This window comes from Vicinamibacterales bacterium, from assembly GCA_035699745.1.
Taxonomy (GTDB): Bacteria; Acidobacteriota; Vicinamibacteria; order Vicinamibacterales; family 2-12-FULL-66-21; genus JAICSD01.
The window spans coordinates 1-57,671 of sequence record DASSPH010000083.1 but is presented as its reverse complement, the minus strand read 5'-3'; the positions used below and the strand labels follow the sequence as shown (position 1 = coordinate 57,671).

The following is a 57,671-nucleotide window of genomic DNA, read 5'->3' as shown; positions in this document are numbered from 1 at the left end:
CTCCACGGCGGACCGTTCGAGATTGCCGCGGTACTGCTCCAGCTTGGCTTCGAACCGCGCGAAGAGGGCGAACGAATCCGCCGCGGATCCGGCGAATCCGGCCAGAATGCGCTCGTTGTAGAGCCGCCGGATCTTGCGGGCGCGCTGCTTGACGACGGTTTCGCCGAACGTGACCTGGCCGTCGCTGGCCATGACCGACTGGCCGTTGTGCCGGACGGCCAGAACTGTGGTTGCGTGAAACATCAGCTGAGGCTCTTCGGGCGGGGCACCATTTTGCCCGTTTCTCTTTGCCCGACGGGGGTTTGCCCCCCCGGGTACGGAGTCTATCAGAGGGGACGGTCGTGCACTCCCGGCAGGACAGCCGGCCGGAGGGGCTCGAAAAAAAGCCTGTGTTTCTGCGCTCCGGAGGTGGCAGATCTGTTGCACAATCGGAATCGCACTGGCAGGTCTTGCCGCGTGGAGGAGCGCATTATGAAGGTTCGCAATTACAGCCTCGCAGTCGTGCTCGCGGCGTTTGCGGTTGCCGTGCCGCCGGCGCTGGCGCAGAGCCCGAGAGAGGGCGGATCCCCCTCGGCGGGTGGTGGCGACCGGGCGGGCGGCGGTGGTGCGGGTAACAGCGGCAACGCCTCCAGCGGCGGCGGAGGCGGCGGCGTCGCGACCGGCGGCGGGGGCGGCGGCGCCAGCTCCGGCGGAGGCGCGTCGTTCAGCTCGCCATCGGGCGTCTCGGCGACCTCACCCAACGTCAGCTTCGGCGAGCGCAGCGTGCGGACGACGGCGCCGGCTCGGCGCACCGAGTTCGCCGGCTGGGCGGCCACGAGCGCGAGCGGCGACGGACAGGCGAGACCGCGTCCGGCGGGTTCCGCCGGTTCGGGTGGATCGGGTGGATCGGGTGAGCGCGCGGTGCCACGCGGCTCGGGTGCCAGCGGCGGACGTGACGCGAGCGGCGTCGGCAACAACAACGGCGGCCGGACGCGCAACGCGCCCACGCCGACCGAGTCGAACGCGAACAACACCGCGGGGGAGCGCGAAGTTCCCAACTGGAGCCGTCCGCGCGGCGATCGGCCGGTCACCGGCGTTGCCGTCGAGCGCACCGGTCCTCCGCCCGTCCGTGATGGCTCGTACCGCGGCCGCTACTACGATCCGTACTTCTACGGCTACGGGTACGGCTATCCCGGGTCCTACTACAACTACTACTATCCGTACAGCTTCGGGCTCGGCTACGGGCTGTATTCGGGCTTCGGCTGGAACCCGTACTTCGGCGATCCGTGGGATCCGTACTACTCGGGGTATGCCGGGTCCGGCGGCTATTCGTCCGGGATTTACAACACCCGCGACCAGGGTCATCTGAAGCTGAAGGTCAAGCCGCGGAACGCCAAGGTCTACGTCGACGGCTTCTTCGTCGGCCTCGTCGACGAGTTCGACGGCGCGTTCCAGAAGCTCGCGCTGAACGGCGGCCGCCACAAGGTGGAGGTCCGCGCCGAGGGCTACGAGACCGCCGAGTTCGACGTGCTGATCACGCCGGACCAGACCGTCACGTTCCAGGGAGAGTTGAAGAAGATTCAGTAACTCCGATTGCCGATCGAGGATTGGCGATTGCTGATTGAGCGGTGAGCCGGTGACGAACGAGGCTCACCGCTTTTCTTTTGTCCGCGCGATTGCGGCGATCTCCGGGATCTACGACGGCGGGGTCGGCCTTTTCCTGCTGCTCGCCGCGGACCGCATGGCGTCGCTGTTCGGCGTCTCACCGGCGCAGCCGCCGATCTTCTCCGACCTGAACGGTCTCTTCCTCGTCGCCGTCGGCATCGGCTACTACTTCCCGTACCGCGATCCGGTCCACGCGCGATGGTATCTGTGGGTGATGGGGCCGCTGCTGAAGGGCGCGGGCTCCGCCGCCTTCCTGCTCGATTATTTCTTCCGCGGGTCCCCCGCATCGTTCCTGCTGTTCGCCGCGAGTGACGGCCTGCTCGCCGTCCTGACCCTCGCCGCATTGCTGCGTTCCCCGAAAAAGGGGACAGTCCCCGTTTCCGCCAGGCCCCGATAATCCCGGCCTGAAAACGGGGACTGTCCCCTTTTCGCGGGGTCAGGGACGACGGGCGGTGCGGAACGCGAAGTAGACGGGGATGCCGAGCGCGATCAGGCCGGCGCCGACCGTGGTCGGGATCGGCTCGCGCCAGAAGGCGTTGCCGACCATCAGCGCGCTGGCCAGGACGAAGATCGCCGGCGCCCACGGATAGCCGAACGCGGAGAACGGACGCGCCGCGCCGCCGCGCCGGCGGCGCAGCGGGAACAGCGCGCTCACCGCGATGCCGGCGAACAGCACCACCGCGAAGCCGGTGTAGTTCACCAGCTGCGACAGCGTCCCCGACAGCACGAGGACGCAGCTCCACACCGCCTGCGCGACGATGGCCGTCGCCGGGGTGTGGAAGCGCGGGTGCACCCGGCCGGCGGCGCGGACGAAAATTCCGTCGCGCGCCATCGCGAAGTACACGCGCGGGCCGGCCAGCACCATCGCGCTGATGCTCGCCGCCAGACTGATGATGGTGAACACGGCGAGAAGATTGCCCGTCGCAAAGCCGAACAGCCGCTCCGCCACCGTATCCATCAGGCGTCCGCCGCCGACCGCGGCGAGCTCGCTGATCGGCAGCGCGAACAGATACAGCGCGTTCAACGCCAGATACAGGACGATCACCGCCGCCGTCCCCAGCCCGAGCGCGAGCGGAACGTTGCGCGACGGATTGCGCACCTCTTCGGCGACATACGCGGCGGCGTTCCATCCCGAGTAGCTGAACATCACCGGCACCAGCGCGAGCAGCCAGGGCATCGGCCGCGCCTCGCCCGCCACCGCCGACAGATTCGCCGCGTCGCCGTTTCCAATCGCGAAGCCGAAGGCGATGATCAGCAGAATCGCCGTCACCTTCAATCCCGCGAGCAGGTTCTGCACGAGACGCCCCGGACCGAGCCCGCGCACGTGAATCAGCGTCAGGATGGCGATCGCCGATACGGCGATGAATTTCTCGGCGCTCGCCGCGGCAGGCACGAAGCGGGTGACGTAATCGGCGAGCGCGATCGCGCTGGCGGCAATCGCGCCGGAAAAGCCGGCGATGAACGACGTCCACCCGGTGAGAAAGGCCGCGAGCGGACCGTAGGCGTCGCGCAGATAGACGTACTCGCCGCCCGCGTGCGGCCGCACCGCCGCCAGCTCGGCGAACGCCATCGCGCCGACGAACGCCAGCAGGCCGCCGGCGAGCCACAGCCCGAGCATCCACCCCGGGTGCGGCACCATCTGCGCGACGATGATCGGGACGAAGAAAATGCCCCCGCCGATGACGTTCGACACGACGATGGCGGCGGCGTCGAGCGGGCCGAGGCGCCGCTCCAGCGTGACGTCGACGCCAGCCGCGGACGGCGGCGGCGCTGGAATGGGATCGATCACCTAGTGGGCCAGGAGGAGCTGCCGCGGAATGTCGAAGGTGGCAATCTCCACCCACTGCGAGGCGCTGTGTTTGGCGAAGACATGCACGCGCACGTCCTGAAAGTAGCGGTTCTTCAGCATGTCGGCGCGCGTCTGCGGCGGATCGCCGGTGTAGCCGTTCTTCGCCTTGAACGTGAGCAGGGCGGTTTGATTCCCCTCGAACGGGACGCTCTGCAGGAACACCTCGTCCCAGTCGTTCTCCGTGGGCGATCCGGGAGGAACCGCGGTGCCGGCCTGGGGCAGCTGCTTGAACGAGACGTTGACGGACAGCGGCCGCAGGCTGTCGTCGACGGATTTCTTCAGCTTGAAACTGACGCTCGGTACGAGCTTGTTCTTGCCCTCGACCACGCCGACGTCGAAATAGCCCGACGTGACGTCGGTGACCTGAAGCGCCTGCTTGAGATCCACCGGCGGCGAGCAGCCTGCCGACGAGACCAGCAGGGCCAGGACGGCCGCCGACGCCAGTGTGCGCATGTGAGGGATTCTACCCCGCCCGAGGGCGCCCGGCGGGAACTAGAATTCCCTCACCACCACCTTCTTCTGCACTTCTTCACGGGTGAGCCTCCCCGCCCGGAAGGCGGAGAGGTCGCTGCCGCGGATGCTGAGCAGGATCCGCGATCGATCGTCGAGCTGCCCGGACGGCTGCGGACCGTCGCTGTCGCTGGCCGCCACCGTCAGCCATTCATCGTCGGCAATCTTGACCAGGTGGCCGTGGCGCAGCATCACATCGATCAACGCCCGCTTCACCGATTCCGTGTAGAGCTCGTCGGGGTCGCGCTGCTGGAGCGCGACGGGCCCCGGCGGGACCGCGGGCTGCGCCGCCGGGGTGGCGATCACCCCCTCGGCCACTGGCGCCACGGACGTTGCCGCCACCCGGCCTTGCGCCAGCTCGGCGTTCGCCGTCGGGTTGGGCACGAGGGCGTTGCCGGCCGGCCCGCCCATGAGCCGTTCGATCGCCCGCAGGTTCGTTTCGGCGATCTTGCGACGCGGATCCTCGGGCGGCGCCGTGCTCAGGAACCGCGTCAGCGACTGCCGCTGCTGCTCGAGATCGAGCATCTGCGCCGACCAGACCACGCTCTGCCGCATCTCCGGCACGTCGACGTCGAAGAAAACACCGTAGCCGTCGAGGACGAATCCGCGCGCGCGGCCGGTGCCGGTGACGAACGCGCTCGTCGGATCGATCACCCGCAGCTGCTTCGCGAGATCCTGCGCGCCGGTGCGCAACGCCTGGAGCAGGAAGACTTCCATCGCGCGAACTTCGTCGCGCCGCGAATCGGCGCGGGGGACGGCCGCGGCGGCCGGCGGGGCGGGCACGGCGGCGGCCTGAGGCTGCGCCGCGGCCGGGGGGTCCGCCGGCGATGCCGGCGGCGCGGGCGCCTGGGCCAGCACAGGACCGGACGCGAAGGTCCCCGCGAACAGAACCGCAAGTGCGTATCTCATGACGTTACCTCTGCCTCGCGAGGATGTAGTTCGTCACCTCGCGATGTCCCGCGGCTTCGGCATTGACCGTGGCCTCCACCGAGCGCAGCCCCTGTTGAATCCGCTTCAGATCTTCCACCCGCTGCGCGTCGACGTCGCGGAGCACCTGGGCGATGCGGAGCGCCAGCTCGCCCTGCTGCCGGCTCTCGCTCTGCGCCAGCATCTCGCGCACGCGGCGGATGATCTCCGCGTCCCAGTCGCGCGAGCGCGCCGAGAGCGACGCGTTGCGGACGAGACCCGGTTCCCGCACCGCCGTTTCGAGCGCGCGCAGCCGCCGATCCAGCGACTCGATCAGCGCGGCATCCCCCGCCGCGGCCGACGCGGGCAGCGGCACGTCGCGACGCGCCGCTTGCGGGCGTTCGGGTGCGCCGGGCGCCGCGCTCCAGCCGGTCCGCACGGTGAAGCCCTGCGGACCGCTGCTGATCTCGACGCGTGCGATCGCCGACGCGATCGCCAGCACGAGCACCGCGGCGGCGGCCAGCCCCGCGGCCGGCGTCCATCGCGCGCGCCACGACGGGCGCATCGGCAGCACTTTCGGCTCGCGGACGACGCGGAAGCCGAAGTCGGGCTGCGGCGGCGACCAGGAAATGAGGTCGGCGCGCACGCCGCGCAGCGCGTTCAACTCGGCGCGGCACTCGCCGCAGTCGCGGACGTGGCGCTCGAACGCCGCGCGCTCCGCATCCGCCAGGTCGTCGTAGAGATAGGAAACGAGTCGCTCTTTGTCACACATGATTGCGTCCAACACCTTCGCGATCCAGCTGACGCCGCAGCACGCTGAGTCCCTGATACAGGCGCGTCTTCACCGTGCTCAGCGGACAATCGAGCATGTCGGCGATCTCCTGGAACGTCAGGCCGTGGTATTCCTTCAGGATGATCGCGGTCCGCTGCTCTTCGGGCAGCTCCGCCATCGCGCGCGCGACAGCTTGACCGATCTCGTGCCGCGCGACCAGCTCCTCGATCGTCTCGGTCGGCGTCTGCTCCGACGCCAGCTCGATCAGGTCCACGCCTTCGGGCGCCTGCGCCACCGGCTGCCGCCGCTCGCGGCGGATCCAGTCGCGGCACAGGTTCAGCGTGATGCGATACAGCCAGGACGAGAACTTCGCCTGGCCTTTGAACCCTTTCAGGGCGCGGAACGCCCGGAGAAACGTCTCCTGACAGACGTCGCGGGCATCTTCTTCGCGCCCGATCGTCCGATACGCGAGGGCATAGATCGGCCGCTCCCAGCGCACCACGAGCTGGTTGAAGCTTTCCAGGTCGCCACCCTGTGATCGGGCGACCAGTTCTTCGTCGGTCGATGCCATCCCGAAGGAGCTCTCTTCTCTGTGAATTAGACCGGAGGGTTGCTCTTTTGGCTTTACGCGTTTGGCTTTAGGCTTGAGGAACCCGACCTTTATGATCTCACGCCTCGAACGCGAGGTCCGGACCCACCAGCGCCTGCGCGATCTGCTGCTGCAGTTTTCCAGGCAAGTGGCTGTCAATCATCGACTTACGCCCGCGCTCGAGACGCTGGCGCCGGAGGTCCGCGACGCCCTCGGCGCCGCCGGGGTCGAAATCTGGCTGCACGACCGCCGCGCCAGGCGCCTCACGCTGGCCGCCTCCGCCGGCGGCCGCGAACCCGGCCTCCAGGTCGCGGCCGACGCCGCGTCCCACGAGGCCGCCGAGGCGCTTCGCCTCGAACGCACCGCCGTGCGCGGACCCCGCCTGGTGGCGCCGCTCCGGGGCTGGCGCCGCGCCCTGGGCGCGCTGATCATCACGCCGCCGCCGGGCGCACCCGAAGACGACGGGCTGGTCGATTTCACCCACGAGCTCGCGCGGCAGCTGTCGGTCGGCATCGAGAACGTGCAGCTGCTCGAGGACATCCTCCTGCAGCGCCGGCTGCTCGAAGACACGTTCAACTCGCTCGTCGATCTCGTCGCCGTCGTCGACCTCGGCATGCGCATCGTCCAGACCAACGATGCGTTCGCGTCGCGCGTCGGCGCGACGCGCCAGCAGCTGATCGGGCAGAACCTCGCCCACCTGGTGAGCGCCGACACGCTCGCTTACGTCGCCTGCCCGGATCCGCACGACGCCACCACGCCGGCGCAGCGGCGCGTAGACGACGACCGGCTGAACGGGACCTTCCTGCTGACGGCGACGCCGCTCACGCGGGAAGACGGCACCACCCACGGACGCGTGCTGGTCGCGCGCGACATCACGCGACAGACCCGCCTCGAAGCGGAGCGCGCGGCGCTGCGCGAGCGGCTGGCGCAGTCGGCCAAGCTGGCGTCCCTCGGGCAGTTCGTCGCCGGCATCGCGCACGAGATGAACAACCCGCTGCAGGGCGTGCTGGGGCATCTCGAGCTGCTGATCGACATGACCGAGGCGGCGCGGCCGGTGCGGCGCGAGCTGAAGCAGATCTACCAGGAAGCGGAACGGGCGGCGAAGATCGTGCACAACCTGCTGGTCTTCACCGGATCGCACCGCATGGATCGGCATCGGGTCCCGCTCGATCGCGTCGTGACGAGAGCGATCGCGAGCTGCGCGGTGCAGCTGCAGCGCGGCGGCGTTCAGGTGGAGCGCGAGAAGGGGCCGAGACTGCGGCCGGTCAACGTCGATGCGATGCTCCTGCAGCAGGCGCTCGTGAACATCCTGCTGAACGCCGAACACGCCGTGCGCGGCGCCCCGGAACGGCGCATTCGCGTGACCACGTCGGCGGGGCGAACGCCGGACACCGTCGCCGTCACGGTGCAGGACAGCGGACCGGGGATCGCCGAGGAAGCGCTGCCGCGGATCTTCGATCCGTTCTTCACCACGAAGGAAGTCGGGCAGGGCACCGGCCTGGGTCTCGCCATCACCTACGGCATCGTCCACGAGCACGACGGCACGATCGCGGCGACGAACGCGCCGGACGGGGGCGCGGTGTTCCGGATCGAGCTGCCCGCCGCTGAAGGGTGATAGAGTGACATCAGGTCAGCCCGACCATGATCGATGAAAGCTTCCTGACGACCGAAGAGGTACTCGAGTACCTCCAGGTCAACCTCCGGACGGTCTATCGCCTCATCAAAGCAGGAAAGATCCCGGCGATTCGCGTGGGGCGTCAGTGGCGCTTCCGGAAACGGGACATCGACGCATGGCTCGAAAGCCAGCGGCCGCGCGGCGGCCGCTCCGCGCCCGTGTCGGCGCCGGCACGGACGGCGGCGGCCGGCGTCGGACGCCCCCGCGTCCTGGTGGTGGACGACGAGGCGACGATCCGCGATCTGCTGTCGAAAACGCTCGCCCTCGCGGAGTACGACGTCGATCTCGCGCCCGACGGCCGCGCGGCGCTCGATCGCCTGCGAATGATCCCCTACGATCTGCTGATCACCGACCTGAAGATGCCGGGGGTCGACGGGTTGACCGTGATCCGTGAGGCGCGCCGCTTGAAGGCGGACCTGCCGGTCATCATCATCACCGGCTTCTCGAACGAAGCAAGCGCGATCGAAGCGGTCAACCTCGGGGTCTCCGGCTATCTGACCAAGCCGTTCCGCGTTCCCCGGGTACTCGCCGCCGCCGCCAAGGCGCTGGGCGAGTAACTGCCCGGAATTTCCCGCTTTTTCACACTCTCCTGACGACCCGCTTGACAGGCGGCTACAGTGGAGCTACGTTTGTGGTCGTTGTTGTCGTATAAAGTTCTTTTAAAGACGTCTGTGGTAGTCGTTTGAACGACAATAACGAACAGTTCATGCAGCGGTGAAGGCGTTCTCGGGGTCCTTGGCTATTTGAATACCCCGCCTCGGACGATTTACCGGTTGATCCGGAACGGCGAGCTCCCGGCGGTCCGGATCGGGCGGCAGTGGCGATTCCGGCGTGCGGATCTGGACCGGTGGGTCGAACGCCAGGCGGCGAATCAATCCGGCAGCGATGGAGCGAGTCATGAAGAAGGCAGTGTGGAGCGGCGTTCTCGCGGCGGCGGCACTTGCGCTGTGTTCAACCCCGGCGTTCGCGCAGGCCACGGCGACCGGCTCGGTCACCGTGACCGCGAACGTCAACGCGAAGGCGAAGCTGACGCTCGGCGCGGCCAGCGTGACCTTCAACGACGCCGATCCTGACGTCACCCCGCTGCTGACGGCGACCAGCGCGCTCTCGGTCGACGTCAAGGCGCGCACGGCGGCGGCGTCGACGGTGTCGCTGACGGTGCAGTCGGGCGGCGATCTCGACAACGGCAGCGCCACGATCGGCATCAACAACCTCACGTGGACCGCGACCGGCACCAACTTCGTCGCCGGGACGATGGCGACGAGCGCGGTGACGCTGGCGTCGTACACCGGCGGCGGCAACTACACGGGCCAGCAGACCTATCGTCTGGTGAACTCGTGGAACTACGCGACCGGCACGTACACCGCGACGATCACCTACACGCTGACCGCGCCGTAGCCGATAAGCGGGCCGGGTTCTCGAGCCGGTCCGCCGATGGTCCTTTCACGCCGCTTGCTCGCTGCCGTCATGGCCTGGTCGGCCGCCGCGCCCGCCGCGCGTGCGTCTGCCCAGGCCGCGACCGCGACACTCTCGGCGAACGTCGGCACCATCGCGAAGCTGAATCTCTCGACGGCGAGCGCCTCGTTCCCCGACGCGGATCCCGACGCCATTCCGCAGATTCCCACGGCGGGCGGTCCGATTCTGATTACGGCGAAGTCCCGGGCGACGCCCGGCATGCAGGTCGTGCTCACGCTGCAGGCGGCGGACGATCTGCGATCCGGGGTCAACGTCATCCCCGCCGCGAACATCACCTGGACTGCGACCGGCGCCGGATTCGTCGCCGGTACGCTGAGCACGCAGGCTCCGGTGACGCTGGCGACGTGGACGGGATCGGGCGTCCGCAGCGGCAGCCAGCAGCTGTACTTCCGCAATCTCTGGACCCACCCGACCGGCACCTACACCGTGTCACTGCTCTACACGCTGAGCGCCCCATGACCCGCCGGGCACGCTGCCTCGCGCTTGCCGCGGCCTTCGCGGCGCTTCCCTCCGGCACCGCGCTCGCGCAAGGACGCGGCGGCGGCAGCAACCCGCAGCTCGATCTCTCCATTTCGCCGGCCTCGATCACCTTCGCGTCGGCGGATCCCGACGTGAGTCCGACGGTGGCGGCGGCGCCCGTGGTCGTCAGCGTCCGCGTGCGGCAGAACGGCGGCGCGTGGATGCTGACGGTGCTGGCGGGCGGGGACCTAATCGCCGGGCCGGCAACGGTCGATATCACGAACGTGTCGTGGACCGCGACGCCGGCGCCTCCCTATCAGAACGGCACGCTGAGCAAGACCGTAGCGCAGCGGCTGGCATCGGGCTCCGGCAACGTCAATCCGGCCGCGAACGGGTCGGTGACATTTCGATTGGCCAATTCATGGACCTACAGCGCAGGCAACTACACGCAGACGCTCGTCTTCACGCTCTCGGCGCCCTGATCGCGGCGCTCGCGGTGAGCGTGCCGGCCGCGGCGCAGACCTCCGTCGAAGTCACGCCGCTCCGCCTCGAATTGAAGGCGGCGCCAGGCGGCATCACCACCCAGTCGATCACCGTCAGCAACACCGGCAAGGACGCGGTCCGCGTTCGCGCCGTCATCTCCGACTGGCACCTCTCGCGCGACGGCTCGCCGCAGTTCGTCGGCGCCGCCGATCCGAAGTACTCGGCGTCCGGCTGGATGCGCGTCGCGCCTCCCGAGATCGTCGTCGACGCCGGCAAGGAGGCCGCCGTGCGGTTCACGCTCAGCGTCCCGGCCGGCGTGTCCCCGGCGGGCTATCGCACCAGCGTGCTGTTCGAGTTCAGTCCGGTGAACGCGTCGCCGATCCCGAAGCCGCGCGAGGTCGCCTTCCGCAGCCGCATCGCCACGCTGATCTACGCCAACGTCGGCGAGCCCCCGGCCGCAGTGGAGCTCACCGACCTGCGCACGCGCGCGCTGCCGGATCAGCCGACGCAGATCATCGCCATCCTGAAGAACGCCGGGCAGCGCACCGTGCGGACCCGCGGCACGCTGACGATGTACGACAGGACGAACGCGGTGATCGGACAGACCACCGTGCCCGACGTGCCGCTGCTGCCCGAGTCCGAGCGCGAAGTCGCGATTCCGGCGTTCAATCCCGACAAACCGAAGCCGCCGCCCGGCGAGTATCGCGTCGAGATCAAGATCGACGTCGGGCTGCCGGCGCTGATCGTGGGTGAGACCACGCTCAAGGTGTCGTAGCCGCGTGCGCGGATCCGCGATCCCCGCGTGCTCCGCGGCGGTGATCCTCGCCGCGTCGGCGACCGCGGCGGCGCAGCAGGGCTCGCTGCAGATCTCCACCGACACGCAGATCGTCCAGGGGCATCCGCAGCGGCGGCTGGCCGAGCGGCGCCTCGAGCCGGACTTCGGCGCGCTGTGGACGCAGCCCGGACGCCGGTTCGGCCAGCTCCAGCTGGAGCTGCGCGCCTCGCGCCGCGGCGACGATCTCCACCTCGGTCGCAGCTGGTTCGCGCTGCGCGATGCCCGCGCCCGCGGCGTCGCCTGGACGTTCGAGGGAGGCGACCTCTACACGCCGCCGTCGCTGGTCGATTACCACTTCACCAATCTCGCGGCGCCGGCGATCACGTTCACCGGCGGCGCCGTCAGCGGCCGATCGAAGACGCTGTCGCTGCAGATCGCCGGCGGCCGCTCGACGGCGTGGCGCAACATCTTCGGTACGGATCCGGACGCGCTCGGCCAGACCGTGGGTCTCGCCCGCCTGGCCTATCAGGCGACGCCGCGCGTCCAGCTGCTCGCCCGCGGCTCGCGGGTCCGCACGCGCGACCTCGGCGAGTTCCCGCGAACCATCGACGCCAGCGATCAGGCGGGCGGCGGCGTCCGCTTCGTGGTGACGCCGTCGTTCCACCTGATCGGCGACGCCGGATACGTCCGCTACCGCGCCACCGGCGCCGCGGCCGCCGTCCACGACTACTCGTACCTCGCCGGCGCGCACGTGCTCATCGCGCGAGGCTGGGTCCAGGTCAACGCGTCGCGCTATTCCCCCGGCGATCTGCCGGTGCTGAATGCGTCGCTGCACGACCGCAGCGGCATCTTCTCGGCCGGCGAGTACGAGCTGTTCGATCGCGTCCGCGTGTTCGGCGGATGGGAGCAGCTCGATACCAACATCGCGCCGACCGGCACCGCGCTGGATCGACCGATCGCCGAAACGCAGCGGCACTTCGGCGGCATACGGCTGCGCATCGCCGGCCGGTCGCTGCTGTCGCTCCGCATCGAGGACGGCGGCCGCGTCGCCCGGCCGCCGATCCCGCAGTCGCCGGCCTCGCTGTTCGCCTCGACGAGCGACACCGGCAGCAGGACCGCGGAGCTGCAGACGGGCATCGGACCGCTCACCGCGTTCGCGCGCTACAGCCGCCGCGAAAGCGTGGATTCGGTGTTCACCGCCTCGACCTACGATCAGGAAGACACCACGGGGCAGTTCTTCCTGAACCTCACTCGCGAGACGCAGCTCTTCGGACTGGCGATGTTGAGCAGGAACCGGCTCGCGACCGGCGGCGGCGGATCGTACGTGCAGTTCACCGCCGGCGGGCAGCAGCAGCTGTTCAGGCCCGGACTCTGGGTCCGCGTGGAAGGGACGACGAGCCGGAACCGCGAATTCACCACCGGCATGCTGGTCCCGCGCGAAGCGGTGAGCGTCGGCCTCAACGGCCAGCTCACCACCCAGACGACGATCGGTCTCAACGTCTACGCCGATCGCGCGCCCATCGGCCTGCCCGGCGAATCCAACGCCTGGCTCACCCGCTCCACGCTCCGCGTCGTCCATTCGATCGCGACCGGAGCCGTACGCGTGGCGAGCGAGAGCGGCACGATGGCGCGGGCAGGACGCGGCACCGGCACGGTGTCGGGCAGCGTCTTCGCGGACTGGAACGCCAACGGGCAGCCGGACCCGGGCGAGAACGTGCTGGCGGGAATTCCCGTGCTGCTCGGAACGCTGTCCGCGGTGACGACCGGACGCGACGGGCAGTTCACGTTCCTCAACGTCCCCAGCGGGGCGCATCAGGTGCGCCTGGATCTGAATGCGCTGCCGGTGGATTTCGACGCTCCCGCCGGCACCGACGTCGCGCTCGAGGTTTCGCGCGGCGAGAGCCGGCGCGTCGCGTTCGGACTGCTGCCGCTGGGCGCGATTCGGGGGTACGTCTTCGAGGACGCCAACCGGAACGGCCAGATCGATGCCGGGGATCCCTCCGTCGACAACGCCGTGCTGGTGCTCGACGGCGGGCAGCGCTCCGAGCTGGTGCGCAAGGGGCAGTTCCGCTTCGACGCGGTCCGCGCCGGCGAGCACCGCATCGAGCTGCTGAAGGAGTCGCTGCCCGAGGGATCCGCGATCGTCGGCGCGAACGGACGAACGCTGGAGGTGACGCGCGACACGCCGCAGGTCGACATCGTGTTCCTGGTCACGATCGAGAAGCGTCCCGAGGTGCGCAAGGTGTTTCCGTCGCGTCCGGGCAACACGCCGCCGCCGGCGTCGGCGGCAGCCGCGCGATCGCCGGCGCCGCTGCCGGGTGCGGCGCGCCCGGTCGGTTCGCGCGCGCCGGCGGCGTCCGCTCTGCCATCCTTCGCGATCTACACCATCCAGGTCGCGGCGATGAGCGACGCGGCGAACGCGCGCGAACTGCTGCAGGAGCTGAAGCGCGTCGGCTTCGAGGCGTATCTGGTCGAGCCGGCAGGCGGAATGGCGGACGCGCTCTATCGCGTCCGCGTCGGGAAGTACGAGTCGCGCACCTCCGCACAGCGGGTCGTGTCGCGGCTCGAGAGCCAGCTCGGATTGAAGATGTGGATTACGCGCGCCCGCTAGGGAGTGCTCAGCACCATGCGCACCGGCAGCGCGTAGATGCCGGCGGCGCCGGCGCGCAGCCTGAAGATCACCCGTCCCGCTCGCAGCCCGCTGCCCTGCCAGCGTCCCACGACGGTGCTCTGTGCGGCGTCGATCGATCCGGCGAGCATGCCCTGTCCTTCGCCGCTGAAGCTCAGATCGGATGCGACGTCCGCCGCGCCGCCGGGCCCCTCGAGCGGCCTCACCGGTTCGACACTGAGCACGACGTCCGATCCCGCGGGCATGCGCGCGCCCGCCGTGAACTCCAGCGAGGCAGTCGCCGTTGCGCCCGCCTCCGTGACGTCGAACTGCAGGATGCGGCTCGACACCTTCAAGGAGGTGCGCGCCGCCAGGTTCACGTTGATGGTCACGTTCGCCGACTTGACGTCCTCCGCGCCGGCGGTGCGCGCACAGATCGCGAGCGGCAGCACCACGAGGAGGAGCCGTGAGCGCATGGGGTGCGGCAATCCTAAAAGCGTGCCGGCGCGGATCCAAGGCCTCGAGCGACACCGAACGGAGCGACTCGAAGCGACAAGGCCCGACAGGCGGCGGCATTAACGGCTGAGACCGGCCATCGTGGACCGCGAGGCGCCGCTGTCAGCGCGTGGGCGGCGTGCGCTAAACTGGCACATGTGACGTGCGCCTGGCGCCGTCACCTGCCGTTCCCGTGATTCAACTTTCCTCTCTTTCGAAATCCTTCGGCGACCGCGTACTGCTCGACAACGTGACGTGGCAGATCGACGACCGCGAACGGGTCGGGTTGAGCGGGCCCAACGGCGCCGGCAAGACGACGCTGTTGAAGATGCTCGCCGGGATCGACGAACCGGACGCCGGTCTGATCGTCAAGCCGGCGGGGCTCACCATCGGCTATCTGCCGCAGGACGGCCTCGCCTACAGCGGCCGCACGCTCCGCGAAGAGGCCAGCCTCGCCTTCAAGCCCCTGCTCGACATGAAAGCGGAGATCGCCGCGCTCGAGGATCGGCTCGGCGACGATTCCACGCCGCACGAGGATCACGAGCAGATGCTCTCGCGCTACGCCGAGCTGCAGGAGGCGTTCCGGCGCAGCGACGGCTACACCATCGACCTGAAGGTCACGACGGTGCTGCGCGGTCTCGGGTTCTCCGACGCCGACCTCGAGAAGCGGACCGAGACGTTCTCCGGCGGCTGGCAGATGCGCATCGCGCTGGCGCGGCTGCTCCTCGGCCGCCCCGGCCTGCTCCTGCTCGACGAGCCGACCAACCACCTCGATCTCGACGCGCGCAACTGGCTCGAGGAGTACCTGACCGACTATCCGCACGCCGTCATCCTCGTGTCGCACGACCGCTTCTTCCTCGACGCCGTCGTCACGCGCATCACGGAGATCGGGATGCGGACGCTCACCGACTACGTCGGCAACTACTCGGCGTATCTGAAGGAGCGCGACGCGCGCATGGAGCGCCTGCGCCAGATGAAGCGCGATCAGGACGACGAGATCGAGCGGATGCAGGCGTTCATCAACCGCTTCCGCTACCAGGCGACCAAGGCGTCGCAGGTGCAGAGCCGGATCAAGATGCTCGACAAGGTCGTCCGCATCGAGATTCCGCCGGAGCGGAAGCGGGTCCGCTTCCACTTTCCGCAGACGCAGAAGAGCGGCCGGATGGTGCTGGAGCTGAAGCACGTGCGCAAGGCGTACGGCGCGACGCGGGTCTTCGACGACGTCAACCTGCACATCGAGCGGGGCGACCGGATCGCGCTGATCGGGCCCAACGGCGTCGGCAAGTCGACGCTGATGCGGATGCTCTCAGGCGTCGAGGCGCCGGACGCGGGAACCCGGACCGAGGGTCACCAGGTGGTGATGCAGTACTTCGCGCAGGACGAAGCGGCGAAGCTGGATCCGACGAAGACCGTGTACGAAACGCTGGCGGGAAGCGCGCCGATCCAGATGATGCCGCACGTGCGCAACATCCTCGGCGGCTTCCTGTTCTCGGGGGACGACATCGACAAGCCGGTGCGCGTGCTGTCGGGCGGCGAGCGGACGCGGCTGGCGGTGGCGCGGATGCTGCTGATTCCGGCCAACACGCTGCTGCTCGACGAGCCGACCAACCATCTCGATCTGGACTCGAAGGACGTGCTGCTCGAAGCGCTCGAGGACTTCGGCGGCACGCTGATCTTCGTCTCGCACGACCGCTATTTCGTCGACAAGCTGGCGACGAAGGTGGTCGATATCGGCCGCGGGGACGCGGTGGTCTATCCGGGGAACTACGAAGAGTGGCTGTGGAGCAAGACACAGCGGCCGGCGGCCCCCCCGGGTGCCAGGTCTGCGGCCGCCCCCGACCCCGGTGCCAGGTCTGCAACCCGCCGGGATCCGGGGGTCAGGTCTGCGAACGGGCAGGAGGCGGGTGCCAGGTCTGCGAACGGGCGGGAGGCGGGTGCCTGGTCTGCGAACAGCCCCGACGCGCGCGCCAGGTCTGGGAACGTGCAGGAGGCAGGTGCCAGGTCTGGGAAACAGCACGGGCCGGTGCCTGGCACCGGGAAGCAGCCAAACGCAGACCTGGCACCCGGGACGGCCGGGGTGCCCGCCGCCGCAGGGGCGCGGCCGCAGCCCTCGTACGAGGAAAAGAAGAGGGCCGACGCCGACGCCAGGCGCCAAAAAAAGGAAGCCGACGCCCGCAACCGCCGCATCCAGGACCTCGAGGCGCGGATTGGGAAGGCTGAGGCTGAAGTCCGGGAGCTCGAAGCCCGGATGTCCGAGCCCGGCTTCTACGAGAACCACGAGGCCGCCAAGCCGGTCATCGACCGCCATCAGGCTCTGATGTGGGAGGTCGGCGACTTGATGCACAAGTGGGAAACGCTTCAGGCAGAGACAGAAGTGTAATCGGCGTCCAATTTCGTCGCTGAGCGGACTGTCAAAAGCGGCGAAATGCTCGATATTCCTAATAAATAGCGGGGCACGTCGTTTGCCCTGTGCGCATCATTACAATGCTGGCATCCGACATGACTGCCAAGCCTGGCCGTACTGCGCGTACACGCAAAGCCAAGGCGGGCCGGCCGGACCAGACGGAGCCGCTGGCGGAGTCCGGGGTCGTTCCGGACGGGTTCTACCGCGACATGGTCTGGAACCTGAGGAATGGTGTTATCGCCATTACGACGGACGGACGTGTGGCCGTCATGAACGACATCGCCTACCGGACGCTGGGGCTGCGGCCGAGCCCCGCCGACATCGGCCGGCAGTATGCGGAGGTCCTCAAGGACGCCCCCGACGTCGTCCGCATCCTGGCGGGGGCGTTCGAGCTGTCGCACCTGCCCAACCGCGCCGAGCTGCGCCTCCGCAACAGCGAGAAGGTGCTCGGCTACACGCTCTCGCACGTGAAGGACGCGCGCGGCCGGGACGCGGGCGCGACGCTGTTCTTCAAGGACCTGACGCGCGTCGAACAGCTCGAGGAGCGCGAGCGCCTGCGCGACCGCCTCGCCGCGCTGGGGGAGATGGCGGCGGCGATCGCGCACGAAGTGAAGAACCCGCTTGCCGGCATCGAGGTCATGGCCGGCATTCTCAAACGGCAGCTGCCCGAGTCGCCCGACGCGCAGAACATCCTCGCCGACATCATCAAGGAGGCGAAGATGGCGAACGTGATCGTCCAGGAGGTGCTCGCCTTCGTCCGGCCGATCCGCCTGCAGGTCGAGGAGATTGCCGTCACCGACGTGATCCGTGACGCGATCGCGATCGCGGACAGTCATCCGCTGAAGGGGCAGGTCGAGGTCCGCGTCGATCTCCCCGAAGCGCTGCGTCCGATCCAGGGGGATCCGCACCAGCTCCGACAGATTTTCACGAACCTGCTGACCAACGCGTTCGAGGCGATGGACGGCTCCGGCGCGATCGAGATCGCCGCCACGGCGGTGGATGCCGACGACGAGACGGCGACCGCGGCCGAGCAGGCGACCGGCCCGACGATTCTGATCACCATCAGCGACAACGGGCCCGGTATCCCGGCGGAAGTGATCGATCGGATCTTCAGCCCGTTCTTCACCACCAAGCCCCAGGGCTCGGGCCTGGGCCTGGCCATCGTCCGCAAGATCGTCGACGCGCACGACGGGCGCATCGACGTCGGGGGGCGCCCCGGCGGCGGCACGGTGTTCCGCGTCACGTTGCCGGTGCGCAACCAACAGCAGCTGTTCGGCTAGTCAAAGAGGATGTTATGGGACGGATTCTTGTTGCAGATGACCACGATTCGCTGAGAAGGGGGATCGTCCGCGCGCTCTCCGACGCGCGGCACGACGTGGACGAGGCCCCCAACGGCAACGTTGCCATCGAGAAGCTCCACGAAGGGCAGTACGACGTGGTGCTCAGCGACCTGAAGATGGGCGGCAGCGACGGCATGGACGTGCTGCGCACCGCCAAGGCGCTGCATCCGACCAGCGCGGTGATCCTGATGACCGCGTTCGGGTCCGTCCACACCGCCGTCGAGGCGATGAAGATCGGCGCGTTCGACTACGTGCAGAAGCCGTTCGAGATCGAGGAGATGGAGCTCAAGGTCGAGAAGGCCCTCGAGCACCGCCGCCTGAAGCACGAGATCGAGTACCTCCGCCACACCCAGCAGGACATCTACGACTTCGATCGCATCATCGGCGCCAGCGGCGCGCTGCAGTCGGTGCTGGCCATCGTCAAGAAGGTCGCCAAGAGCAACACGACCTGTCTGATTCGCGGCGAGACGGGCACCGGCAAAGAGCTGATCGCCGGCGCCATCCACCACAATTCGCTGCGCGCGGCGCGCAACTTCGTCAAGGTCAATTGCGCCGCGCTGCAGGAGAATCTCCTCGAGTCGGAGTTGTTCGGGCACGAAAAGGGGGCGTTCACCGGCGCCGACAAGCAGCGCGTCGGCCGCTTCGAGCAGGCGGACGGCGGAACGCTGTTCCTCGACGAAGTCGGCGACATGAGCGCCAACACGCAGGCCAAGATCCTGCGCGTGCTGCAGGAGCACGAGTTCGAGCGCCTCGGCGGCACCCGCACGCTGCGCTGCGACGTCCGCGTCATCACCGCGACCAACCGCAACCTGCCGCAGATGGTCGCCAACGGCCAGTTCCGCGAGGATCTCTATTACCGCCTGAACGTCGTCTCGATCGAGATGCCGCCGCTGCGCGAGCGCAAGGACGACATCGGGGCGCTGGCCACGTTCTTCCTGCGCCGCTTCGCGAGCGAGCTGAAGAAGCGCGTCGACGGCGTCTCGCCCGATGCGCTGAAGCTGCTGATGCGCTACAACTGGCCCGGCAACATCCGCGAGCTCGAGAACTCGATCGAGCGCGCCGTGCTCCTCTGCGAGGGCTCGCAGGTGACCAGCTCGGATCTGCGGCTGGGCGAGCTGTCGACCTCCACCCAGTCGGGCGAGAGCAGCCCGGTCGTGAAGATCCCGCCCACCGGCATCGCGCTCGAGGAGATCGAGCGCCAGGCGCTGATCGAGGCGCTGAAGATGTCCAACTGGGTGCAGAAGGACGCCGCGGAGCTGCTGTCAATCAGCCCGCGCGTGATGAACTACAAGATCAAGACGCTCGCGATCGAGTACCCGCGCGGCCGCCGCATGGTCGACGTCGCGTAGGAATTTGGAAATCTGGAAATCTGGAAATTTGGAAATCTAATTTTTGCTTTCCACATTTCCAAATTCCCACATTTCCAAATTTCCAAATTTCCAAGTTCTACGCCTTCGGGTGCGCCTTTCTGTAGGTCTCAATCAGCTGCGCCGCGTTGACGTGCGTGTAGCGCTGCGTGGTACTGAGCTGCGCGTGGCCGAGCAGCTCCTGAATCGCCCGCAGATCGGCCCCGGCTTCCAGCAGGTGCGTCGCGAACGAATGCCGCAGCGCGTGCGGGCTGATGCCGTAGCGCGTGCTGCAGGCGGCCACATATCGCCGCACGAGCTTGTCCACGCTGCGCGTGGAGAGCCGCCCCCCCTGATAGTTCAGGAACAGCGGCTCGCGGGCCCGCCGTTTGGAGCCAGACCCGGGTCTGACCCCTTCACGGTCGGCAAGCCAGGTCCGGAGGGCTTCCGCCGTCGTCCGGTTGAACGGGACGATGCGCTCCTTGCGCCCCTTGCCGAGGACGCGGACCACGCGGCCCGAGAGGTTCACGTCCTCCAGGTCCAGCCCCACCAGCTCGCTCAGCCGCAGCCCTGAGGCGTAGAACAGCTCCAGGATCGCCTTGTCGCGGCGGCCGAGCGGCTGCGACGTGTCCGGCATCTCGAGCAGCCTGGCCATCTCGTCGACCGCGAGATGGTTCGGAATCCGCTGCTCCCGCTTCGGCGTGCCGACCAGCGACGCGGGATCTCCCTCGAGCAGCCCTTCGCGGCGCAGATAGCGGCCGAACGCGCGCACCGCCGACAGCTTCCGTGCCGCCGACGACTTGCTGTTGCCGCGCGTGTGCAGATCGCCGAGCCACGCCCGCGCGCCCAGATGATCCAGGTGCTCCGGCACCAGCTCCGAGACGCGGCAGCCGGTGTGCGCCGCCAGGAAGGCGAGGTACTGCGTGAGATCGCTGTCGTAGGCGCGCACCGTGTGCGCCGAGGCGTTCTCGTTCAGCCGGAGATGCTCGAGAAAGGCTTTGAGGTGCTCTCTAACCACTCCGCCAGATCCTTCAGGGCGCGATCGGACAGCGCCACGTTGCGGTCCTTCTTGCTCTTCACCCGCTGCTCGAGCGGCGGGATCAGGCCGAACGCGATGTTCGACGGTACGTAATGTTTCGGATCCGCGTGGGCGGCGTAATAGGCCAGCGCGCCGATAGCCGTCGTGCGCGGCGGCACGGACGGCCCTTCGCCGAGCGCCAGCGCCGCCGCGTTCCGGCCGGCAATCAGGCCCGACGCCGCGGATTCGACGTACCCCTCCACGCCCGACATCTGTCCGGCGAAGAACAGGTCCGGGCGCATGCGCGTCTGCCAGGTCTGGCGCAGCACCGTCGGCGCGTTCACGTAGGTGTTGCGGTGGATCATCCCGAAGCGGACGAACTCGGCGTTCTCCAGGCCCGGAATCATCCTCAGCACGCGCGCCTGTTCGCCCCACTTCATCTGCGTCTGGAAGCCGACCAGGCTGAAGTGATCGCCGGCAAGGTTGTCCTGCCGCAACTGCACCACGGCGTACGGCTCGCGTCCGGTCCGTGGATCCGGCAGCCCGACCGGTTTCATCGGTCCGAACCGCAGCGTATCGACGCCGCGCGCCGCCATCACTTCGATCGGCAGGCAGCCCTCGAAAAAGGCCGGCTTGTCGAAGTCGTGCAGCGCGGTCTTCTCGGCGGCCATCAGGGCGGCGTAGAAGGCTTCGTATTCCTCTTTCGTGAAGGGGCAGTTCAGGTAGTCCCCTTCGCCGTCGTCGATCGAACAACCGGGTTGATCGGAAGGACCCGGGATCTGCCGATCGCTTCGAAGGCTCCTGTTCCAGCGCGACGCGCGATAGATCTTCGCGCGGTCGATGGACTCACCCGAGACAATCGGACTGATCGCGTCGTAGAAATACAGATGCTTCGATCCGACCAGCGCCGCGATCTCGGCGGACAGCGCGTCGGATGTGAGCGGACCGGTGGCGAGGATCACGGGACCATCGCCGGATGATGGAATCGCCTGGACCTCGCCGCGACGAATCGAGATCAGGGGATGCGATCCGATCGCCTCGGTCACGCGCGACGAGAACACGTCGCGATCGACCGCCAGCGCCGCGCCAGCCGGGACACGCGCCTCGTCGGCGCAGCGCATGATCAGCGAGCCGAGCCGGCGCATCTCTTCCTTGAGAAGGCCGACGGCATTGTCCAGCTTGTCTCCGCGGAAGGAGTTGGAGCAGACGAGCTCGGCCAGGCCGTCGGTCTTGTGCACCGCCGTCGGCTTGACCGGCCGCATCTCGTGCAGAACGACGTGGACGCCGCGCGCGGCAGCCTGCCAGGCGGCTTCGGAACCCGCCAGACCGCCGCCTATGATAGTGATGCGGCGGCTGCGGCGGCTGTCAATTCCCAAGTCCCAACTCCCAATTCCCAATCAACGCCCAACGCCCAAAACGCCCAAAACACAAGGCGCCCAACTCCACGGTAGCAGCTCCGTTGGGAGTTGACGGCCGTCAGGCGGTCGTCAACTCCTCCGCCTGACGGGCATAACTGCACTCTTCGTTGTTGCAGATCAGCTGACGGCCGTGCTTCTTGGTGATCTTCTCCACCAGGAACGGCGCGCCGCAGTCGGGGCACTTCTCGGCGACCGGACGGTTCCACAGCGTGAAGTCGCAGTCGGGGTAGTTGGCGCAGCCGAAGAAGACCTTGCCCCGGCGCGACTTGCGCTCGACGATGTCGCCGCCGTCCTTCGGGCAGAGCACGCCGGTGGTCTTCTGCTTGACGTACTTGCAGCTCGGATAGCTGCTGCAGGCGGTGAACTCGCCGAAGCGCCCCTGCTTGATCACCAGGTTCGAGTCGCACTTCGGGCACTTCTCGTCGATGATCTGGTCCGGCTTCGCGGCCGTGATGCCCTGCTTCGTCGCGATGATCTTCCTGGTCGTCTTGCACTCGGGATAGCCGGTGCAGGCGAGGAACTGGCCGAACCGCCCGCGCTTGACCGCCATCGGCTTGCCGCAGTTCTCACAGGTCTCCTCGAGCGACTCCCCCTCGGCCCCCGCTTCCGGCGTCTCGAGCTCGCGCGTGTTCTCGCACTCGGGATAGCCGCTGCAGGCGAGGAACAGGCCGAACTTGCCGGCCTTGATCACCATCGGCTTGCCGCACTTGTCGCACGCGACCGCCGGATCCGGCTCGACCCCTTCCTTGAGGTTGACCATCTCCTTCGCGGCGCGCTTCAGATCCTTCTGGAACTTCTTGTAGAAGCTCGCCAGCGTCTTCTCGTAGTTCGACTCGCCCGACTCGATCTTGTCGAGATCCTCTTCCAGCTCGCGCGTGTAGTTGACGTCGAGGATGTCGTCGAACGCGGGACTGAGCAGCTTCTCGACCAGCATCAGCCCGAGGAAGGTCGGCTTGAACTTGCCTTCGATCTTGTTCACGTACTCGCGCGCCTGGATGACGCTGATGATCGACGCGTAGGTCGACGGCCGGCCGATGCCGTTCTCTTCCAGCGCCTTCACCAGCGTGGCTTCGGTGTAGCGCGGCGGCGGCTGCGTGAACTTCTGCTCCGGCTTCAGCTCGCGCAGCGTGAGCACGTCTCCCTGCGCCAGCGGCGGCAGCACGCTCGAGTCTTCGTCGTCCTCCGCGGTTTTCGCATCCGGGCCGGGCGCGACCGTCTCGACGTCCGGCGCCGGCGCGACCGGCTGGCTGTACACCGCCATCCAGCCGGGGAACTTGGGGACGGAGCCCTTGACGCGGAACAGGTAATCCGCGGCAGCGACGTCGACCGTGGTGTCGTCGAACGTCGCCGGCGGCATCTGCGACGCCACGAAACGGTTCCAGATCAGTTTGTAGAGATAGTACTGATCGTGCGTCAGTTGGGCGCGGACGTCATCGGGATGGTACTGCATCGACGTCGGACGGATGGCTTCGTGCGCGTCCTGCGCGTCCGACTTCGTCCGGTACGCGTTGGGCTTCTCAGGCACGTAGTCGGCGCCGAACGCCGTCCCGATGAACTCGCGAACGTCGGCGATGGCCTGCTCCGACACGCGCGTCGAGTCGGTACGCATGTAGGTGATGAGGCCGACCGATCCCTCGCCGGGCAGCTCCACCCCTTCGTAGAGCTGCTGCGCGACCATCATCGTCTTCTTCACCGGAAAGCGCGACGCCTGCTGCAGCTTGCTGGTGATGAACGGCGGCACCGCGCTCTTCCTGCGCTCCTTCGTCGTCACCGAATCGACGATCCAGCGCGCGGACTTCAGATCGGCGAGCACCGCGTTCGATTCCGCCTCGCTGCCGACCTTGATGTTGGCGCCCGCCTTCTTCAGGAGCCTGGCATCGAACTCCGGCGGCAGGGCGGCGGCGAGCCGCGCCGTGATGTTCCAGTATTCCTCGGGGACGAAGGCGTTGATCTCGCGCTCGCGATCGCACACCAGCTTCAGCGCCACCGACTGCACGCGCCCGGCGCTGAGGCCGCGGCGGACCTTGTCCCAGAGCAGCGGACTGATCTTGTAGCCGACGAGCCGATCGAGCACGCGCCGCGCCTGCTGCGCGTCCACCATCTTCTTGTCGATCGCGGTCGGCTTCTCGAGCGCGGCGAGCACCCCCTTCTTGGTGATCTCGTTGAACATCAGCCGCCGGATCTTCTTGCGGTTGCCGGTGCCCAGCTCCTCCGCCAGATGCCAGCCGATCGCCTCTCCTTCACGATCGGGGTCGGTCGCGATGAAGATGTCGCTCGACTTCTTCGCCTCGTCCTTGAGCTCCTTCAGAACCTTCTTGCGAGACGCGATGACCTCGTACGACGGCTCGAAGCCTTCGTCCACGTCCACGCCGAGCTTGCTCTTGGGCAGGTCGCGGACGTGCCCCATGGAGGCGACGACCTTGTAGTCCTTGCCGAGATATTTGTTGATGGTCTTCGCCTTGGCGGGCGATTCGACCACGACGAGTGACTTGGCCATAGTTCCAACTATCCGCGTCCGTCGCGCCGCACGTAGCGGCCGCCGGGCAGCTTGACGACTCTTCCCTGCATCTCCCACTGGGTCAGCCGGGGCAGCAGCGCGCCACCGGCCAATCCCACCGTAGCAGACATTTCGTCGACGTCGTACGATTCCCCGGGGGTGAGGTTCTGGAGTAAATCCTCATCCCTCAGCGATTTACTGGAAATTTTCTCGTCGAGCCGCGATCCGCGCCCGCCCGGACCCGGGCGATCCCCCGTCTCCGGCGCGGTCCGGGCAGACCCGGACGACGGCTGAGACCAGCCCAGCTCTTCCAAGATATCGTCCGCAGTCTCCACGACCTTTGCGCCGTCTTTCAGCAGCGCGTGGGAGCCGCGGTTCCGGCCGCCGAGCACGCTTCCCGGGACCGCCATGACGTCCCGGCCCTGCTCCAGCGCGTATCGGGCGGTGATGAGGGATCCGCTCTTCTCGTTCGCTTCGACGACCACCACGCCAAGCGAGATCCCACTGATCAGCCGGTTTCGCAGCGGAAAGTGGTCCGGCAGGGGCGGCACGCCGGGCCCGTGCTCGCTGACCAGCGCCCCGCCGCAGCAGATACTTACGGACAGCTCGCGGTGCTCGGGCGGGTAGATGACGTCGGGGCCGCTCCCCAGGACGGCGACGGTCGCGCCGCCTGCCGCCAGGCATCCGCGATGAGCCGCGCCATCCGCGCCGCGCGCCAGCCCCGACACGACGAGCACGCCGCGGCCGGCGAGCTCGCCCGCCAGCCGCGCCGCCACCTCGAGGGCGTAGCTCGTCGCCGCGCGCGAGCCGACGATCGCGACCCCCGGCCGCGTCAGTGACGCGAGGTCGCCTCGCCCCCAGAGCACCGGCGGCGGGTCCGCGATCGTGCGCAGCAGAGGCGGATACCCCTCATCCACGCTCCGGACGGCGACGATGCCGCTGGCCGCCGCCGCGTCGAGCAGCGCCGTTGCCTGCGCGCGCGCGGCGTCGGCGATCCGTTCGACGTTCGCCCCCGGCGCGGCGCACGCGATCACCTCTTCGAGCGACGTCGAGCCGGCCTGCTCGATGAGTTCCTTGTAAACGGCGAATGCGCGGCCGCGCGTGAGACCGGTGAGCGTCGAAAGGGCGACCGCGGCGTGAAGATCCATCGCGACAGGTCCTGTCGCGCGAACAGGGCCGGCTCCGGCGCCGCTCGCGCAGCATCGGTGCCTGACCCTGTGTCCTTATTATAGGCCTCTCCGTGCCATCGGGGATCCCCCTCCGGCTTACGAGACTCGTCGGAACTTACCAAAACGGGCGTAATTGGGCCCGATTTCTCGGCGCGCCCCGGGCAGAGCTCTGGTACATGCATTGCTCAGAACTGTCATCGAGATTTCTCGCGTGTTTGACGTGAACGCCGACAGGAAACTGGTATATTGACCGCCTATCCCATGCGCCGACTGATTCTTTTCTCAGTCGTGGTCGTGCTCTTCGCGCCAGCGGCGGCGTCCGCGCAGGACCGCGGGAAGTCGAAGCAGCAGGTCGAGTTCGGCATCAAGGTCGCGCAGAACAATCTCTGGAACGAAGCGCTCTACCGCTGGCAGAAGGCGGTCGAACTCGATCCGACGTACGCCGCCGCCTGGAACAACCTCGCGATCGCCTACGAGCACGAGGGGAAATTCGAGGAGGCGAAGAAGGCGTACGAACGCGCGCTGGAGCTGGATCCGAAGAACCTCATGATCCGGCAGAACTACGATCTCTTCAAAGAAATCAATGACCGCACGAAGCGCCGCAGCGGCAACAAGTAGCCTCGTCCTCGTGTGCTCGCTCGCGCTGGCCGGCTGCGCGGGCTTCTACGAGATCCCCATCGAGACGCCCATTCAGCCCAAGATGGACGTCACCGCGTTCCAGCGCGTGCTCGTCGCCGGCTTCATCAGCGGCGGCAGTGACGACGTCGACGCGAATCTCGAGACGGTCCGCCTCCTGCGCAGCCAGCTGCGCTCGAAATCGCCGCTGCGCGTGATCGAAGCAGAGGTGCTGCCGCTCGCCGAGATCGCCGCCGTCGAATCGGCCGACGACGCGCGCACCATCACCACGACGTCCACCGGCGTGATGCCGGTCGGACCGATCCCGACCGCCGACATGGTGAAGCCCGCCGGCGAGCCGAAGCCCGCCGATCCGCGCCGGCCGGAATCGAGCATCCGCAACGAGAAAGACCTGGCGAAGTACGACAAGATCTTCGCGGACGCCGCGTACTGGAAGAAGCTCGGCGAGGAATACCAGACCCCGCTCATCGTCACCGGCACGGTGCTCTTCACGCCGCACCAGGCCAACGGCTTCGTGATGCAGAACCGCGAGGTCTACGACTCGTTCGGCCGCCGCAGCGTGATCCCGGTGCGCACCTACATGGAGCGCAAGGGCTTCATCCTGCAGCCGCGGTTCGTCTTCATCGACGGCCGCACCGGCGCCGTCGTCTACTCCGAGACCTTTCACGAGGAAATCCTCTACCCGAACAACCAGAGCGTGCCGGCCCTCTCGACCTATTTCGAGCTGATGGACCGGATCATGCCCTCGTTCCTCAGCACGCTCAGCGCGCAGAAGATCCGCGGAACCCGAGTCCTCCTGAAGTAGATCGGGTCATCGGGTGATCGGGTCATCGACGGTTGCCGGCGCTGCCGCGCCCGGATTGCCGGCCGGCCCACCGGATTTCCAAATTCGCCGATTTCTTGGTATTCTAGGGTTTTGCGTCTCCCAGCAAAAGGACGGTAGAGGTGTTTGCAATCATCCAGAGCGGCGGCCGTCAGGTCAAGGTGACGCCGGGCGCCGTGATTGAAGTGGATCGGGTGGACGTCGAGCCGGGCACCGAAGTGAGTATCGATCGCGTCCTCTTCCTCGAGAAGGACGGCGGCGAAGTGCTGGCCGGCTCCCCGTTCGTGGCGAACGTGAAGGTCGTCGGCGTGGTCGACGGCGAGTCACGCGGCCCGAAGATCCGCGTCTTCAAGAAGAAGCGCCGCAAGGGCATGCGCCGGACCAAGGGGCATCGCAGCACCTTCACGCGCGTGCGCGTCACCGAAATCAAACTGTAGCCGCAGCTTCGGCTGCGCGTCAGCGTAAGGGCATCATGGCAACAAAAAAGGGCGGCGGTAGTACACGAAACGGGCGCGACAGCAACGCGCAGCGCCTTGGCGTGAAGCGCTTCGACGGCAACGTGGTGACCGGCGGATCGATCCTCGTGCGCCAGCGCGGACGGCGCTTCCGCCCCGGCCTCAACGTCGGGCTCGGCAAGGACGACACGCTGTTTGCGAAGATCGACGGTACCGTCAAGTTCAGCGATCACGGCGCCCGCGGCCGCGTCATCTCGATCGTTCCGCTGGCGAAGTAAGGCGCAGGTTCCCGGCTCCACCGCAAGGAACCGCCGCGCCGCGGCGCCCAGCGCCCCACGATGTTTGTCGACGAAGTAGAGATTCACGTCGCGGCGGGCCATGGCGGCAAGGGCGCCATGAGCTTTCGCCGCGAGAAATTCGTCCCCCGCGGCGGGCCCGACGGCGGCGACGGCGGCAGGGGCGGCAGCGTCTATCTCGTCGCCCGCGCGAATCTCAACACCCTCCTCAATTTCCGGTTCCAGAAAGCCTTCGCGGCGCCGAACGGCGCGCAGGGCGAAGGCTCGCTCCGCACCGGCAAGTCCGGCGCCGACATCGTCCTCGAGGTGCCGGTGGGGACGCAGGTGTACGAGAAGCGGCCCGGGAGCGACGGCGGCGAGTACGTGTTGATTGCGGACCTCACCGCCGAAGGGCAGCCGATCGAGATCGCCAAGGGGGGACTCGGCGGCCAGGGGAACGCGCGCTATGCGACCGCGACCAATCGCGCTCCCCGGCGGACGCAGCCGGGACTGCCCGGCGAGGAAAAGGACCTCCGGCTGCAGCTCAAGCTGCTGGCCGACGTCGGGATCGTCGGGTACCCCAACGCCGGCAAGTCGACGATCATCTCGCGGATTTCGGCGGCCAAGCCGAAGATTGCCGACTATCCGTTCACCACGCTGACGCCGAACCTCGGGGTCGTCGGCCTCTCGGGCGACCGCTCGTTCGTCGCCGCCGATGTGCCCGGATTGATCGAAGGGGCGCACGAGGGGCACGGCCTCGGTCACCGGTTCCTCAGCCATCTGGAGCGGACGCGGGTCTTGATTCACGTGATCGACGTGTCGTCGGCGTCGGGGCGCGATCCGATCGACGACTACGAGACGATTACCCGCGAGCTGCAGATGTTTCCCGGCCGCGATGCCGCGGGCGAGCGGCTGCAGGACAAGCCGGTCGTGGTCGCCGCCAACAAGATCGACGCGCTGGACGATCCATCGCGGCTCGAGCGGCTCCGCGCGCATTTGCAGCACGCCGGCGTTCCGCTCTACGCTGTGTCTGCGGCGACCGGCGAGGGGCTGCCGCTGCTGCTCGAAGCAGCGTGGAAGAGGCTGGTGGAATCGAAGAACCAGGATCGAGGCTCGAGGATCGACGCTTGATGCGGCCAGGGACACCGGCATCGGAACCTCGCGGCTCGCACCTCGCCCCTCGAACCTCGCCCCTCGAACCTCACCCCTCGCCCCTCGACCCTCGAATCGGCATCCTCGGCGGCACCCTCGATCCCATCCACTGCGGCCATCTCGCGGCGGCGGCCGCGGCGCGCGACGCGCTCGATCTCTCACGCGTCCTCGTGCTGCCGTCGCGCATTCCACCGCATCGCGCCGTCCAGCCGCTGGCGTCCCCCTTCCATCGGTTCGCGATGGCCTGTCTCGCGGTGGCCGGAATGCCGCGGTTCGAAGCGAGCGACGACGAGCTGCGTTCCGAGGGTCCGTCGTATACGGCGGACACGCTCGAGCGGCAGCATGCGGCCGGCGCGACGCCGTCGCAGATCTTCTTCATCACCGGCGCGGACGCCTTCGCGGAGATTGCGACCTGGAAGCGCTATCCGGAGGTGCTGGATCTCGCCAACTTCGTGGTGGTGACGCGCCCCGGGCACTCGGTCGACGCGCTGGCCGCCCGCTTGCCGGCCCTGGCCGGCCGGATGCGGCCGGCGACGGCGCAACCCGCGGCGACGCCGTGTATCTATCTATTGCCGGCCGTTACACCCGACGTTTCGTCAACCATCGTGCGCGAACGGTTGCAGCGCGGCGAGCCGATCGCCGGTCTCGTCCCGCCGCTCGTCGAAGCCCACATTCACCAACACCGTCTGTACAACCAGGGCCGATAAATTGCATGGCCAAGACTGAACGAAAGCGTTCCACGACCACGGCGAAATCCCCAGGCGCGGCGCGGAGCCGGAAACTGACCGGCGAGATTGCGAAGGCGGTGAAGGCCGCCCTCGACAAGAAGGCGATGGACGTCGTCGTGCTGGATCTCCGGCACACGCCGGCCTTCACCGATTTCTTCCTGCTCTGCTCGGGCCAGAACACGCGGCAGGTGCACGCGATCGCCGACGCGATCGACGAAGCGCTCCGTGCCGCGAAGGTGCGGCCGAACCACGTGGAAGGCTACGACCGCGGCGAGTGGGTGCTGATGGACTTCTTCACCTTCATCGTGCACGTGTTCACGCCGCAGACGCGCGAGTTCTATTCACTGGAGCGGCTGTGGGGTGACGCCGAGCGCATCGACATCGCGGACGAGCCGGCTCGCTGACATCGGCCGCCGGGCCGTCGACGGCCTGGTCGCGATCGTACTGGCGCCGCTCTGTGCCGCCTGTCGCCGCCCGCTGGACGAGCCGACGCGCGGCCCGGTCTGCGATCCATGCTGGTCGGCAATCGTCCCGGTCACGCCGCTGGGCTGTTCCTCCTACCCTCCGGGCATTTCCCTCGCCGCGGCGATCGGCCCTTACCAGGACACGCTGAAAGACGTCGTCCACGCGCTCAAGTACGATCCGCGGCCGACCATCGCGCGCCGGCTGGCGGCGCGGATGCGCGACGCCGGTTCGCTCGTGCTCGACGGCGCGGATGCCGTCGTGCCCGTTCCTCTCCACAGCTCACGGCAGCGGACGCGCGGATTCAACCAGGCGCGCGCGCTGGCAGAGCGCGTCGGCCTGCCGCTGATCGACGGACTGGTCCGCGTGCGACGAACCACGGCGCAGGCGGACCTGCCGGCGGCCCGACGTCATGCGAACGTGGACGGTGCGTTCGCGCTCGCGGTCGCGGCCAGCGAGATCGCCGGGCGCGTGATCGTACTGGTGGACGACGTGTGCACGACGGGGGCGACGCTCAACGCGTGTGCGGCGCCGCTGCTGGCGGCCGGCGCCAGGCAGGTGCGCGCGCTGACGGCGGCGCAGGCGCGGCTCAGATCAGGCGGCTGACCGCGGCGAACACCTCGGCCGCGACGGCGTCCTTCGGACGCTCGCCGTCGAGGCGAAGCCAGCGCGGCGACGCCGCCTGGCGCCGATAGCTCTCGCGCACGCGCGACAACAGCGCGAGATCGCGCTCGTACTTGTCGCGGTTGCTGGTCTTCCGTCCGGCGGCGGTGTCCGGCGCGATGTCGAGCAGAATCGTGAGGTCCGGCGGCGGCAGGTACTTCTGCATCTCGGACAGCCACGCGCCGTCGAGCCCGAAGGCCTCGCCGTACGCGATGCTCGAGGCCAGGTAGCGATCGCAGATCACGATGGTTCCCTCGGCGAGGGAGGCCTGGATGCGCGGTTTCTTCTCGTAGCGATTCGCCACGTAGAGCAGCTGCATGACGTCAGGCCCGTAATCGCGGCCGCCGTGCAGACCGGCCTCGATCTCGTTCCCGATCCGGGTCTCGTACGAAGGGAAATCGAGCAGCAGGCACGTGCGTCCGCGGTGCTCGAGCGCCTGCTGCAGCGCTTCGGCCTGCGTCTGCTTGCCGCTTTGATCGAGTCCTTCGAACGCGATCAACAAACCCTTGGGTGCCGCTGGAGTCGGGGGTTGGGACATGGGAATCGACTGCGGGCCTCAGAGCTCCAGGGCGAGCACGTCCTCGAGCGTCTGGCGGCGGCGGATCAGGCGGACTTCGCCGTTCTCGACCATGACTTCCGCGGGCAGCAGCCGGCGGTTGTAGTTCGACGCCATCACCGAGCCATAGGCTCCGGTGTCGAGGACCGCGTAGAAATCGCCGACCGCCGGCCGCGGAATCGTGCGGTTCTTGCCGAGCGTGTCGCTGCTCTCGCAGAGCGGCCCGACGATGTCCGCGGTCACCGGCCGGGCGCCGTTCTCGACGACCGGCTCGATGCGATGGAAGGCGTTGTACATCATCGGCCGGATCAGCTCCGTCATGCCGGCGTCCATGACGACGAACAGGCTGTCTGACGCCGACCCGCGCTCCTTGACGTCGACCACGCGGGTCACCAGCGCACCGGCGGGCGCGACGATATGGCGTCCCGGCTCGAGCACGATGGCGAGGCCCGACGCGCGGACGATGGGCAGCACCGCGCGCGCGTAGTCGGCCGCGCCGGGCACCGGAGAGCCGTCGTAGGAGACGCCGAGGCCGCCGCCGATGTCGAGATGCTCGATCGTCGTCCCGTCGATCGCGACCTCGCCGGCGAGCGTCACCAGCGCCGCCGCGGCGCGCGCCAGCGGATCCACGCTGGTGATCTGCGACCCGACGTGGGCGTGGAGACCGACGATCTGGATGTTCGGCCGGCCGCGATGGCGGGCGCAGAGCGCGCGCACCTGATCGAGCGGTATGCCGAACTTGTTGGTCTTCAACCCGGTCGAGATGTGCGGGTGGGTGCTGGCGTCGACGTCCGGATTCACCCGGATGGCGATCCGCGTGCGCGTCTTGCGCGCGCGCGACAGCGCCTCGATGCGCTCGATCTCTCCTTCCGATTCGACGTTGATGCTGCGGACGCCGAGATCGATCGCGTGGCCGAGCTCCGCCGCGGTCTTGCCGACGCCGGTGAACACGATCTGCGGCGGCAGGAAGCCGGCGCGGAGCGCGACGTCGATCTCGCCGCCCGAGTTCGCGTCGGCGTGGCTGCCCAGGGCGCGCAGCAGTCGGGCGATGGCGAGCGTCGAGTTCGCCTTGAGGGCGTAATGGATGGTGTGCGGATAGCCGGCGAACGCCTCGTCGATGGCGCGATAGCGCTCCGCGATGGTCGCGGCGCTGTAGACGTAGAGCGGCGTCCCGTGCGTGGCGGCGATCGAGTCGAGCGGCACGCCGTCGCACACCAGCGCGGCGCCCTGACGGTAAAATCCGGTCACGGGAAAAGAGTGTAAGATACCAGATTACGACGCATGTCTGCTGATTCCGCGGCTGCGCAGCCCGCCACGCCCGACAGTCTCATCGAGCAGTGCCTGGCCGGCGATCAGCTGGCCTGGGAACAGGTGGTGCGGCAGAACTGGCGCAAGGTCTTCAACGTCGCCTACAAATTCGTCGGCAAGCATGACGAGGCGGAAGATCTGACGCAGGACATCTTCCTGAAGATCTTCAAGGCGCTGAACACGTTCGATCGCCGCGCCAACTTCCAGACCTGGATCATCAGCATCAGCCGCAACCTGTGCATCGATCATTATCGCAGCGTGCGCAAGGAGCGGCAGACGATCGCGCGGGACGTGGACTCGACCGACCTGCAGCCGGCCACCAGCGAGCGCGGGCCGTACGCGCAGGCCGAGCATCAGGATCTCCGCGCGCAGCTGCGGCAGGCGCTGGAGACGCTGCCGGTGACGCTGCGCACCGCCGTGGTGCTGCGCGATCTGCAGGAGCTGTCGTATCAGGAGATCGCGGATCGCCTCGGCCTGCCCGAGGGGACCGTGAAGTCGCGTATCAACCGGGGGCGCATCGAGCTGGCGCACCAATTGAAGCGGCTGCAGGACAAGCAGCCGGTTCGCCCGCGGAAGCGCGGCGCGAGGAGTGTGGGATGAACATCACGACCGAACACGCCAACGGCATCGCCGTCGTCCGCGTGGGCGAATCACGCCTCATGTATCCGCTGCTGTCGGAGTTCTCCGCGGCGGTGCAGAAGCTGATCGCCTCGGGCGAGCGCCGCGTGGTCGTCGACCTCTCGTCGGTCGGGTACGTCGACAGCGCGACCATCGGCTGCCTGATGGATCTCTACCGGCAGGCCAGCGCCGCCGGCGGCGCGCTCAAGCTCGCCGGCGTGCAGAAGCGCGTCGAGACCATGCTGACGATGACCGGGGCCCAGAACTTCATCGAGGTGCACCCGGACGAACCCAGCGCCGTCAAAAGCTTCGGAGCCTGAGATGCGCACCATCAAGATGACCACCGGCGCGGCGCTGACGCTGGACGGCGATCTGCTGACGGTGCTCGAGTCGCTGTACAAGGAGATCTCCGCCAACCAGCAGCTGCAGTCCACGTTCGAGGACATGGCGCGCGAGATCCAGCACATCATCGAGCAGATGTCGGACGACGAGCGCCGGCAGTATCTGTCCGAGAGCCTGTTCCTGAACATCGTCTCGTACGAGAACGAGCGGCTCGGGGCGTACGTCAAGCGGCTCACCAAGAAGTAGGTGTCCCTCAACTACCTGGCGACCCGGTTTACGTGCAGCTGGCCGTGGAGCACGATGGTGCTCCTGTGCGACGGCCGGCTGGTCTGCGGCTGCGCCGACCCCTACGGCAAGCGGGTTCTGGGCGATCTGAAGACGGAGGCGTCGGTGTCCGCGGTGTGGACCGGCGAGCGTGCCTCCAGCCTGCGGCGGGACCTCGTCAACGGCGGATCGAAATTCTGCGGCGACTGCCCGCTCAAGCTTCCGCTCAAGAAGGACGAGGCGCCGCCCCGGCGCGGACTCGACGTCGGGCTGCTCCCGTCCCGGCTCTACATCGAATGCACCGCCGCCTGTAACATCTCGTGCAATCAATCGTGCTGCGCCCCGGAAACCGGGATCACCCGCACGCGGCAGGCGGGGATGCTGGACTACGACCTGTTCACCCGGGTCGTGGACGAGGCCGGCCCCTCGCTCGGCCGCATCGACTTCTTCAACTACGGCGAGGCGTTCCTCCACAAGCGCGCGCTCGACATGGTCGAGTACATCAAGTCGCGCTTCCCTCACGTGTATCTCTACACGAGCACCAACGGCCTGGCGCTCACCGAGGAGGGCGCGCGGCGGCTGGCCCGATCCGGCATCGACGAAGTCACCTTCTCGATCGACGGCGCCACGCCCGAGAGCTACGTGAAGTACCGCCAGCGCGGCGACTTCGCCAAGGCGATCCGCAACCTGTCGGCGCTGGTCGACGAGAAACGGAAGCGCGGCCTCGACGTGCCGTTCGTCAACTGGCGCTACATCCTCTTCACGCACAACGACAGCGACGCCGAGATGACGCGGGCGAGGTCCATGGCGGCCGAGATTGGCGTCGATCGTTTGAGCTGGGAGATCACCGATCACCCGGAGGACATGTTCTCGCGGCGGTTCGTCCCCGGCACGCCCGAGTACGAGCGCATCGCCAACGAGATCTGGGATCGGAGCGGGCTCGGCAATGCCATCCCCGGCGCGACGCCGCGCGCGGCGATCGAGGTCGGCCGAGGATCCTGGCTCGATCGCGTCGGCGGCGCCCCGCTGAAGGCGCGCGCGGGCGAGCCGCTGGCCATCACCACCCGGGTCACCAATCTGTCGACCCGTCCGTTCCCCGCAACCGCGACCTACGGACGCCGCCTGGTCCGCCTTGGCGCGCAGCTCTGCGCCGCGGATGGAACCCTGCTCAACCGCGACTACGAGCGCGCCTGGCTCCCGTCCCACCTGCAGGCGGGCGCGACCGTCGAGATCCCGATCACCGTGAAGGCGCCGGAGACACCCGGCCGCTACAGATTGAAGTTCGATCTGGTGAGCGAGGGAATCGACTGGTTCGAGCAGTCGGGGTCGCGGACGACGGTTCGAGACCTGGAGGTCAACTAGCCGCCCGCGAACCTGTAGAAGCGGCAGAACCCGTAGAACCCGTAGAACTCGGTTGAACCCGTCTACGCCACGGGCTGTGGCGCCTTGGCGGCCGCCGGGACCGGCACGACCGCCCCGGACACGCCGTCCGCCTCGACGACCTTCCACGCATCCATTTCTTCCAGGATCCGCGCGGCGAACGCCGTGTGCAGCGCGTGACCCGCGCGGTGCGCAACCAGGTGGCCGATGACCGGGTAGCCGACCAGCGAGAGATCGCCGATGGCGTCGAGAATCTTGTGGCGCACGAACTCGTCCTCGAAGCGCAGGGCGTTGTTCAGCACGCCGGTCTCGCCCAGCACGATCGCGTTCTCGAGCGAGCCGCCGAGCGCCAGTCCGCGCTGCCGCAGCATCTCGACTTCCTTCAGGAAGCCGAACGTCCGCGCCGGAGCGATCTCCTCGACGAACGTCTCCTCCGTGATCCGCATCGTCCGCGACTGGTGCCGGATCAGGGGATGATCGAAGCTGATGCTGTAGGTGACCTTGAAGTGATCCGAGGGATAGAGCGCGATCCGCTTGTCCCCCTGGCTCAGGGAGATCGGACGCAGCACCTTCAGGAACTTCTTCGGCGCCGTCAGTTTCTTGACGCCCGCCTCGTTCAGGATCAGATAGACGAACGGCGCGGCACTGCCGTCCATGATCGGCACTTCGGGGCTGTTCAGCTCGACGATGACGTTGTCGATGCCGAGCGCCGTCAGCGCCGCGAGCAGGTGCTCGACCGTCTCGACCGACACCGCTTCGCGGGTGAGGCCGGTGGCGAGCTGAATGCCTCCCAGGTGCGTAACGGTGGCCGGAACTTCGAGGCCGCCGAGATCCGCGCGCTGGAATCGGATGCCAAAGTCCGCCGGCGCCGGTTTCAGCGACAGCGTGACCTTGTTGCCGGAGTGCAGACCGATTCCGGAGCAGGAGACAGGACGACGAAGGGTGCGCTGCGCGATCATGACCTCTTTACGGCTGGGGGCGCCATCCCCAGCTCAGCAAACCGGCTGCCACTCCAAGGTCGACCTGCTGTCCGCAGCTAAACTGTTGATTTTTCGGATACTTATAGGTTAGGCCCGGGTGGGAGATCCCGGAACGACACCACTGTTGTGGCCGTCCAGCCACAGAATCCAGCCTCAAGACCGTGGCTGATTTACCACACTGAAAAAGCCCACCCTGAAAAAGGGGACAGTCCCCATTTGACAGAAATGGGGACTGTCCCCTTTTTCCCTTACGCCGCAGCGAAGATCTCGGCAAGGAAGCGTCCTGTGAAGGATTCTCGGCTCCGCGACACCGCTTCAGGAGTCCCCTGCGCGACGATCCGGCCGCCGCCCGCCCCGCCCTCGGGCCCGAGATCGATGACGTAATCGGCCGATTTGATGACGTCGAGATTGTGCTCGATGATTACAACTGTGTTGCCTTGATCGACAAGTTTGTTCAGCACGTCGAGCAGCTTGTGGGTGTCCGCGAAGTGCAGCCCGGTGGTCGGCTCGTCGAGGATGTAGAGCGTCCGTCCGGTCCCCCGGCGTGACAGCTCCTTGGCGAGCTTGACGCGCTGCGCCTCGCCCCCGCTCAGCGTGGTCGCCGACTGGCCCAGTCCGAGATACCCGAGGCCGACGTCCTGCAGCGTGCGCAGCTTGTTGGCGATCGGCGGGAAATTCTCCAGCAGCGGCAGCGCCTGGTCCACCGTGAGATCCAGCACGTCCGCGATCGACTTGCCGCGATACTTGATGTCGAGCGTTTCCCGGTTGTAGCGGCGCCCCTTACACTGCTCGCACGTCACGTAGACGTTCGGCAGGAAATGCATCTCGATGGCGATGACGCCGTCCCCCTGGCAGGTCTCGCAGCGGCCGCCCTTGACGTTGAACGAGAACCGTCCCGGACGGAAGCCGCGCGCCTTGGCGTCCGGCAGCATGGCGAACAGCTCGCGGATGAACGTGAACAGGCCGGTGTAGGTCGCCGGATTGGACCGCGGCGTCCGCCCGATCGGCGACTGATCGATCTGGATCACCTTGTCGATCTGATCGATCCCGTCGATGGCGGTGTGGGCACCAGGCTCGTCGGCGGCGCGATACAGCTCGCGCGCCAGCGAGCGATAGAGGATCTCGTTGACGAGCGTCGACTTGCCCGAGCCGCTGACGCCGGTGACGGTGATCAGCACGCCCAGCGGAATCTCGACGTCGATGTCCTTGAGATTGTTCTCGCGCGCGCCCTTGATCATCAGACTGCCGCGGGTCGCCGGCCGGCGCTCGGCCGGCGTCGCGATCGAGAGCTCCCCCTTCAGATACGCCGCGGTGAGCGAGCCGTCGCCGTCCTGCATCAGCGCCGCCGGCGGCCCCTGGAAGATCAGCGTGCCCCCGTGCTCGCCGGCGCCGGGCCCGAGATCGATCACGTAGTCGGCAGAGCGGATCGTCTCTTCGTCGTGCTCGACGACGACGACGGTGTTGCCGAGATCGCGGAGGCGCGCCAGCGTGGCGAGCAGGGCGCGGTTGTCGCGCTGGTGCAGGCCGATCGACGGCTCGTCGAGCACATAGAGCACGCCGGTGAGATTCGAGCCGATCTGCGTCGCCAGCCGGATGCGCTGTCCTTCGCCGCCCGACAGCGTCGCCGCGCTGCGGCCGAGCGTCAGATACCCGACGCCGACTTCGTTGAGGAAGCGCAGCCGATCGCGGATCTCGCGCAGCACGCGGCTCGCGATCAGCGCCTCACGGTCGGTCAGCTCCAGCGCCTCGAAGACCTTGACCGCTTCGGCGATCGGCAGGTCCACGTACTCCGTCATCGTCCGTCCCTTGACGCGGACGGCGCGGCTCTGCGGCTTGAGCCGCTGCCCCTGACAGGTCGGGCAGGGGCGCAGCGCGCGATAGGGCTCCAGACTCTCCTGATCGACCCAGCTGCCTTCCTCGTAGCGGCGCCGCAGGTTCGGCACCAGCCCCTCGAAACCGGCGCCGAACGGATCGCGCTCGGCGCTCTTCGTCTTCTTGTCCGACGCGCCGTCCTTTCGCGCGCCGTAGAACAGCACGTCGCGCAGCTTCTTCGGCAGCCGCCGGAACGGCATCGCCAGATCGATCGCGAACGTCCTGCTGAGCGACGCCAGCGCCTCTTTGACCAGCTTGCGGTCCCCCTTGGCCCACGGAGCGATGGCACCGTCGGCGAGCGACAGCGACTCGTCGGGGACCAGCCGCGCCGGATCGAAGTCGTAGACCGCGCCCAGTCCCTGGCAGTCGGAACAGGCGCCGTGCGGCGAGTTGAACGAGAACGCCCGCGGCGTCATCTCCGGCATGCTGACGCCGCAGTAGGTGCAGGCCAGCCGCCGCGAGAACAGGCGATCGCCCCCCTCGTGCGTGTTGATGACGACGATGTCGTCCGCCAGATTCAGCGCCACTTCGACCGACTCGGTCAGGCGCCGCTCGATCCCGGGCTTCAGGATCAGGCGGTCGACGACGACGTCGATGGTGTGATTGCGGCGGCGATCGAGCTTGATGTCCTCGTCGAGCGAACGCAGCTCGCCGTCGACGCGCACCTTGGTGAAGCCGCGCGCGCGCAGCGCCGCGAGCTCCTTCTTGAACTCCCCCTTGCGGCCGCGAACGACCGGGGCCAGCACGTTCACGCGCTCGTCGTTCGGCGCGAGCATCACCATGTCGATGATCCGCTCGAGCGACTGCGACGCGATCTCGCGGCCGCAGAGATGGCAGTGCGGCACGCCGATGTTGGCGAACAGCAGGCGCAGGTAGTCGTAGATTTCCGTCACCGTGCCGACGGTGGACCGGGGGTTGGATCCGGTCGTCTTCTGCTCGATGGCGATGGCGGGCGACAGGCCGTCGATCAGATCGACGTCCGGCTTCTCCATCTGCTCGAGGAACTGGCGGGCGTACGACGACAGCGACTCCACGTAGCGCCGCTGCCCCTCGGCGTAGATCGTGTCGAAGGCGAGCGAGGACTTGCCGGATCCCGAGAGACCGGTGATCACGACCAGCTTGTCGCGAGGCAGATCGACGTCGATATTCTTGAGGTTGTGGACGCGCGCTCCGCGCACGTTCACCCAGTCGTGTGCCATTTACTGTTCAGTTTTTTCGCGAAAAACCAAACAGTCATTGTACTACGGCTGCCGCTCCTCGAGCGACGTTCCGGCGCGGCGGACGGCCTTCTCGAGCCGCAGGTGGCCGGCCAGCAGATCGACGTCCCATAGCTCATCCGCCCGCCGGCCGTGGTGGTAGGCGCTGAATGCGGTGCCGCGGGGGAAGAATCGCAGCTGCGCGGCCAGGTGAGTCAGCGGCACCTCGACACCGCGCACCGTGTAGATCTCGCGGCCATTCGACGGGCGGTCGCCGTCGGCGCGGCTGATGAGCGGGTAGTCGATCCAGGAGACCGCCTCGTCACGAAGGTCCTTGACGGCGTACCGGCATGCCCACCGGCGACAACCCGCGGCCAGCCGATCGTAATCCGCTGCCTGAAGGCTCCACTCTTTCCCGATGTGGAGCGCGCGGACGAGGCGTTCCTCGAGAACGCTCTCCCACGTGGAGGGATCGGCCGACGCGAGCGCGCGCAGCTGCTCCGCGGACCAGCGGCGCTGCCACGACTCGAGGCCGCGCCAGATCAAGGCCCTGGCCGCGGGGGAGCCGAATTCCGCCAGCATCTCCCCCGCACTCACGGCCGCCTCGGCATCGTCACTCAGCAGCAGCCGGCCGGCCACTTCGTCCAGAGCGGGCGACGGGCGACGCTTCGCGATCAGCGACGCGAGGTCCACGCGCCATTCAGCGCGGCAGCCCTCGCTTGCCGGTGCCGTGCCGCGGCGGATGGCGTCGAATTCACCGGCGGCGAACGCCGGATCGGTCCGGAAGAAGTACGCGAGCGCGGGAATCGCGATGGAGCACTCGTGCGCGTCCACGCTCGCGGTGTACGCCCGCCGCACCCGCCCGGCAATCGCCGCGCTGCCGTAGCGTTCGATGCGATCCATCGCTGCGGCGACCTGGTCGCGTCCTTCTGCGGTTTCGAGCTGCGTGAGAAAGACCGCGTCGAATGCGGGCAGCGTGTCGTCGGTCAGACGTCCGGATATGGAGAGAGGCAGCCTCGGGCGGGACGACCGCAGGTCGCGCAGAATGATCGGGCGCGCCCGCGAAGGGGCGACGTCAGCGAGGGCGATCAGCGCCGCGTCGCTGCCGCTGCGCGCGAGACGCTCCAGCATCGGCGCGAAACGGGCGTCCTCGGCAAGAACGGCGCGGCGCGACGTCAGCACGGCTTCCCGTGCCGGCAGAGAAAGCCGGTGCAGCGCCGCCTCGACTTCCGCCGGGAAGGCGGCGAGCGCATGGGTGACGCGGAGGAGGTCACGCTTGCCGGCCGCCTGGTCCGCCGCTTTCGACAGGCCAGCCTGAAACGCCTCCGTGAGTCGCTCGACCAGCACGCCGGCGCTGGCCAGGGCGCGCAGCCGCCGTTGCCGCGCGTTCATCAACGCCCGGTATCTGACGCCCGCGGAGATGACGCCTGTGGACGCCTGAGTCGCGTGAAGCCCGGCGAGCATCACGATCGCCTGATCCGACACGACTCGCGCCGGATCGTCGACGTGCCGCGTCAACGCGGCGATCGCTCCGGCGCGATCGCGAGCGCTGAACAGGCCGGCGAGTTCGCGCCGAGCCATCTCGTCCAGGGCCTTGCGCGACGGAAGCGACTGGAGCGCCCGGAAGGCCGTGCTCCGCTCCTCGGAATTCGCCGAGGTGTCGAGCACCTCGATGGCCCGGCGAAGCGTTTCGTTCTCCCACGCGATGTCGCGCGGAGAAATGTCGATCTCGATGATGTTGGAAACGAGCGCCGCGCCGTCCCCGGGGCCGCCCGCGCCGACTCGATCGGCGATGTAGAAGCGGTAGCGCCCGGGCGCGTCGAACCGGACATGATCGGTGAGCCGGTACGCGACCGTGACTGGAGGCAGCGTCGGCTTCGGCGCGGCCGGCCGCGGCGGCGCCGGTCTGGACGTAATCACAGGCACGCCGTTCGCGTCGTACTCGACCGCGGTGACGAACCGCGGCATCTCGACCACGCCGCCTTCGACGCAGCCGCAGATGCCGCCAGGCACACCCATGCCCACGCGATGGAGGTCGCGCTCCGGATCGTGCGTGCCGATGGTGCGATCCAGAACCGGAGTGGCCGAGTGGATGCACTGTCCACTCGGATCGCGGCGATTGGGCACGTCGTCGTAGATCAGCACGAGAGAAATGGGCTCGCCGACGCGGAACGTGCGGCGATTGCCGTCGACCGAAACGGTGAACCGCGGGCTGAGGGGGTTGCGGGCGGCCGCCGCGTCGCGCTGCGCGGAGAAACGATCGTGCGCGGGGGTGGGCTGGCCGGCGAGCACGCCCGCCGGCGCGGCCAGGACGGCGCCGATACCAGCCGCCAACGCGAACCTCATCGAACCTCCTGATTCTTCGACACCACACGGCGTCGTTCGGACAGAAGAGAAGAGGTACTGGGGAGGACTATTCTACTACGCGCTCGATCTCAGGCGGCTGTTGCGATACCCGTAGACGAAGTAGAGCGCGAGGCCGATCGCCAGCCAGATCCCGAACCGCTCCCAGGCGTGGACCGGCAGCCCCCTCATCGTGTAGAGGCAGGCCAGGGCGCCCACCAGCGCAACGCCCCAGACGAACGGCACGCGGAAGGGGCGGGGTCGAGCCGGGTCGGTATAGCGCAGCACCAGGACGCCGATGCACACGATCGCGAACGCCGACAGCGTGCCGATGTTGGTCAGGTCGTAGATCTCGTTCTCGTCCATGAACAGGCTGCCGAACGCGACGACCAGACCCGTGACGATGGTCGTGATGTGCGGCGTGCGGTACTTGGGATGAATCTTCGAGGCCCATGCCGGCAGCAGGCCGTCGCGCGCCATCGCCATGAAGATGCGCGGCTGCCCGTACTGAAAGACGAGCAGCACCGCGGTGAGCGACACCACCGCGCCGAACGCCACGAACCAGCTCGCAATCGGCAGCCCCGCGACTTCGAGCGCCCGCGCCAGCGGGTCGGCCGCCTTGAGCTCGGTGTACGGCACGAGTCCGGTGGCCACGATCCCGACGATGACGTAGATCAACGTGCAGATTGCCAGGCCGCCGAGGATGCCGATCGGCATGTTGCGCTGAGGATTCTTCGTCTCTTCCGCCGCCGTGGAGATCGCGTCGAAGCCGATGTACGCGAAGAAGACGATCGCCGCCCCCTGATGGATGCCGCGCCATCCATTCGGCGCGAACGGCGTGTAGTTGGCGGTGTCGATGTGCATCCCGCCCAGGACGATGAACACCGCCAGCACGATGAGCTTCACGGCCACCATCGCGTTGTTGGCGCGCGTGCTCTCGCGCACGCCGATGTAGAGCAGCCAGGTGATGGCGAGCACGATCAGCGCCGCCGGAATGTTGAGCAGGACGGGAATGCCGGCGATTCGCGGAGCGGTTTGCAGCAGGCCGTGGATCTCGGGATTCGAACTGAGCAGCGCCGTGCGGTAGCCGTGGGTCAGCCACTCCGGCAGCACGATGCCGAACCCGGAGAGCAGCGAATTGAAATAGCCGCTCCACGCAATCGCGACCGCGATGTTGCCGACCGCGTACTCGAGGATCAGGTCCCAGCCGATGATCCACGCGATCAGCTCGCCGAGCGTCGCGTACGAATAGGCGTAGGCGCTGCCCGCCTGCGGGATCATCGACGCGAGCTCCGCGTAGCACAGCCCGGCCAGGCCGCAGACGACGCCGAGCAGGATGAAAGAGAAGATCAGCGCCGGGCCGGCGCCGTAGCGGACGATCTCACCAGTCGGCAGGGTCTCACCCGCGGCGGCGGTGCCGATGGAGGAAAAGATGCCGGCGCCAATCACCGCGCCGATGGCCAGCATGATGAGATCGCCGGCCCCCATCACCCGCTTCAGCCCTTGTCCGCTTTCCGCGACGATGAGTTCGGAGATCGGCTTGCGCCGGAACAATTGGCTCATTGCCGACGGATTCTACCCCGGACGCGCCGGCCTCCTGCGCGCCGGGACAGCGCCGTTACGGCAGCAGGCCGCGGACCCGCACCGCGAGCCGGTACACCGTCTCGGCCGCCGCGAGCGCGATCCCGCCGTGCGGGTCGAAGGCGAGCCCGATCAGCGGTCCCCCCGACAGCAGGAGCTCGGGGCTGTCAGGCGCATCGACGCGGACCCGATAGAGCGCGCTGGCCCCGGCCAGCGCGTCGACGACGTACAGATGACCGGCGGCATCGAACGCGATCCCTTGCGGCCGCCCGTAGCGCCCGCCCCACGTTTCCACGGTGCCGCCGGGCGCGATGCGGTAGATCGCGTCGTGCGTGTTCAAGGTGGGCGCGGCGACATAGAGATGGTCGTCCGGGCCGAACGCCAGATGGAACGCGGCGACGCTCGGCGGCAGCGCCGCGAACAGCTGCGACCGCCCGTCCGGTTCGATGCGCAGCACGGAGCCGGATCGATCGCCGACGTACAACCGCCCGTCGCGGCCGAAGGCAAGGCCGCACGCGACGCCGAGATCGGTGGCGTAAATCGAAGCCCGTCCGTCCGCCTCGACGCGGTACACGCTGCCGTCGAACCGGCTCGAGACGTAGAGCCCGCCGTCCGGGCCGAACGCCAGCGAGGTCGGGTTCGGCACGTCGGTCACGAACGGCTCGCGCGTGCCGTCGGGGCGCACGACGAAGATGCCGACCGGCGCCTGCTGGCCTCGCGATCCGCTGAAGGTGACGTAGAGGTTGCCGTGCCGATCGTACGCAGGGCTGTCGACGTGGTGGACGCCGGTGACCAGCGGCGCGCCGATTTCCACGAACGCCGTCTCTCCCGGCAGCTCGTCGATGCGCACGGCGGTCTGCCCGCCCTCGAGACCCGCCGGCACGATCACCGTCAGAGACGCAGACGACGCGCAGGCGAGACGCGCCCGCTCGGGACCCACGCGGACGTGCGGCAGGCTGCCGTCGACGAGGAAACCCTGCCCCTCGAGCGTGATGCGGCCCCCCTCGATCGCCCACAGCGGGTGGACGGAGGTCACGCGTCCACCCGGCGCGGCGTTCACCGGACCCACGTCAACTCTCGTCGTCGAGCTCGACGTTCCAGTAGAAGTAATCGCGCCACGAATCGGGCGCGTTGCGCAGGCCGATGGTGATGCGGATCGCCGGAGCCTTGTCGGGCCGTCTGGGCAGGCGAATCAGGTGCATGCCGGCCTGCTCGGGCGTCCGGCCGCCCTTGCGGCGGTTGCAGGGGATGCAGCAGGTGACGATGTTCTCCCAGTCTTTTCGGCCGCCCTGGGCGACCGGCACCACATGATCGAAGGTCAAATCCGCACTGGGCAACAGCGTTGCGCAGTACTGGCAGGTGTGCTCGTCCCGGGCGTAGATGTTGGCGCGCGAGAACGGCACGTAGTCGATCTGCCGCTTGATCTTGATGTAGCGGAGCAGCCGGATGACCGACGGCATCTTGAAGCTGAACGAGACGGACCGGACTTCCCGCTCGTACGTAGAGATGACCTCGACCTTCCCCTGGCACCAGAGCGTGATCGCCTTCTGCCAGTGGACGACCTTCAGCGGCTCGTACGTGGCGTTGAGAAGCAGGGTCTGCTCCATACAGCCTGCGCTATTTTAGCCGATAATTCGATCTGCCCGATGAGCCGGTCCCTCTGCAGCAGTTTTGTGATCGCGGTGACGATCCTGACGTCCGCGTGCGCGACCACGGGAGGAACGCCGCGGCCGTTCCCGACGCCGCGGGCGCCGGCGCCGGCGCCCGCACCGCCGCCGCCCACGCCGACGGCGACGGTCGGATCGCCATCGGCGCCCGTGCCGCCGCCGGCATCAGCGGTCGGGACGTTCGGCGGACGCAGCGCGGCGGCGTACGGCATCACCGGCACCGCGCTCAACCTGCGCGGCGCCCCCTACCGCAACGGCGGCAGCGATCCGACCGGATTCGATTGCAGCGGATTCGTTCAGTACGTGTTCGGCCAGAACGGCGTGCGCGTGCCGCGCACGGTCAGCGAACAGTTCCGCGCCGGACGCGACGTCGAACCGTCCTCGCTCGAGCCGGGCGACCTCGTGTTCTTCACGACCGTCACCTCGGGCGCGTCACACGTCGGGATTTCGATCGGCGGGGACGAGTTCGTCCACGCGCCGAGCGGCTACGGCGAAGTCCGCGTCGAGCGGCTGAGCGCGCCGTACTGGTCTACGCGCTTTGTTGGAGTGAAACGGATCCTGTGATCCGGCGCGCGGTCGCGCCGGTGAACTGGCGCACGTGGAGATCGCGCTCGGTGTAGAGCGGCGGCTGCCCCGGGCGCTTCAACGGCTCGATCTTCACGCCGGCACCCGTCTCGACCGGCAGCGTGGCGCATCGCTCCATGTAGCGTTGCGGAAACGACGGGAAATTCCTGAAGGTGGTTGCCGCCACGCCGCCATAGCGGCGATGCAGCTCGGTGAAGTCATACCCCAGGAACTCGTACAGCGACGGGTCCGGGTTCGACGCGAGATACTGCTTCGTCATCGCGGCGACGTTGTCGTAGAACTCAGGCGCGTGAGTGCCGCGCGCGCGCGTGCCGTCGGCGTTCATCACCTGGCGGATTCCGGTGGCCGCGGGATCGATGTGGTACAGCTCGTGGACGATGGTGTCGAGCTTCGCCACCCACGGCTCGACCGGGCCGTACAAGTCGGCTTTCCAGGACCGCTCGAGCGTCTGCTCGCAGAATCGCGGCAGCACGAAGGAGATCAAGTACTTGATGCGGGTGCCGTGGCGCCGCACTTCAGGAGTCTTGGTGACGAACCACTCCGAGCGCCGCGTCAACTCGCCCGTATCCCGATCGCGCCAGAAGTAGTAGCCAGGTTCGGATTCCGGCAGCGTCAAGCAGTGGCAGGTCGCGAAGGCCCCTTCCGATTCCGGGCGGCCGAAGCGCCCGAACACGAGCACTTCCCGCAAATCGATGAAACCGAGCGCGGGAGTACGTGCGACGACGTCCTGCATCAAGCGCGTGATGCGCTCTGTGTAATTGATCATCACCGACACACTCCGGCCGGACCTCGGCTCGCGCCGGTCCAACCGTGCCTGCCGCTGGCTGCTAGGGAACGGGAACGATGCGACTATACGGACATCCCCCGACGGCTGTCAAGGTGAACAGGAGCAAAGATTTAATGCCCAGGTCCTCCCCGGCCGGGGGGTTTCGGGGGGGCGACGGGGGTCCCGGGGAGGGTCAGGGGGGCTGAGGGGGCCGCGACATCGGGCGGCGGCAGGCTGGGAATGGCGTCCAAGCTCGGGACCGCCGGGATCGCGGGTTCGGCGGTGACCGGAGGCGGGGTGACCGCGCCCATCCTTCTCATGATCATCTGCTGGCGGCGGCGGAGCCTGGCCGAGGGCCGGCCCGGGTCCATGATGTGCGGATTGGCGATCGCGCCGGCAAGCAGCGCGGATTCCGTCGCGTTCAACTCGGCGGCGGACTTGCGGAAATACCGCCGCGCCGCCGCCTCCGCCCCCCAGATGCCGTCCCCCCATTCGATCACGTTCAGATAGATCTCGAGGATGCGCTGCTTGGTCAGCTCGACCTCGAGGCGGCGCGTGATCATCAGCTCGCGCAGCTTGCGGAGGGGATTCTTCGACGGCGAGAGGTACAGGTTCTTCGCGAGCTGCTGGGTGATGGTGCTGGCGCCGCGCGCGAACTCGCCGCGCTCCCAGTTCACCTCCATCGACTCGCGCAGCTGCTCGTAGTCGACCCCTTCGTGCTTCCAGAAGGCGCTGTCCTCGGTGACGATGACGGCGCGCTTGAGATGGTTCGAGATGCGCGCGTAGGGCACCCAGCGCTGGTCGCGCTGCGAAGGCAGCCCCTTGGCGCGCGCCTGCCGCGTCCGCAGCTCCATGAACGCCGTGGTCGTCGGGTTCTTCGTGCGGAGCACGCGCACGTCAGGCAGGGACAGATACACGTAGGCCGCGAGCGAAAACCCGAGTGCGAGCAGGATGAGGACACCGCGGCCGGCTCGGCGCAGCCAGCCCCGGACGGCACCCTTTTTCATCGGCGCAGCAGGGTCCGCAGCGCGTCCGTGAGGATGGATACGTTGGCGGACGTCGAGCCCGATCCCATCAGACCGACGCGCCAGATCTTCCCGGCGAGCGGGCCCAGGCCGGCGCCGATCTCGATGCCGAACTGCTGCAGCAGCCCTTTGCGCACGGCCGCTTCGTCGACCCCCTCCGGCACCTTCACCGCGTTCAGCGACCACAGCCGCTCTGCCGGCGGCGGCAGCAGCTCGAGGCCGATGGATCCGAGCGCGTCCACGAGCGCGAGGTGATTGACGCGATGCCGCTCCCACCGCGGCTCGAGCCCTTCCTCCTCGACCGCGACGAGCGCCTCGTGCAGCGCATGGATCAACGGTGCGGAGATCGTGTGGTGATACTTGCGATCGATCCAGTAGTCCTGCAGCAGCCCGAGGTCGAGATAAAACGATCGACGCGATCCGGCAGCCTTCAGGCCGGCGATCGCCTCTGCGGTGAACATCACCGGCGCAAGGCCCGACGGCGCCCCCAGCCCCTTCTGCGAGCAGCTGTAGACGACGTCCGCGCCCCACGCCGCGGCGTCCACCGGGTGCGCGCCGAACGACGTCACCGCGTCGACGATGGTGCGCGCGCCGGCCGCCCTGGCGGCGCGGCACATCTCCGCGACGGGATTCAGCACGCCGGTCGACGTCTCCGCGTGCACCATCGTCACCAGGTCGGCACCGCCGGCCAGCGCGTGCTCGAGCTGCGCGGGATCGCAGGCCCGCCCCCACTCGACGGTGACGCGCGAGACCTGCGCGCCATGGCGCTCGAGCATCTGCGCCAGGCGATCGCCGAAGTAGCCGGTCACCACGGCGATCGCGCGCGCCCCCGGCCTGGCGAGATTCGCGACCGCCGTTTCCATCCCCGCGGTTCCGGTGCCCGAGACGGCGAATGCGAAGGCGCCCTCGTCCGCCTTGAACAGGCGCCGCAGCCGCGCCCGCATGTCGTCGAGGATCGCCATCATGTCGGGATCGAGATGACTGAGCACGGGCCGCTGCATGGCGTGCATGACCCGCGGCGCGACCGGGCTGGGACCGGGACCGAGCAGCAGCCTGCCGGCGGTCTGGTCCGCCGCGGCGCGAGCGGAGGTGGAAGCGTTGGCGGACGTGGGTTCAGTTGGCGCCATGGAGCAGCACGCGGATCCGTTCGACGGCGTCCGCTGAAAGAGGAGCAAGGGGCGGACGAGGCTCGCCGCCGCGGTAACCGGAGAGATCGAGCGCCGCCTTCAGACCGGGAATGCCGTAGGCGGTCGTGACGGCGCGGCCGAGCGGGGTGATCCGCCGCTGCAGCGCACGCGCCTCGTCGAGCCGGCCGGCGCGCACGTGCGCGAGCAGATCCAGACACGCCGACGGCAGCAGCGACGAAACGGCGATGATCGCCCCGGCGGCGCCGGCGCAGAGCGCGGCGAAGACGCCCGGCGCCGCGCCGCAGAGCACGGTGAAGCCGCTCGGCACGGCGGCCGCGAGATCCGCGAACTGTGCGCCGTCCGTGCTCGTTTCCTTCATGCCGATGATGTTGGGATGCGCGGCGAGCTGCGCCACCGTGTCGGGAGCAAGGTTCACGCCGGTCGAGGCCGGGAAGTTGTAGAGGAGGACGGGAACCGGACTGGCATCCGCGACCGCCGTGTAGTGCGCGATCAGCCCGGCGGCGGCGACATGGGCGCGGTAGACGGACGGAGTCTTCACCAGCACGGCATCGGCGCCTGCGGCCGCCGCCCGCCGCGCCGCGGCGATCGTCGCGCGCGTCGACTCGTGCCCGGCGCCGGCGAGCAGCACGCGATCGGCCGGCACCTCCCGCCTCGCCGCTTCGATGACGCGGTCCGCCTCGTCGTCTTCGAGCAGCGCCGCCTCGCCGTTGGTCCCTACCGTCAGGACCCCGCCGAGGCCGGCGGCGATCCACTTGCGAACGTTCGACTGAATGGCCGCGGTGTCGACCTCGCCGTCCTTGAACGGCGTCGGCATCGGCGGGAACACAGAACGCAGGTTCACACCGAAAACGTACCACAGCGCCGCGGAGAGCGGTAAGCGGCCGGCGGCGAGCGGCCGGCGGGAGGCAAAAAAACGGGCGCGGCGGTGAAGCCGCGCCCGCTCGCAGGGTGCTTTGCGGTCGGTTCAGTGAACGCGCGCGCCGCCCCAGATGATGCGCTGCGCGCGCCAGTCCTCGTCCAGGATGGTCCACAGCGCCTGGTCGAGATACTCGCCGTTGCGGAGGAACGACTTGCGCAGGATGCCCTCCTGCATCGCGCCGATCTTCCGCAGCGCGCCGTTGCCGCGGCCGTTGAGGACCGCCGCGCGGGCTTCGAGCCGGTGCGTGCCCACGACGTCGAACGCGAAGTCGATGACCATGCGCGCGCCGTCCATGAACAGCCCGGTGCCCCAGAACTCCGAGCCGAGCGCGAATCCCCATTCCGCGGTGCCGAAACCGGGCTCCAGCTGCCGCACCTGGAAGATACCGACCGCCGAGTCCATCCCGTGGGGCACCACCGCGAAGCAGGCGTAGTTGCCCGCCGCCCGCTCGCGCTGCGTCCACGCGATGAACCGCTCGAAGCCTTCCACCGTGGTCGGGGGCGGCGAGATGAACCGCGCCACTTCCTCGGTCGAGAGCATCGCCAGCAGTGACGCCGCGTCCGAGATCCGCAGCTCGCGGAGCGTCACCATCGAACCGGTCAGCACCGGAAGCGCCTGCTTCCAGTCCGACGTCGTAACAGTACGGGTTGCCGCGTGTGCCGGCCGGGTTGAGGTCACCGGCTGCACCTCGCGGAGTGTGAGCTTCGTCATTAGAGCCCCCCTCCGAGAATCGTGGTTACCGGTGCGAGAACAGTCGTCGTCGTCGAAGTCTCCGGCTCGGTGGCCAGAGGTGCGTCCGGTTCCGAGGTGGTAACCGGCTCGGGAGCGCTGCCGTCGAACAGCGCGTCGAAGATCAACCCGTCGAACACGGACGGGACGTTCGGGTCTTCGAAGAGCGTGTTCTCTTCGCCCGAGCTGCCCCACGTGGTGTTGTCTTCGTCACTCGAGGTGCCCCACACGATGTTGTCGACCTCACCGCTGGTCCCCCAGACGATGTTGTCGGCTTCCATGAAGGTGCCCCACACGATGTTGTCGAGTTCCCCTTCGGCGACGCTCGCGCCCCACACCAGGCCGCCGCAGTCCGCGTTGTCGCAGCGGGTGCCCCAGACGATGTTGTCGGCTTCGGTGAACGTCCCCCAGACGATGTTGTCCCCTTCGCGGATGGTCCCCCACACGATGTTGTCACCCTCGCGATCGAAGGTGCCCCACACGATGTTGTCGAGATCCAGCAGCGAGGTGCCCCACACGATGTTGTCGCACTCGATCGTGCCGCACACCGTGCCCCAGACGATGTTGTCGCCCTCGAGGTCGCGCGCCGCGCCCCACACCGTGGTGACGGCCCAAGCGCTGCCCGCGGGCTTGATGACGCCGTTCTTCAGCTTCTGGTTGCCCCAGAGAATCGTCTTCGACCACGCCTTGTTGCTCGGGTACACCTGGCCGGCCTGCGGGTTCTTCAGGAACCGCGCGAGGTCGACCGCTCCCTTGATATTGAGGAAGCCGGCCCCCTGCGTCAGCGCGTCGTACTCGTAGTTCTGCGCCGTGTACTGGAGAATCGCCTTCACCAGGTTCGGCGTCAGCTGCGGATTCGCCTGCACCATCAGCGCAACCGCGCCGGCCACGACCGGCGACGCCATGCTGGTGCCCGACAGGCTCAGATACGGCCGGGTGGTGCTGCTCAGCAGCCCCTTCAGCAGGTAGGCCGACTTGGTCGAATACAGCAGGCTGCCGGGGGCCGAGAGCGACACGATCCCGGTGCCCGTCGCGACGATATCCGGCTTGGCGGCGTAGTCGATCGCCGTGGGACCGCGCGAGCTGTAGCCGGCCATCCGGTCGTCGCTGCGGGTCAGCGTCCCCTCGTGGCTGTAGGCACCGACCGTCAGCACCCATGGCGCGTTGCCGGGGGCCGTAATCGCGCCGTACACCGTCTTGCCGGTGACGCGGTCCTTGCCGAGATTGCCGGCCGCGGTGACGACCACCACACCCTCATCGACCACGCGCTTGGCCGCAAGCGTCAACGGGTCGCTGTTATACGACTCCGTCACCGCCGCACCAACCGAGAGGTTGACGACGCGGATGTTGTAGGTCACGCGGTTGGCCGCAATCCAGTCCAGGGCCGCGATGACGTTGCTGATGAAGCCGCCGCCCCGATCGTCGAGGACCTTGAGGCTGACGATGTTGGCCGCCGGAGCGATCCCCGCCCGCGCGCCCAGCGTGTCGAAGCCGTTGCCCGCGATGATCCCGGTGACGTGCGTGCCGTGGCCGTTGTCGTCGTACGACGTCAGCCGCCCGTTGACGAAGTCAACGAACTTGCGGACGCGCTGGCCGCCGACCACTTTCACGAGCGGATTGGAACCGGTGTAGGTCAGGTCGTCGTGCCACGTCGCAACGCCCGAATCGACCACGGCGACGCCGACACCGGCGCCGTCGTAACCGTAGGTCATCTGCACGGCACGGGCGCCCTCGACGACCGCGGCACGATTGAGCGAGCCGGCGGTCTTCCGGTCCCAGTGCATGTCCTTGACGCACGGGTCGTCCGCGAGCTTCTTCAGGTGCGAGTTCTGGACTTCCACGACATCAGCGTTGATGATGCGGAACGTCCGTCCCTTGCGCGCATTGAGCTTCGCGTACGTCTTCGTCGCGTCGCAGCCGGGGTACAACACGACGATGGCGCGCGACATCAGGCCGCCCGGGGCGTTCTCGGCCCGGTCATTCAGCTTCTTATCGAGCTTGGGATGACCGCCGTTCCCGGACGAGCCCGGTGTCGCGGCGGCATCTGCCGTGACCCCGAGAAGGCAGATCGACGCCAGAAGCGCCGCTGCCAGTTTGTATCGCCACCTAGTCACAGTATCGAATCCTCTTCTCTTGTCCCTGCCGCCTCAGCCCCACACCGCTTTGTGGCCGCAACTCCGGTCGAAGACCATCGCGAACTCCCCCATGTCCTGATCCCTCGCGTGATTCGAGAGCTACGAGTGCGTGGTCCAGTAGAGCAAGGGGAAGGCCAGTAAGGATGGGCTTCTGGTGACGGGACCTAAGTCGCTGAATTACAGGAGGATAGCTGCGCGTGACAAGTGTGTGCGGCGCGTGCGGGTCGTGTGCGGTTGGCCCGTTCCAGAACAGCGGCGGCGAGAGTTGGGGGTGGCGACCGAAGGCAAAATGCCGTGGTGCCAACACTTAGCGGCGTTTGTTCCACCTCGGCACACACGTGCACAGATTGAACACTGGTTTCATCGGTGATAAGTCATTCGCACTGAGTCACTTAGGTCACATTCGGCACCCCCCTGCGCCGATCACGAAAAACGTCGGCGGCGTTGATCACAAAAACGGTGGCGACGATCGCTCCGGCGGGGGCCAGCAGCCACGGGGCGTCGGCCGCCACGCGAATCGCGGCCGCCTCGTTCAACATCGCCCCCCAGCTCGGCGTCGGGGCCGCAAACCCAAGACCGACAAACGACAACGTCGCCTCCGCCATCACGAACGCCGGCACCAGTACGGCCGCCTGGACGCCGAGAAACCCGCGCGCCGCGGGCAACAGGTGACGCAGAACCAGGCGCGCCGCGCCCGCGCCGCAGGCCCTCGCAGCTTCTGCGTACTCGGCCCCCCGTTCGACGACGAGGATTGCGCGTACTCCGCGTGCAATAACGGGCCACCCGATGAGGGACAGGACGGCGACCAGCGCCCCGAACACCTGCCCCGTCGTCAACACCAGAGGCAGGGCGCCGCGCAGCGCGAGGACGACGTACATGGCCGGCAGGACCATCACGCCGTCGGCGATGCGCATGAGGACTGCATCGGTCCATCCGCCGGCGTATCCCGCCGCCGCGCCTGCCACGGCGCCGAGCGCCAGCGAGATCAGCGCCGCGGCGAGCGCGATGCCCAGCGACAGCCGCGCGCCGATGAGAAGGCGCGACAGCACGTCGCGCCCGAGCGCATCGCTGCCGAGCAGGAACCACGGCTCCGATCCGGCGAACGAGCCGATCCGCGCGGCGCGATCTTCGGTGTAGCGCCGCTCGAGCGGATCCTGCAGCCGCACGGCATACGCGAACGGCGCGTGCCAGCGGCCGTCGGCGTCGACGAGGTGCGGCCGCATCGGCGGTGCGTACTGGTAGCCGGGAAACTGCCGCGACGCGTCGTAGGGTGCGAGGGCGGGGGCCGCGAGGACCAGGAGCCCCAGGAATCCCAGCAGTCTCATCGCGCGTCCTCGAGCGTGACGCGCGGATCGGCGACCGCGTGGACCACATCCGCCGCGAGTATGCCGGCGGCGAGGAACGCCGAGCCCGCCGCGGCGCAGCCGGCGACGAGATACATGTCGCGCGACATCAGCGCCTGCAGCATGAGCGCGCCCAGGCCCGGCCAGGACGTCACCGATTCGACGGCGAACGATCCGCTGAACAGCGATCCGACGACGACGCCGTAGATCCCGAGCACGGGCGCGAGCGACTGGCGCCAGCCGTGCCGCCAGATCACGCGCGCTTCGGGAACCCCGCGCGCGCGGGCGGCGGAGGTCGACGGGCGGGACATCGAGTCCGCCATCGCGCTCGACTGAAAGCGCTCGAGCAGCGCGGCAATGGGCAGCGCCAGGGCGAGCGTCGGCACGATGAGATGGCGGACCGTTCCCATGCCGGACACCGGCAGCCATCCGGTGCGTGCGGCAACCGTCAGCAGCACCAGCGAGCTGATCAGCGGCGGAACCGACAGCAGCAGCAGCGACATGGCGCGCAGCGCCGCCGCGGCAAGTCCGCGCTGCGTGCCGGTGATCACCCCCCACGGGATCCCCAGCAGCGTCGCGAGGACGAGGGCGCAGGACGCCAGGAGGGCGGTGTTGCGGGCCGCGGCGCCGACGAGCTCAGTGACCGGACGCTGGTATTGGAACGACTCGCCGAGATCGAGCGTCGCGCTGCGGCGCAGCCACTCGGCGTAGCGCTCGAGGAACGGCCGATCGAGGCCGAGACGCGCGCGCTCGGCGGCAATCTCCGCGGGAGTGCGGCCGATCTGTGACGCGAAGTCCCCCGGCGCGAGCTGCGCGAGCAGCAGCGCGCCGGACGTGACGGCGAACACCAGGATCAGCGCCGCGGCGCCGCGCCGGAGCAGGAATCGCACCAGTCGGTCTTTCGGCGCCATGCCGATGCGGGCTTAGGGCTTGACGAACAGCGACTCGGCGTTCCACAGGACCTTCGGGTCCAGCAGCACGGGAACGGCGCCGCCGACACGCCGGCTGAGCGCGACGGTCACCTTCGGCGCGACGAAATAGATCTGCGGCAGGTGCTCGGCGAAGATCTTCTGCGCCTCGAGCAGCAGCTGCTGGCGCTCGGCGAGCGTCGGCGCGGCGCTCTGACGCAGCATCACGCCGTCGAGCGTCTTCTCCCACGGCTCCGGCGCGCCGACGTTCCACACGTGCCCCGATCCGCCGCTCATCCACATGTCCAGGTTCATCGCCGGATCGAGCGCGCTCGCCTGGAAGCCGTAGTAGATGCTCTCGTAGTCGCCGGCGCCGAAGCGGCCGAAGATCGACTGCGGGTCCAGCGCGACGATGTCGACGGCGATGCCGGCCTGCCGCAGCTGTTCCTGAATCATCGTGGCGGTGCGCTCGCGGATGTGTCCGCCCTGGGTGATGATCGAGAACCGCACCGGCGCCCCCCTCGCATCGTCCAGCATGCCGTCGCGGTTGCGATCCGTCAGGCCGATCGACGCGAGCAGCGTGCGCGCCCTGGCGGGATCGTGAGGGAAGGCCGGCGCGGACGGGGAGTACCAGGTCTTGTTTCCCGCGGTGATCGGACCGTGCACCGGCTCGGCGGCGCCGAGGAACACCGTCTTGACGATGGCGTCGCGATCGACGGCGTAGGAGATCGCGCGGCGGAACTCGGCGCGCGCGAGATATGGCTTGGCCTTCACCGCGCGGTTGCCCGGCGTGAGGTTGAACCACAGCGCATTGGGATCGACGCTGAGCCCGACGTCGAGCAGCTGAATCGTTCCCTGATCGCGAAGCCGGCGGAGGGACGCGATGTCCTCGGGCCGCACGTCGGCGACCGCCATCACGTCGACCTCGCCCGCCTGCACCCGCAGCATCTCGGCGTCCTGTCCGGGGACGAACTGCATCACGATGCGATCGAGGTACGGGAGCGCGGCGCCGGACGCGTCCTTGCGCCAGTAGTGCGGGTTGCGCGCGAACGTGATCCGCTGGCGGGTGACGTACTCGGTGATGACGAACGGACCGAGGCCGGCCATCGATGCCGGCGGGGTGGTGGTGCCCCAGGCCCGCCCGAACGCGCGCGCGTCGAGCGAGGCCTGCAGCAGGTGTTTCGGGAGAATCGGGACGTTGTCGAGGAGCGCCGCGCCGGGCGCGAAGGGGGCCGGCAGCGTCACGATCACGGTGCGTGGATCGGACGCGGTGACCTGCAGCGGCTTGTGCTGGACGGTGACCCCCGACGCCAGCGAGCTGGCGGTGCTCGGGTGGTACATCGCCTCGAAGGTGAACACCACGTCGTCGGCGGTGAGCGGCACGCCGTCGGAGAAGGTGAGGCCGTCGCGCAGCGTCAGGGTGATGGTGCGCCCGTCGGCGGAGGTGGTCCAGCGTTCCGCGAGCCACGGCTCGACGTCGCCGGTGACCCGGTTGAGGCGCACGAGCGGAGCGTGGACGAGGCGCGTGACGGCGTCGACGGCGGCCTGGTTGCCGTTGGGCGCGAACCGGTTGAACGTGGCCGGCTCGCTGCGAATCGAGGCGGTGATCGATCCGCCGCGAACCGGGCCGGCGGCGGCGGGCGCGGGGGGCGCCGGCGATCGGTTGCACGCGGCGGCGGCAGTCACGCTGAGCGCGACGAGCGCGGCGGTCAGATGTCGGGCCACTCTTGAACTCACCGGCCAATTGCTTGGCCGATCTCCACTGCGCAGATTTATTGGGCTTTTGAAGGGTAGCGGTTACCCCGGTCGTGGCTGTCGACTCAGCAGCCAATCCGTTGGCTCAAATTACAGAAACACCCTGAGCGGGACGGAACGCATGGTAGCGCAAGCACGCAGCGTACGCAATCACGCTGCGCCACTTTGTCCTTTCGTGTTCTGTCACGAGCGCCGATTGCGGTTCGCTGCTGCGTTCACGACGCCGTGGCACAACCTGTGCCTTACGGCGCGCATCCGGGGTTCCCTCATGTCAATTCGAATCGCCCGCCGTCCGCGCGTGTTCGCCGCCGCCGCCGTTGCCGCCGCGTTGTTCGCTACGGCTCTTTGCGCCGAGGCCCAGCCTCGCCGCGCGAGACTGTCCAGGGATCTCGCCGATCGGATCGCGCAGCGGATCGAAGCTCCCACCGAGATCATCGTCGACGTGCCGCACGATCGCGTGGAGGCGATCGCGGCGCGCTACGGCGCGACGGTGAAGAAGCGGCTGCGCGAAGGGGTGGTGCTCGAGGCGACCGGCGGCCAGATCGACGCGCTCAGCCAGGATGCCGACGTTCCGCACATCTCGGGCAACGTGCGGGTGTCGCGGATGATGGCGGTGACGGCCGCGGCGACCGGCGCCGACCAGACGTGGGGCGGGCTCGGCTACCTGCGCGGTCTCAGCGGGGCCGGCATCGGCATCGCGGTGATCGACTCGGGCATCGGCAACCACCCGGCGCTGCGCGGCCGCGTGGTCGCGTCGGTGGATTTCACTGCGGACCGGGGTCCGGCGGCGGACGCGTACGGACACGGCACCCACGTGGCGGGGATCATCGCGCAGGGGAATCGGGACGGCGCGTCGGGCATGGCTCCCGGCGTCCGGCTGGTGAACCTGAAGGTGCTGGGGGCCGACGGCTCCGGCACGACGGACGACGTCATCGAGGCGATCGACTGGGCGGTGGCGAACCGCGCCGCCTACAACATCCGCGTCATCAATCTGTCGCTCGGGCACCCGGTGTTCGAGTCGTATCTGGACGATCCGCTGTCGCGCGCGGCGCAGCGTGCGATCGACGCCGGCATCCTGGTGGTGGCGGCGGCGGGGAATTTCGGCAAGACCGAGGACGGGCGTCCGGTGGTGGGGGGGATCATCTCGCCGGCGCACACGCCGGCCGTGCTGACGGTGGGGGCGGTGAACACGCGCGCCACCGCGCAGCGGTCGGACGACGTGATGGCGACCTACAGCTCGCGGGGTCCGACGGCGTTCGACGGCGTGCTGAAGCCCGAACTGGTGGCCCCGGGGAACCGGATCGTGGCGGCGTCGGCGGCGGGATCGTTCCTGGCGGCGACGTATCCGGAGCGGCTGCGTCCGGGCCGGGGCGGGGCGGACTACATCGAGTTGAGCGGCACCAGCATGGCGGCCGCGGTGGTGTCGGGGGCGGCGGCGCTGGTGCTCGAGGCGCACCCGGGGCTGACGCCGGCACAGGTGAAGGCGGCGCTGCAGCTGACGAGTTCGCGGGTCGAGGGGGCCGGGCTGATCGAGGCGGGCGCGGGCAGCCTGAATGTGGCGGCGGCGGTGGCGCTGGGGCGCGAGGGGCTGCCGGAGACCGTCATTGCGGGGGAGCGGGTTGCG

At 68.3% G+C, this 57,671-nt stretch carries 54 protein-coding genes (1 of these 54 running past the window's edge); 26 read left to right on the top strand and 28 right to left on the bottom strand.

Annotation, left to right across the window (positions count from 1 at the left end):
- Positions 1-243 carry the start of an ATP-dependent protease subunit HslV gene (hslV, locus tag VFK57_20725; GenBank protein ID HET7698152.1) on the bottom strand. The gene continues 285 nt to the left of window position 1, outside the view, so 243 of the gene's 528 nt are visible here — the first part of the coding sequence; its start codon is at positions 241-243; its stop codon lies beyond the left edge, outside the window.
- Between the two features lie 228 nt (positions 244-471).
- On the opposite strand from hslV, the gene VFK57_20720 reads away from it, so the two are divergent.
- Together VFK57_20720 and VFK57_20715 are read left to right on the top strand one after the other, a co-directional pair.
- Positions 472-1,566, top strand: a complete 1,095-nt coding sequence (locus tag VFK57_20720) for a PEGA domain-containing protein (GenBank protein ID HET7698151.1) — start codon at positions 472-474, stop codon at positions 1,564-1,566.
- Positions 1,567-1,615: 49 nt separating this feature from the next.
- Entirely contained in the window at positions 1,616-2,041 is a 426-nt protein-coding gene (locus VFK57_20715) for a hypothetical protein (protein ID HET7698150.1), read from the top strand.
- A 39-nt stretch (positions 2,042-2,080) separates the two neighbouring features.
- On the opposite strand, the gene VFK57_20710 is transcribed toward VFK57_20715, so the two are convergent.
- Genes VFK57_20710 through VFK57_20690 form a run of 5 tightly spaced genes read right to left on the bottom strand, consistent with a single transcriptional unit; the run spans position 2,081 to position 6,252 of the window.
- Positions 2,081-3,433 carry an amino acid permease gene (locus VFK57_20710; protein ID HET7698149.1) on the bottom strand — a complete coding sequence of 451 codons (1,353 nt, stop codon included), beginning with the start codon at positions 3,431-3,433 and terminating at the stop codon, positions 2,081-2,083.
- Positions 3,434-3,946, bottom strand: coding sequence for a hypothetical protein (locus tag VFK57_20705; protein ID HET7698148.1), 513 nt, complete (start codon positions 3,944-3,946; stop codon positions 3,434-3,436).
- Between the two features lie 39 nt (positions 3,947-3,985).
- Positions 3,986-4,912, bottom strand: a complete 927-nt coding sequence (locus VFK57_20700) for a hypothetical protein (protein ID HET7698147.1) — start codon at positions 4,910-4,912, stop codon at positions 3,986-3,988.
- 4 nt (positions 4,913-4,916) lie between these two features.
- Positions 4,917-5,681, bottom strand: a complete 765-nt coding sequence (locus VFK57_20695) for a zf-HC2 domain-containing protein (protein HET7698146.1) — start codon at positions 5,679-5,681, stop codon at positions 4,917-4,919.
- Positions 5,674-6,252, bottom strand: a complete 579-nt coding sequence (locus VFK57_20690; protein ID HET7698145.1) for a sigma-70 family RNA polymerase sigma factor — start codon at positions 6,250-6,252, stop codon at positions 5,674-5,676. The genes VFK57_20695 and VFK57_20690 overlap by 8 nt, the downstream gene beginning before the upstream one ends.
- Before the next feature lie 91 nt (positions 6,253-6,343).
- On the opposite strand from VFK57_20690, the gene VFK57_20685 reads away from it, so the two are divergent.
- From VFK57_20685 to VFK57_20655, 7 genes are all read left to right on the top strand, one after another.
- Positions 6,344-7,885: an ATP-binding protein gene (locus VFK57_20685; protein HET7698144.1), complete on the top strand. Its 1,542-nt coding sequence runs from the start codon at positions 6,344-6,346 to the stop codon at positions 7,883-7,885.
- Between the two features lie 26 nt (positions 7,886-7,911).
- Positions 7,912-8,502, top strand: a complete 591-nt coding sequence (locus VFK57_20680) for a response regulator (protein ID HET7698143.1) — start codon at positions 7,912-7,914, stop codon at positions 8,500-8,502.
- Positions 8,503-8,842: 340 nt separating this feature from the next.
- Positions 8,843-9,343 carry a hypothetical protein gene (locus VFK57_20675; protein ID HET7698142.1) on the top strand — a complete coding sequence of 167 codons (501 nt, stop codon included), beginning with the start codon at positions 8,843-8,845 and terminating at the stop codon, positions 9,341-9,343.
- Between the two features lie 69 nt (positions 9,344-9,412).
- Positions 9,413-9,880, top strand: coding sequence for a hypothetical protein (locus VFK57_20670; GenBank protein ID HET7698141.1), 468 nt, complete (start codon positions 9,413-9,415; stop codon positions 9,878-9,880).
- Positions 9,877-10,362 (top strand): hypothetical protein, encoded by a 486-nt coding sequence (locus VFK57_20665; protein HET7698140.1) that lies wholly within the window; start codon positions 9,877-9,879, stop codon positions 10,360-10,362. Before VFK57_20670 ends, VFK57_20665 begins: the two co-directional genes overlap by 4 nt.
- A gap of 14 nt (positions 10,363-10,376) precedes the next feature.
- On the top strand, positions 10,377-11,138 hold the full coding sequence (locus VFK57_20660; GenBank protein ID HET7698139.1) for a hypothetical protein: 762 nt from the start codon (positions 10,377-10,379) through the stop codon (positions 11,136-11,138).
- A gap of 4 nt (positions 11,139-11,142) precedes the next feature.
- Complete coding sequence (locus VFK57_20655; protein ID HET7698138.1) at positions 11,143-13,749, top strand: SPOR domain-containing protein; 2,607 nt, start codon at positions 11,143-11,145, stop codon at positions 13,747-13,749.
- Here the strand turns inward: VFK57_20655 and VFK57_20650 are convergent.
- Positions 13,746-14,222 (bottom strand): hypothetical protein, encoded by a 477-nt coding sequence (locus VFK57_20650; GenBank protein ID HET7698137.1) that lies wholly within the window; start codon positions 14,220-14,222, stop codon positions 13,746-13,748. The genes VFK57_20655 and VFK57_20650 overlap by 4 nt on opposite strands.
- 212 nt (positions 14,223-14,434) lie before the next feature.
- On the opposite strand from VFK57_20650, the gene VFK57_20645 reads away from it, so the two are divergent.
- The 3 genes from VFK57_20645 (at position 14,435) to VFK57_20635 (ending at position 19,334) form a co-directional block, all read left to right on the top strand.
- The gene (locus VFK57_20645) at positions 14,435-16,621 is read left to right on the top strand and encodes an ATP-binding cassette domain-containing protein (GenBank protein ID HET7698136.1); all 2,187 of its coding nucleotides are present in this window, start codon (positions 14,435-14,437) and stop codon (positions 16,619-16,621) included.
- Positions 16,622-16,740: 119 nt separating this feature from the next.
- Positions 16,741-17,925 carry an ATP-binding protein gene (locus VFK57_20640; GenBank protein ID HET7698135.1) on the top strand — a complete coding sequence of 395 codons (1,185 nt, stop codon included), beginning with the start codon at positions 16,741-16,743 and terminating at the stop codon, positions 17,923-17,925.
- Between the two features lie 14 nt (positions 17,926-17,939).
- Positions 17,940-19,334, top strand: coding sequence for a sigma-54 dependent transcriptional regulator (locus VFK57_20635; protein HET7698134.1), 1,395 nt, complete (start codon positions 17,940-17,942; stop codon positions 19,332-19,334).
- A gap of 97 nt (positions 19,335-19,431) precedes the next feature.
- Here VFK57_20635 and VFK57_20630 read toward each other — a convergent pair whose 3' ends face one another.
- The 4 genes from VFK57_20630 to dprA form a co-directional block, all read right to left on the bottom strand.
- On the bottom strand, positions 19,432-20,349 hold the full coding sequence (locus VFK57_20630) for a tyrosine recombinase XerC (protein HET7698133.1): 918 nt from the start codon (positions 20,347-20,349) through the stop codon (positions 19,432-19,434).
- The gene (gene trmFO / locus VFK57_20625) at positions 20,304-21,725 is read right to left on the bottom strand and encodes a methylenetetrahydrofolate--tRNA-(uracil(54)-C(5))-methyltransferase (FADH(2)-oxidizing) TrmFO (GenBank protein HET7698132.1); all 1,422 of its coding nucleotides are present in this window, start codon (positions 21,723-21,725) and stop codon (positions 20,304-20,306) included. Before trmFO ends, VFK57_20630 begins: the two co-directional genes overlap by 46 nt.
- 100 nt (positions 21,726-21,825) lie before the next feature.
- A complete protein-coding gene (gene topA, locus VFK57_20620; protein ID HET7698131.1) occupies positions 21,826-24,264 on the bottom strand; it encodes a type I DNA topoisomerase in 2,439 nt (812 codons plus the stop codon).
- Positions 24,265-24,272: 8 nt separating this feature from the next.
- Positions 24,273-25,412, bottom strand: coding sequence for a DNA-processing protein DprA (gene dprA, locus VFK57_20615; GenBank protein HET7698130.1), 1,140 nt, complete (start codon positions 25,410-25,412; stop codon positions 24,273-24,275).
- 309 nt (positions 25,413-25,721) lie between these two features.
- Here dprA and VFK57_20610 point away from each other — a divergent pair, with 309 nt between their 5' ends.
- The 8 genes from VFK57_20610 (at position 25,722) to VFK57_20575 (ending at position 30,570) form a co-directional block, all read left to right on the top strand.
- Positions 25,722-26,051, top strand: a complete 330-nt coding sequence (locus VFK57_20610; protein ID HET7698129.1) for a tetratricopeptide repeat protein — start codon at positions 25,722-25,724, stop codon at positions 26,049-26,051.
- Positions 26,017-26,874, top strand: a complete 858-nt coding sequence (locus VFK57_20605; protein HET7698128.1) for a hypothetical protein — start codon at positions 26,017-26,019, stop codon at positions 26,872-26,874. Before VFK57_20610 ends, VFK57_20605 begins: the two co-directional genes overlap by 35 nt.
- Positions 26,875-27,014: 140 nt before the next feature.
- Positions 27,015-27,329, top strand: a complete 315-nt coding sequence (gene rplU / locus VFK57_20600) for a 50S ribosomal protein L21 (GenBank protein HET7698127.1) — start codon at positions 27,015-27,017, stop codon at positions 27,327-27,329.
- Between the two features lie 35 nt (positions 27,330-27,364).
- Positions 27,365-27,625, top strand: coding sequence for a 50S ribosomal protein L27 (gene rpmA / locus VFK57_20595; protein ID HET7698126.1), 261 nt, complete (start codon positions 27,365-27,367; stop codon positions 27,623-27,625).
- Positions 27,626-27,685: 60 nt separating this feature from the next.
- Positions 27,686-28,753, top strand: a complete 1,068-nt coding sequence (gene obgE / locus VFK57_20590) for a GTPase ObgE (protein ID HET7698125.1) — start codon at positions 27,686-27,688, stop codon at positions 28,751-28,753.
- Positions 28,753-29,481, top strand: coding sequence for a nicotinate-nucleotide adenylyltransferase (gene nadD, locus VFK57_20585; GenBank protein HET7698124.1), 729 nt, complete (start codon positions 28,753-28,755; stop codon positions 29,479-29,481). The genes obgE and nadD overlap by 1 nt, the downstream gene beginning before the upstream one ends.
- Before the next feature lie 5 nt (positions 29,482-29,486).
- A complete protein-coding gene (gene rsfS / locus VFK57_20580) occupies positions 29,487-29,906 on the top strand; it encodes a ribosome silencing factor (GenBank protein HET7698123.1) in 420 nt (139 codons plus the stop codon).
- Positions 29,863-30,570, top strand: coding sequence for a ComF family protein (locus tag VFK57_20575; protein HET7698122.1), 708 nt, complete (start codon positions 29,863-29,865; stop codon positions 30,568-30,570). The genes rsfS and VFK57_20575 overlap by 44 nt, the downstream gene beginning before the upstream one ends.
- Here the strand turns inward: VFK57_20575 and tmk are convergent.
- Both tmk and lysA read right to left on the bottom strand, forming a co-directional pair.
- A complete protein-coding gene (gene tmk / locus VFK57_20570) occupies positions 30,554-31,126 on the bottom strand; it encodes a dTMP kinase (protein HET7698121.1) in 573 nt (190 codons plus the stop codon). The two genes, VFK57_20575 and tmk, sit on opposite strands and share 17 nt — an antisense overlap.
- Before the next feature lie 57 nt (positions 31,127-31,183).
- Entirely contained in the window at positions 31,184-32,431 is a 1,248-nt protein-coding gene (gene lysA / locus VFK57_20565; protein ID HET7698120.1) for a diaminopimelate decarboxylase, read from the bottom strand.
- Positions 32,432-32,464: 33 nt separating this feature from the next.
- Between lysA and VFK57_20560 the strand changes: the two genes are divergently transcribed.
- Genes VFK57_20560 through VFK57_20545 form a run of 4 tightly spaced genes read left to right on the top strand, consistent with a single transcriptional unit; the run spans position 32,465 to position 35,077 of the window.
- A complete protein-coding gene (locus tag VFK57_20560; GenBank protein HET7698119.1) occupies positions 32,465-33,091 on the top strand; it encodes a sigma-70 family RNA polymerase sigma factor in 627 nt (208 codons plus the stop codon).
- Positions 33,088-33,429 (top strand): STAS domain-containing protein, encoded by a 342-nt coding sequence (locus tag VFK57_20555; GenBank protein ID HET7698118.1) that lies wholly within the window; start codon positions 33,088-33,090, stop codon positions 33,427-33,429. Before VFK57_20560 ends, VFK57_20555 begins: the two co-directional genes overlap by 4 nt.
- Before the next feature lies 1 nt (position 33,430).
- Positions 33,431-33,697, top strand: a complete 267-nt coding sequence (locus tag VFK57_20550) for a hypothetical protein (GenBank protein HET7698117.1) — start codon at positions 33,431-33,433, stop codon at positions 33,695-33,697.
- Positions 33,698-35,077: a radical SAM protein gene (locus VFK57_20545; protein ID HET7698116.1), complete on the top strand. Its 1,380-nt coding sequence runs from the start codon at positions 33,698-33,700 to the stop codon at positions 35,075-35,077.
- 62 nt (positions 35,078-35,139) lie between these two features.
- Here the strand turns inward: VFK57_20545 and lpxC are convergent, their stop codons facing one another.
- From lpxC to VFK57_20515, 6 genes are all read right to left on the bottom strand, one after another.
- Complete coding sequence (lpxC, locus tag VFK57_20540; GenBank protein HET7698115.1) at positions 35,140-36,054, bottom strand: UDP-3-O-acyl-N-acetylglucosamine deacetylase; 915 nt, start codon at positions 36,052-36,054, stop codon at positions 35,140-35,142.
- A 269-nt stretch (positions 36,055-36,323) separates the two neighbouring features.
- Positions 36,324-39,146 (bottom strand): excinuclease ABC subunit UvrA, encoded by a 2,823-nt coding sequence (gene uvrA, locus VFK57_20535; GenBank protein HET7698114.1) that lies wholly within the window; start codon positions 39,144-39,146, stop codon positions 36,324-36,326.
- Between the two features lie 42 nt (positions 39,147-39,188).
- Entirely contained in the window at positions 39,189-41,489 is a 2,301-nt protein-coding gene (locus VFK57_20530) for a hypothetical protein (GenBank protein ID HET7698113.1), read from the bottom strand.
- Positions 41,490-41,564: 75 nt separating this feature from the next.
- Complete coding sequence (locus VFK57_20525; protein HET7698112.1) at positions 41,565-43,049, bottom strand: amino acid permease; 1,485 nt, start codon at positions 43,047-43,049, stop codon at positions 41,565-41,567.
- A 55-nt stretch (positions 43,050-43,104) separates the two neighbouring features.
- The gene (locus tag VFK57_20520) at positions 43,105-44,136 is read right to left on the bottom strand and encodes a hypothetical protein (GenBank protein ID HET7698111.1); all 1,032 of its coding nucleotides are present in this window, start codon (positions 44,134-44,136) and stop codon (positions 43,105-43,107) included.
- Between the two features lies 1 nt (position 44,137).
- Positions 44,138-44,674 (bottom strand): HNH endonuclease, encoded by a 537-nt coding sequence (locus tag VFK57_20515; protein ID HET7698110.1) that lies wholly within the window; start codon positions 44,672-44,674, stop codon positions 44,138-44,140.
- 39 nt (positions 44,675-44,713) lie between these two features.
- Here VFK57_20515 and VFK57_20510 point away from each other — a divergent pair, with 39 nt between their 5' ends.
- Positions 44,714-45,298, top strand: a complete 585-nt coding sequence (locus VFK57_20510; GenBank protein ID HET7698109.1) for a C40 family peptidase — start codon at positions 44,714-44,716, stop codon at positions 45,296-45,298.
- On the opposite strand, the gene VFK57_20505 is transcribed toward VFK57_20510, so the two are convergent.
- The 9 genes from VFK57_20505 to VFK57_20465 form a co-directional block, all read right to left on the bottom strand.
- On the bottom strand, positions 45,264-46,085 hold the full coding sequence (locus VFK57_20505; protein ID HET7698108.1) for a hypothetical protein: 822 nt from the start codon (positions 46,083-46,085) through the stop codon (positions 45,264-45,266). The genes VFK57_20510 and VFK57_20505 overlap by 35 nt on opposite strands.
- Positions 46,086-46,216: 131 nt before the next feature.
- The gene (gene mtgA / locus VFK57_20500; protein ID HET7698107.1) at positions 46,217-47,092 is read right to left on the bottom strand and encodes a monofunctional biosynthetic peptidoglycan transglycosylase; all 876 of its coding nucleotides are present in this window, start codon (positions 47,090-47,092) and stop codon (positions 46,217-46,219) included.
- Positions 47,089-48,237 (bottom strand): alanine--glyoxylate aminotransferase family protein, encoded by a 1,149-nt coding sequence (locus VFK57_20495; protein ID HET7698106.1) that lies wholly within the window; start codon positions 48,235-48,237, stop codon positions 47,089-47,091. The genes mtgA and VFK57_20495 overlap by 4 nt, the downstream gene beginning before the upstream one ends.
- Positions 48,224-49,099: a dihydrodipicolinate synthase family protein gene (locus tag VFK57_20490; protein ID HET7698105.1), complete on the bottom strand. Its 876-nt coding sequence runs from the start codon at positions 49,097-49,099 to the stop codon at positions 48,224-48,226. Before VFK57_20490 ends, VFK57_20495 begins: the two co-directional genes overlap by 14 nt.
- A 123-nt stretch (positions 49,100-49,222) precedes the next feature.
- Positions 49,223-49,888, bottom strand: coding sequence for a GNAT family protein (locus tag VFK57_20485; protein ID HET7698104.1), 666 nt, complete (start codon positions 49,886-49,888; stop codon positions 49,223-49,225).
- Complete coding sequence (locus VFK57_20480) at positions 49,888-52,020, bottom strand: S8 family peptidase (GenBank protein ID HET7698103.1); 2,133 nt, start codon at positions 52,018-52,020, stop codon at positions 49,888-49,890. Before VFK57_20480 ends, VFK57_20485 begins: the two co-directional genes overlap by 1 nt.
- Positions 52,021-52,433: 413 nt before the next feature.
- Positions 52,434-53,366 carry an ABC transporter permease gene (locus VFK57_20475; GenBank protein HET7698102.1) on the bottom strand — a complete coding sequence of 311 codons (933 nt, stop codon included), beginning with the start codon at positions 53,364-53,366 and terminating at the stop codon, positions 52,434-52,436.
- Entirely contained in the window at positions 53,363-54,295 is a 933-nt protein-coding gene (locus VFK57_20470; protein ID HET7698101.1) for an ABC transporter permease, read from the bottom strand. Before VFK57_20470 ends, VFK57_20475 begins: the two co-directional genes overlap by 4 nt.
- 12 nt (positions 54,296-54,307) lie before the next feature.
- Complete coding sequence (locus VFK57_20465) at positions 54,308-56,017, bottom strand: ABC transporter substrate-binding protein (GenBank protein ID HET7698100.1); 1,710 nt, start codon at positions 56,015-56,017, stop codon at positions 54,308-54,310.
- A gap of 298 nt (positions 56,018-56,315) precedes the next feature.
- On the opposite strand from VFK57_20465, the gene VFK57_20460 reads away from it, so the two are divergent.
- On the top strand, positions 56,316-57,671 hold a 1,356-nt coding region (locus VFK57_20460), incomplete at its 3' end, for a S8 family peptidase (protein ID HET7698099.1).

Bases quoted from the DNA above. Each gene is read 5' to 3' on its own strand.
- VFK57_20720 (HET7698151.1), top strand. From the start codon at position 472: ATGAAGGTTCGCAATTACAGCCTCGCAGTCGTGCTCGCGGCGTTTGCG.
- VFK57_20705 (HET7698148.1), bottom strand. From the start codon at position 3,946: ATGCGCACACTGGCGTCGGCGGCCGTCCTGGCCCTGCTGGTCTCGTCG.
- VFK57_20700 (HET7698147.1), bottom strand. From the start codon at position 4,912: ATGAGATACGCACTTGCGGTTCTGTTCGCGGGGACCTTCGCGTCCGGT.
- VFK57_20695 (HET7698146.1), bottom strand. From the start codon at position 5,681: ATGTGTGACAAAGAGCGACTCGTTTCCTATCTCTACGACGACCTGGCG.
- VFK57_20690 (HET7698145.1), bottom strand. From the start codon at position 6,252: ATGGCATCGACCGACGAAGAACTGGTCGCCCGATCACAGGGTGGCGAC.
- VFK57_20685 (HET7698144.1), top strand. From the start codon at position 6,344: ATGATCTCACGCCTCGAACGCGAGGTCCGGACCCACCAGCGCCTGCGC.
- VFK57_20680 (HET7698143.1), top strand. From the start codon at position 7,912: ATGATCGATGAAAGCTTCCTGACGACCGAAGAGGTACTCGAGTACCTC.
- VFK57_20675 (HET7698142.1), top strand. From the start codon at position 8,843: ATGAAGAAGGCAGTGTGGAGCGGCGTTCTCGCGGCGGCGGCACTTGCG.
- VFK57_20670 (HET7698141.1), top strand. From the start codon at position 9,413: ATGGCCTGGTCGGCCGCCGCGCCCGCCGCGCGTGCGTCTGCCCAGGCC.
- VFK57_20665 (HET7698140.1), top strand. From the start codon at position 9,877: ATGACCCGCCGGGCACGCTGCCTCGCGCTTGCCGCGGCCTTCGCGGCG.
- VFK57_20650 (HET7698137.1), bottom strand. From the start codon at position 14,222: ATGCGCTCACGGCTCCTCCTCGTGGTGCTGCCGCTCGCGATCTGTGCG.
- VFK57_20640 (HET7698135.1), top strand. From the start codon at position 16,741: ATGACTGCCAAGCCTGGCCGTACTGCGCGTACACGCAAAGCCAAGGCG.
- VFK57_20635 (HET7698134.1), top strand. From the start codon at position 17,940: ATGGGACGGATTCTTGTTGCAGATGACCACGATTCGCTGAGAAGGGGG.
- topA (HET7698131.1), bottom strand. From the start codon at position 24,264: ATGGCCAAGTCACTCGTCGTGGTCGAATCGCCCGCCAAGGCGAAGACC.
- dprA (HET7698130.1), bottom strand. From the start codon at position 25,412: ATGGATCTTCACGCCGCGGTCGCCCTTTCGACGCTCACCGGTCTCACG.
- VFK57_20605 (HET7698128.1), top strand. From the start codon at position 26,017: ATGACCGCACGAAGCGCCGCAGCGGCAACAAGTAGCCTCGTCCTCGTG.
- rpmA (HET7698126.1), top strand. From the start codon at position 27,365: ATGGCAACAAAAAAGGGCGGCGGTAGTACACGAAACGGGCGCGACAGC.
- obgE (HET7698125.1), top strand. From the start codon at position 27,686: ATGTTTGTCGACGAAGTAGAGATTCACGTCGCGGCGGGCCATGGCGGC.
- nadD (HET7698124.1), top strand. From the start codon at position 28,753: ATGCGGCCAGGGACACCGGCATCGGAACCTCGCGGCTCGCACCTCGCC.
- rsfS (HET7698123.1), top strand. From the start codon at position 29,487: ATGGCCAAGACTGAACGAAAGCGTTCCACGACCACGGCGAAATCCCCA.
- VFK57_20560 (HET7698119.1), top strand. From the start codon at position 32,465: ATGTCTGCTGATTCCGCGGCTGCGCAGCCCGCCACGCCCGACAGTCTC.
- VFK57_20555 (HET7698118.1), top strand. From the start codon at position 33,088: ATGAACATCACGACCGAACACGCCAACGGCATCGCCGTCGTCCGCGTG.
- VFK57_20550 (HET7698117.1), top strand. From the start codon at position 33,431: ATGCGCACCATCAAGATGACCACCGGCGCGGCGCTGACGCTGGACGGC.
- lpxC (HET7698115.1), bottom strand. From the start codon at position 36,054: ATGATCGCGCAGCGCACCCTTCGTCGTCCTGTCTCCTGCTCCGGAATC.
- uvrA (HET7698114.1), bottom strand. From the start codon at position 39,146: ATGGCACACGACTGGGTGAACGTGCGCGGAGCGCGCGTCCACAACCTC.
- VFK57_20530 (HET7698113.1), bottom strand. From the start codon at position 41,489: ATGAGGTTCGCGTTGGCGGCTGGTATCGGCGCCGTCCTGGCCGCGCCG.
- VFK57_20525 (HET7698112.1), bottom strand. From the start codon at position 43,049: ATGAGCCAATTGTTCCGGCGCAAGCCGATCTCCGAACTCATCGTCGCG.
- VFK57_20515 (HET7698110.1), bottom strand. From the start codon at position 44,674: ATGGAGCAGACCCTGCTTCTCAACGCCACGTACGAGCCGCTGAAGGTC.
- VFK57_20510 (HET7698109.1), top strand. From the start codon at position 44,714: ATGAGCCGGTCCCTCTGCAGCAGTTTTGTGATCGCGGTGACGATCCTG.
- VFK57_20505 (HET7698108.1), bottom strand. From the start codon at position 46,085: ATGATCAATTACACAGAGCGCATCACGCGCTTGATGCAGGACGTCGTC.
- mtgA (HET7698107.1), bottom strand. From the start codon at position 47,092: ATGAAAAAGGGTGCCGTCCGGGGCTGGCTGCGCCGAGCCGGCCGCGGT.
- VFK57_20495 (HET7698106.1), bottom strand. From the start codon at position 48,237: ATGGCGCCAACTGAACCCACGTCCGCCAACGCTTCCACCTCCGCTCGC.
- VFK57_20485 (HET7698104.1), bottom strand. From the start codon at position 49,888: ATGACGAAGCTCACACTCCGCGAGGTGCAGCCGGTGACCTCAACCCGG.
- VFK57_20475 (HET7698102.1), bottom strand. From the start codon at position 53,366: ATGAGACTGCTGGGATTCCTGGGGCTCCTGGTCCTCGCGGCCCCCGCC.
- VFK57_20470 (HET7698101.1), bottom strand. From the start codon at position 54,295: ATGGCGCCGAAAGACCGACTGGTGCGATTCCTGCTCCGGCGCGGCGCC.